The 57,671-nt window shown below is 56.8% G+C and carries 50 protein-coding genes and 1 pseudogene (2 of these 51 running past the window's edge); 32 read left to right on the top strand and 19 right to left on the bottom strand.

Features of this window, described 5'->3' with window-relative positions; translation table 11 throughout:
• The 8 genes from R3E82_11690 to R3E82_11655 form a co-directional block, all read left to right on the top strand.
• Positions 1 to 88 carry the 3' end of a type I restriction-modification system subunit M gene (locus tag R3E82_11690; protein ID MEZ5551545.1) on the top strand. 1,421 nt of this gene lie to the left of the window's left edge, so only the last 88 of its 1,509 coding nucleotides appear in the window; its start codon lies beyond the left edge, outside the window; it ends in the stop codon at positions 86 to 88.
• Positions 78 to 1,340: a restriction endonuclease subunit S gene (locus R3E82_11685; GenBank protein ID MEZ5551544.1), complete on the top strand. Its 1,263-nt coding sequence runs from the start codon at positions 78 to 80 to the stop codon at positions 1,338 to 1,340. Before R3E82_11690 ends, R3E82_11685 begins: the two co-directional genes overlap by 11 nt.
• Positions 1,333 to 4,626: an HsdR family type I site-specific deoxyribonuclease gene (locus R3E82_11680; protein ID MEZ5551543.1), complete on the top strand. Its 3,294-nt coding sequence runs from the start codon at positions 1,333 to 1,335 to the stop codon at positions 4,624 to 4,626. The genes R3E82_11685 and R3E82_11680 overlap by 8 nt, the downstream gene beginning before the upstream one ends.
• Positions 4,626 to 5,354, top strand: coding sequence for a SprT family zinc-dependent metalloprotease (locus tag R3E82_11675; GenBank protein ID MEZ5551542.1), 729 nt, complete (start codon positions 4,626 to 4,628; stop codon positions 5,352 to 5,354). The genes R3E82_11680 and R3E82_11675 overlap by 1 nt, the downstream gene beginning before the upstream one ends.
• 66 nt (positions 5,355 to 5,420) lie before the next feature.
• Complete coding sequence (locus R3E82_11670; protein MEZ5551541.1) at positions 5,421 to 6,020, top strand: DUF4263 domain-containing protein; 600 nt, start codon at positions 5,421 to 5,423, stop codon at positions 6,018 to 6,020.
• Positions 6,013 to 7,875, top strand: coding sequence for a DEAD/DEAH box helicase family protein (locus tag R3E82_11665; GenBank protein MEZ5551540.1), 1,863 nt, complete (start codon positions 6,013 to 6,015; stop codon positions 7,873 to 7,875). The genes R3E82_11670 and R3E82_11665 overlap by 8 nt, the downstream gene beginning before the upstream one ends.
• Positions 7,876 to 8,083: 208 nt before the next feature.
• Positions 8,084 to 9,400, top strand: coding sequence for a hypothetical protein (locus tag R3E82_11660; GenBank protein MEZ5551539.1), 1,317 nt, complete (start codon positions 8,084 to 8,086; stop codon positions 9,398 to 9,400).
• 67 nt (positions 9,401 to 9,467) lie between these two features.
• On the top strand, positions 9,468 to 11,255 hold the full coding sequence (locus R3E82_11655) for an SIR2 family protein (GenBank protein MEZ5551538.1): 1,788 nt from the start codon (positions 9,468 to 9,470) through the stop codon (positions 11,253 to 11,255).
• 6 nt (positions 11,256 to 11,261) lie between these two features.
• On the opposite strand, the gene R3E82_11650 is transcribed toward R3E82_11655, so the two are convergent.
• Both R3E82_11650 and R3E82_11645 read right to left on the bottom strand, forming a co-directional pair.
• A complete protein-coding gene (locus R3E82_11650; GenBank protein ID MEZ5551537.1) occupies positions 11,262 to 11,849 on the bottom strand; it encodes a mobile mystery protein B in 588 nt (195 codons plus the stop codon).
• The gene (locus R3E82_11645; GenBank protein MEZ5551536.1) at positions 11,846 to 12,313 is read right to left on the bottom strand and encodes a mobile mystery protein A; all 468 of its coding nucleotides are present in this window, start codon (positions 12,311 to 12,313) and stop codon (positions 11,846 to 11,848) included. Before R3E82_11645 ends, R3E82_11650 begins: the two co-directional genes overlap by 4 nt.
• Positions 12,314 to 12,613: 300 nt before the next feature.
• Here R3E82_11645 and R3E82_11640 point away from each other — a divergent pair, with 300 nt between their 5' ends.
• The 5 genes from R3E82_11640 to R3E82_11620 all read left to right on the top strand — a co-directional run bounded on the left by R3E82_11640 (position 12,614) and on the right by R3E82_11620 (position 15,795).
• A complete protein-coding gene (locus tag R3E82_11640) occupies positions 12,614 to 12,982 on the top strand; it encodes an ankyrin repeat domain-containing protein (GenBank protein MEZ5551535.1) in 369 nt (122 codons plus the stop codon).
• Between the two features lie 284 nt (positions 12,983 to 13,266).
• Positions 13,267 to 13,626 (top strand): DUF2958 domain-containing protein, encoded by a 360-nt coding sequence (locus R3E82_11635; GenBank protein MEZ5551534.1) that lies wholly within the window; start codon positions 13,267 to 13,269, stop codon positions 13,624 to 13,626.
• Positions 13,627 to 13,668: 42 nt separating this feature from the next.
• Positions 13,669 to 13,986, top strand: a complete 318-nt coding sequence (locus tag R3E82_11630) for a hypothetical protein (protein MEZ5551533.1) — start codon at positions 13,669 to 13,671, stop codon at positions 13,984 to 13,986.
• A gap of 444 nt (positions 13,987 to 14,430) precedes the next feature.
• The gene (locus R3E82_11625; GenBank protein MEZ5551532.1) at positions 14,431 to 15,354 is read left to right on the top strand and encodes a zincin-like metallopeptidase domain-containing protein; all 924 of its coding nucleotides are present in this window, start codon (positions 14,431 to 14,433) and stop codon (positions 15,352 to 15,354) included.
• 75 nt (positions 15,355 to 15,429) lie between these two features.
• Positions 15,430 to 15,795: an AlpA family phage regulatory protein gene (locus tag R3E82_11620; GenBank protein MEZ5551531.1), complete on the top strand. Its 366-nt coding sequence runs from the start codon at positions 15,430 to 15,432 to the stop codon at positions 15,793 to 15,795.
• 6 nt (positions 15,796 to 15,801) lie between these two features.
• On the opposite strand, the gene R3E82_11615 is transcribed toward R3E82_11620, so the two are convergent.
• The 4 genes from R3E82_11615 to R3E82_11600 form a co-directional block, all read right to left on the bottom strand.
• Complete coding sequence (locus tag R3E82_11615) at positions 15,802 to 18,852, bottom strand: LamG-like jellyroll fold domain-containing protein (GenBank protein MEZ5551530.1); 3,051 nt, start codon at positions 18,850 to 18,852, stop codon at positions 15,802 to 15,804.
• A gap of 302 nt (positions 18,853 to 19,154) precedes the next feature.
• Positions 19,155 to 19,466 carry a hypothetical protein gene (locus R3E82_11610; protein ID MEZ5551529.1) on the bottom strand — a complete coding sequence of 104 codons (312 nt, stop codon included), beginning with the start codon at positions 19,464 to 19,466 and terminating at the stop codon, positions 19,155 to 19,157.
• A gap of 59 nt (positions 19,467 to 19,525) precedes the next feature.
• Positions 19,526 to 19,789: a hypothetical protein gene (locus R3E82_11605; GenBank protein ID MEZ5551528.1), complete on the bottom strand. Its 264-nt coding sequence runs from the start codon at positions 19,787 to 19,789 to the stop codon at positions 19,526 to 19,528.
• Positions 19,779 to 19,976 carry a hypothetical protein gene (locus R3E82_11600; GenBank protein ID MEZ5551527.1) on the bottom strand — a complete coding sequence of 66 codons (198 nt, stop codon included), beginning with the start codon at positions 19,974 to 19,976 and terminating at the stop codon, positions 19,779 to 19,781. The genes R3E82_11605 and R3E82_11600 overlap by 11 nt, the downstream gene beginning before the upstream one ends.
• A 402-nt stretch (positions 19,977 to 20,378) precedes the next feature.
• On the opposite strand from R3E82_11600, the gene R3E82_11595 reads away from it, so the two are divergent.
• The gene (locus R3E82_11595; GenBank protein ID MEZ5551526.1) at positions 20,379 to 20,597 is read left to right on the top strand and encodes a hypothetical protein; all 219 of its coding nucleotides are present in this window, start codon (positions 20,379 to 20,381) and stop codon (positions 20,595 to 20,597) included.
• Positions 20,598 to 20,634: 37 nt separating this feature from the next.
• Here the strand turns inward: R3E82_11595 and R3E82_11590 are convergent, their stop codons facing one another.
• The 3 genes from R3E82_11590 to R3E82_11580 are packed head-to-tail and all read right to left on the bottom strand — an operon-like array spanning position 20,635 to position 23,969.
• Complete coding sequence (locus R3E82_11590) at positions 20,635 to 21,699, bottom strand: AAA family ATPase (GenBank protein MEZ5551525.1); 1,065 nt, start codon at positions 21,697 to 21,699, stop codon at positions 20,635 to 20,637.
• Between the two features lie 23 nt (positions 21,700 to 21,722).
• Positions 21,723 to 22,313 (bottom strand): hypothetical protein, encoded by a 591-nt coding sequence (locus R3E82_11585; protein MEZ5551524.1) that lies wholly within the window; start codon positions 22,311 to 22,313, stop codon positions 21,723 to 21,725.
• A 15-nt stretch (positions 22,314 to 22,328) separates the two neighbouring features.
• Positions 22,329 to 23,969, bottom strand: coding sequence for a type IV secretory system conjugative DNA transfer family protein (locus tag R3E82_11580; GenBank protein ID MEZ5551523.1), 1,641 nt, complete (start codon positions 23,967 to 23,969; stop codon positions 22,329 to 22,331).
• A 102-nt stretch (positions 23,970 to 24,071) separates the two neighbouring features.
• Here R3E82_11580 and R3E82_11575 point away from each other — a divergent pair, with 102 nt between their 5' ends.
• Both R3E82_11575 and R3E82_11570 read left to right on the top strand, forming a co-directional pair.
• Positions 24,072 to 24,899: a hypothetical protein gene (locus tag R3E82_11575; protein MEZ5551522.1), complete on the top strand. Its 828-nt coding sequence runs from the start codon at positions 24,072 to 24,074 to the stop codon at positions 24,897 to 24,899.
• A complete protein-coding gene (locus R3E82_11570) occupies positions 24,896 to 25,369 on the top strand; it encodes a hypothetical protein (GenBank protein ID MEZ5551521.1) in 474 nt (157 codons plus the stop codon). Before R3E82_11575 ends, R3E82_11570 begins: the two co-directional genes overlap by 4 nt.
• A 9-nt stretch (positions 25,370 to 25,378) precedes the next feature.
• On the opposite strand, the gene R3E82_11565 is transcribed toward R3E82_11570, so the two are convergent.
• A complete protein-coding gene (locus tag R3E82_11565; GenBank protein ID MEZ5551520.1) occupies positions 25,379 to 25,585 on the bottom strand; it encodes a hypothetical protein in 207 nt (68 codons plus the stop codon).
• A 655-nt stretch (positions 25,586 to 26,240) separates the two neighbouring features.
• On the opposite strand from R3E82_11565, the gene R3E82_11560 reads away from it, so the two are divergent.
• The 3 genes from R3E82_11560 (at position 26,241) to R3E82_11550 (ending at position 29,221) form a co-directional block, all read left to right on the top strand.
• On the top strand, positions 26,241 to 26,591 hold the full coding sequence (locus tag R3E82_11560; GenBank protein ID MEZ5551519.1) for a hypothetical protein: 351 nt from the start codon (positions 26,241 to 26,243) through the stop codon (positions 26,589 to 26,591).
• On the top strand, positions 26,588 to 28,204 hold the full coding sequence (locus R3E82_11555) for a relaxase/mobilization nuclease domain-containing protein (protein ID MEZ5551518.1): 1,617 nt from the start codon (positions 26,588 to 26,590) through the stop codon (positions 28,202 to 28,204). Before R3E82_11560 ends, R3E82_11555 begins: the two co-directional genes overlap by 4 nt.
• A 399-nt stretch (positions 28,205 to 28,603) precedes the next feature.
• Complete coding sequence (locus tag R3E82_11550; protein ID MEZ5551517.1) at positions 28,604 to 29,221, top strand: hypothetical protein; 618 nt, start codon at positions 28,604 to 28,606, stop codon at positions 29,219 to 29,221.
• A 215-nt stretch (positions 29,222 to 29,436) separates the two neighbouring features.
• Here the strand turns inward: R3E82_11550 and R3E82_11545 are convergent.
• The 3 genes and pseudogenes from R3E82_11545 to R3E82_11535 all read right to left on the bottom strand — a co-directional run bounded on the left by R3E82_11545 (position 29,437) and on the right by R3E82_11535 (position 31,412).
• Positions 29,437 to 29,688 (bottom strand): annotated as a pseudogene (locus R3E82_11545) (IS3 family transposase).
• 145 nt (positions 29,689 to 29,833) lie between these two features.
• On the bottom strand, positions 29,834 to 31,084 hold the full coding sequence (locus R3E82_11540) for a HipA domain-containing protein (GenBank protein ID MEZ5551516.1): 1,251 nt from the start codon (positions 31,082 to 31,084) through the stop codon (positions 29,834 to 29,836).
• On the bottom strand, positions 31,074 to 31,412 hold the full coding sequence (locus R3E82_11535) for a helix-turn-helix transcriptional regulator (protein ID MEZ5551515.1): 339 nt from the start codon (positions 31,410 to 31,412) through the stop codon (positions 31,074 to 31,076). The genes R3E82_11540 and R3E82_11535 overlap by 11 nt, the downstream gene beginning before the upstream one ends.
• Before the next feature lie 855 nt (positions 31,413 to 32,267).
• Here R3E82_11535 and R3E82_11530 point away from each other — a divergent pair.
• Complete coding sequence (locus R3E82_11530) at positions 32,268 to 32,627, top strand: DUF2958 domain-containing protein (GenBank protein MEZ5551514.1); 360 nt, start codon at positions 32,268 to 32,270, stop codon at positions 32,625 to 32,627.
• A gap of 351 nt (positions 32,628 to 32,978) precedes the next feature.
• Here R3E82_11530 and R3E82_11525 read toward each other — a convergent pair whose 3' ends face one another.
• Both R3E82_11525 and R3E82_11520 read right to left on the bottom strand, forming a co-directional pair.
• Positions 32,979 to 33,671 carry a hypothetical protein gene (locus R3E82_11525; GenBank protein MEZ5551513.1) on the bottom strand — a complete coding sequence of 231 codons (693 nt, stop codon included), beginning with the start codon at positions 33,669 to 33,671 and terminating at the stop codon, positions 32,979 to 32,981.
• A 707-nt stretch (positions 33,672 to 34,378) separates the two neighbouring features.
• Positions 34,379 to 34,630, bottom strand: a complete 252-nt coding sequence (locus R3E82_11520; protein ID MEZ5551512.1) for an integrase core domain-containing protein — start codon at positions 34,628 to 34,630, stop codon at positions 34,379 to 34,381.
• Between R3E82_11520 and R3E82_11515 the strand changes: the two genes are divergently transcribed.
• The 7 genes from R3E82_11515 to R3E82_11485 all read left to right on the top strand — a co-directional run bounded on the left by R3E82_11515 (position 34,622) and on the right by R3E82_11485 (position 46,045).
• Complete coding sequence (locus R3E82_11515) at positions 34,622 to 35,017, top strand: hypothetical protein (GenBank protein MEZ5551511.1); 396 nt, start codon at positions 34,622 to 34,624, stop codon at positions 35,015 to 35,017. The two genes, R3E82_11520 and R3E82_11515, sit on opposite strands and share 9 nt — an antisense overlap.
• 74 nt (positions 35,018 to 35,091) lie before the next feature.
• A complete protein-coding gene (locus R3E82_11510; protein ID MEZ5551510.1) occupies positions 35,092 to 38,505 on the top strand; it encodes a carboxyl transferase domain-containing protein in 3,414 nt (1,137 codons plus the stop codon).
• Positions 38,506 to 38,929: 424 nt separating this feature from the next.
• The gene (locus tag R3E82_11505) at positions 38,930 to 41,941 is read left to right on the top strand and encodes a molybdopterin-dependent oxidoreductase (GenBank protein MEZ5551509.1); all 3,012 of its coding nucleotides are present in this window, start codon (positions 38,930 to 38,932) and stop codon (positions 41,939 to 41,941) included.
• A 6-nt stretch (positions 41,942 to 41,947) separates the two neighbouring features.
• Positions 41,948 to 42,787 (top strand): 4Fe-4S dicluster domain-containing protein, encoded by an 840-nt coding sequence (locus R3E82_11500; protein ID MEZ5551508.1) that lies wholly within the window; start codon positions 41,948 to 41,950, stop codon positions 42,785 to 42,787.
• Positions 42,788 to 42,818: 31 nt separating this feature from the next.
• Positions 42,819 to 43,388: a VOC family protein gene (locus R3E82_11495; protein ID MEZ5551507.1), complete on the top strand. Its 570-nt coding sequence runs from the start codon at positions 42,819 to 42,821 to the stop codon at positions 43,386 to 43,388.
• 113 nt (positions 43,389 to 43,501) lie between these two features.
• A complete protein-coding gene (locus tag R3E82_11490) occupies positions 43,502 to 44,500 on the top strand; it encodes a helix-turn-helix domain-containing protein (protein MEZ5551506.1) in 999 nt (332 codons plus the stop codon).
• A gap of 165 nt (positions 44,501 to 44,665) precedes the next feature.
• Entirely contained in the window at positions 44,666 to 46,045 is a 1,380-nt protein-coding gene (locus R3E82_11485) for an aminotransferase class I/II-fold pyridoxal phosphate-dependent enzyme (protein ID MEZ5551505.1), read from the top strand.
• 282 nt (positions 46,046 to 46,327) lie between these two features.
• On the opposite strand, the gene R3E82_11480 is transcribed toward R3E82_11485, so the two are convergent.
• The gene (locus R3E82_11480) at positions 46,328 to 47,035 is read right to left on the bottom strand and encodes a DUF4336 domain-containing protein (GenBank protein ID MEZ5551504.1); all 708 of its coding nucleotides are present in this window, start codon (positions 47,033 to 47,035) and stop codon (positions 46,328 to 46,330) included.
• A gap of 458 nt (positions 47,036 to 47,493) precedes the next feature.
• Here R3E82_11480 and R3E82_11475 point away from each other — a divergent pair, with 458 nt between their 5' ends.
• The 4 genes from R3E82_11475 to R3E82_11460 all read left to right on the top strand — a co-directional run bounded on the left by R3E82_11475 (position 47,494) and on the right by R3E82_11460 (position 52,532).
• A complete protein-coding gene (locus R3E82_11475) occupies positions 47,494 to 47,784 on the top strand; it encodes a co-chaperone GroES (GenBank protein MEZ5551503.1) in 291 nt (96 codons plus the stop codon).
• Between the two features lie 61 nt (positions 47,785 to 47,845).
• Positions 47,846 to 49,477, top strand: coding sequence for a chaperonin GroEL (gene groL, locus R3E82_11470; GenBank protein ID MEZ5551502.1), 1,632 nt, complete (start codon positions 47,846 to 47,848; stop codon positions 49,475 to 49,477).
• Between the two features lie 314 nt (positions 49,478 to 49,791).
• Positions 49,792 to 51,471 carry a thiamine pyrophosphate-binding protein gene (locus R3E82_11465; protein MEZ5551501.1) on the top strand — a complete coding sequence of 560 codons (1,680 nt, stop codon included), beginning with the start codon at positions 49,792 to 49,794 and terminating at the stop codon, positions 51,469 to 51,471.
• A gap of 29 nt (positions 51,472 to 51,500) precedes the next feature.
• Positions 51,501 to 52,532, top strand: coding sequence for a VOC family protein (locus R3E82_11460; protein MEZ5551500.1), 1,032 nt, complete (start codon positions 51,501 to 51,503; stop codon positions 52,530 to 52,532).
• Between the two features lie 137 nt (positions 52,533 to 52,669).
• Here the strand turns inward: R3E82_11460 and R3E82_11455 are convergent, their stop codons facing one another.
• The 3 genes from R3E82_11455 to R3E82_11445 form a co-directional block, all read right to left on the bottom strand.
• The gene (locus tag R3E82_11455) at positions 52,670 to 53,212 is read right to left on the bottom strand and encodes a response regulator transcription factor (protein MEZ5551499.1); all 543 of its coding nucleotides are present in this window, start codon (positions 53,210 to 53,212) and stop codon (positions 52,670 to 52,672) included.
• Positions 53,209 to 54,408 carry an ATP-binding protein gene (locus R3E82_11450; protein ID MEZ5551498.1) on the bottom strand — a complete coding sequence of 400 codons (1,200 nt, stop codon included), beginning with the start codon at positions 54,406 to 54,408 and terminating at the stop codon, positions 53,209 to 53,211. Before R3E82_11450 ends, R3E82_11455 begins: the two co-directional genes overlap by 4 nt.
• 102 nt (positions 54,409 to 54,510) lie before the next feature.
• Positions 54,511 to 56,757: a TonB-dependent receptor gene (locus R3E82_11445; GenBank protein MEZ5551497.1), complete on the bottom strand. Its 2,247-nt coding sequence runs from the start codon at positions 56,755 to 56,757 to the stop codon at positions 54,511 to 54,513.
• A gap of 238 nt (positions 56,758 to 56,995) precedes the next feature.
• Here R3E82_11445 and R3E82_11440 point away from each other — a divergent pair, with 238 nt between their 5' ends.
• Positions 56,996 to 57,671 carry the 5' portion of a glutathione S-transferase family protein gene (locus tag R3E82_11440; GenBank protein MEZ5551496.1) on the top strand. 17 nt of this gene lie beyond the right edge of the window, so the window shows 676 of its 693 coding nt (coding positions 1–676); it begins with the start codon at positions 56,996 to 56,998; the stop codon falls past the right edge of the window.

Genomic DNA, 57,671 nt, shown 5'->3' with positions numbered 1-57,671 from the left:
AGCGCAGCGCGAAGAACTAAAGAAGGAGCTCGCGTCGTTAGAAGAACAGATGGACCTATATCTGAAGGAGCTGGGATATGGTTCCTGAGGGTTGGAAAGAGACGACCTTGGGTACCGTATCCAAGGCCATAACCAGTGGTTCTCGCGATTGGGCTCAGTACTACTCCGAACGCGGTGCGAAGTTTATTCGCATGACTAACCTTCGACGAAGTGGAATCCACTTGGACCTGTCCGACTTGAAATATGTCGCAGTAAATTCGTCGTCAGGGGATGGCAAGCGTACTCAGCTGCGGCCGGATGACATTCTTATCTCAATCACTGCAGAACTGGGGAAGATCGGAATTGTCCCGGAGGGAATCGGTGAGGCATATATCAACCAGCACACCGCGCTTATTCGGATTGATTCGGCCAAGGCGTGTCCGCGCTTTGTTGCTTACCTGCTGTCCTCATACCCTATGAACGTCCAGATCAATCGAATGAATGACTCTGGCGCAAAAGCTGGACTAAATCTGCCGACACTCCGGGCTATACGCCTCATGCTTCCTCCACTATTGGAGCAGGAGAAGCTCGACGAGATCCTTTCAAGCTGGGATCGCGCAATTGAAGCGGTTGAACGTTTGATCGAAAACAGCGAGTGCGAGAAGAGGGCGTTGATGCGGCGGTTGCTACTCGGTAGAGATCGGTTCGCGAAGTATCAAGGGCGTCCTCCTGAATTCGTCAAACTGAAGACGCTTTGTACCGTTAGGCGAGGAGCGTCTCCAAGACCGATATCCGATCCGAAATGGTTTGCTGAAGCAGGTCGCGGTTGGGTTCGAATTTCTGACGTCACGGCGTCCCAAACCGAGCATCTGGAAGCAACTGAGCAGTATCTCTCCGACCTTGGAGTTGGCAAGAGCGTAGCAGTCGATCCTGGTGAACTGATAATGTCGATTTGCGCAACTATAGGCGTTCCGAAAGTCGTAGGCGTTCCCGTTTGCATACATGATGGGTTCGTGGTGTTTCGCAGTTTGGACGAACAGCTGAATACATCGTTTCTCTATCACTATCTCGCATTCTATTCTGAGCGGCTTGTTAACAGTGGCCAACCCGGAACTCAGAAGAATCTCAACACGACGATCGTAGGAGATATCGAGTTTCCCGACATATCTCATAAAGAACAAGCCGATATTGCTGCAGTTCTAGATACGCAAGATCGAGAAGTCCGCGTGCTCAAAGAACAGCATTTCTGTCTCGTTCAGGAAAAGAAAGCTCTCATGCAGCAACTCCTCACCGGCAAGCGGCGCGTGAAGGTTGATAGAGATGTCGATGAGATCGTCCAGGGAGCATCGGGTCATGGCTGAGGTTCCTCCGGAGTCGAAGGAAGAGTCGAGCGCGCAGATTCCGGCGCTTGAGCTCTTGAATGCTTTGGGCTGGACCTATATGTCTGCCGCTGATTGCCTTGAGGCACGTGGTAGCAACCAGGAAGTGATCCTGCCGGGTGTATTGGTTGAAGAGTTGCGCAAGCGTCGGTTCGAATACAAGGGCAGGAGCTATCCTCTGTCGACAAATGCGATCGATCAGATTGTGCGCGAGCTTTCGTCCGTTCCACTGCATGAGGGGCTGGGGTCGGCCAATGAGGCGCTGTACAACAAGATTACTTTAGGCGTCACGGTCACCGAGTTCATCGATGGCAAGAAACATTCGCCAACGATTCCGATCATCGATTGGAACGATGTCAGTAACAACAGCTTTATCGTTACCGAAGAGCTTGAGGTGCTGTCTTCGGGCGGGACGCATACCCGGCGACCGGACTTAGTCTGCTATGTAAATGGCTTGCCGCTTGTGGTGGTCGAAGCGAAGCGTCCAGTTTCTGGGAACCCGAACAAATCGATGATCGACGAGGGTATATCTCAGAACATCCGCAACCAGAAGAACGATGAGATTCCGAAGCTCTTTGCTTACTCGCAGCTTTTGTTCGCGATCAGCGGCACCGATGCGCGTTACGGCACGACACGCACGCCGAAGAAGTTTTGGGCGAACTGGCGTGATGAAGAGTTCGATGAATCTCATTTCCATGAGATTGTTAACCGACTGATTGATGGGGCCTTCAAGGACGCAGTTTTCGCCGGCAGACCGGCCAAGGTTCGATCATTCTTCGAAGAGCTCTGGTCTGGTGAGCGGCTTCCCTGCGAACAGGACCGGATGCTCATCAGCCTGCTCTCACCCGAGCGCTTTCTTGAGTTTGTACGTTTTTTCATTCTGTTTGATCAGAAGATCGGCAAGGTCGCGGCCCGCTACCAGCAGGTCTTCGGCATTAAAGCGCTAATTGATCGATTGCAGACCAAGAAGAAGGGTGGCGGCCGCGAGGGCGGTGTCATTTGGCACACCACCGGCTCAGGCAAATCCTTCACGATGGTCTTTCTGTGCAAGGCGCTCTTGCTGCACGAGAAACTTAAAGAGTGCCGGATGGTCGTGGTGACCGACCGCGTCGATCTGGAGAAGCAGCTTTCAAAGACGTTTCTCTCTAGTGGCGCTTTTGGCAGTGCGGTTGCGTCTCGCAAGGAAGGCGAGCGGTCTAAGGCGACATCGGGCCGTGATCTAGCGAAGCGCATAGGACAGGGCAAGGAGCGAATTATCTTCACGATCATCGATAAGTTCCTGACAGCGTCCAAGCAAAAAGGTTGCTATAACCCATCTGAGAACCTGATCGTTCTTGTAGATGAAGGCCACCGCTCCCACGGCGGTGAGGGTCATGAGCGTATGCGCAAGGCGCTCCCGAATGCCGCCTACATTGCCTTTACAGGTACCCCGCTCCTCAAGAACGAAAAAACCGCAAGCAAGTTCGGTCCGATCGTTCACGCCTACACGATGCAGCGTGCTATTGAGGACGGAACGGTAACGCCTTTGCTCTACGAAGAGCGCAAACCCGAACTTGAGGTCAATGAGAAAGCCATCGACAACTGGTTCGAAAAGATCACGTCGGGTCTCTCTGAGGAGCAAAAGAGCGACCTCAAACAAAAATGGGGCAAGAAGGGTCCTGTTTACGGAAGTGGAAACCGCATTGAACTGATTGCCTGGGACATCGCCGTTCACTTCAGCGAGAACATCAAGAAGCTAGGCCAGGGACTTAAAGGGCAAATTGCTACAGATAGCAAACGCGCAGCGATCCGCTACAAGAAGCACTTGGATGAGACCGGCCTCGTCACGAGTGCGGTCGTGATCTCTCCGCCGGATACCCGTGAAGGCCATAGTGATGTAGATGAAACTGAGCTGCCTGAAATCCAGCAATGGTGGAAGGACAACGTTCAAGGTGACGTGGAGCAATATGAGCGCGATGTCATCGAAGACTTCTCGACACCTGGACCGCCCGATCTGCTGATTGTGGTAGACAAGCTCTTGACCGGTTTTGATGAGCCACGGAATGCGGTTCTTTACATCGATAAGCCGCTTAAGCAGCACAATCTCATTCAGGCCATTGCACGGGTAAACCGCCTACATGATGCCAAGAAGTTCGGCCTGCTTATCGACTATCGCGGCATCCTCAAAGAGCTCGACACCGCGATTGCGGAGTACCAGGATCTTGCGAGCAAGACCCAGGGCGGCTACGACCTTGATGACATCGACGGGCTCTACCAGGCGGTTAGCAATGAGTACAAGAAGCTGCCTACTCTGCATGAAAAACTCTGGGGTCTGTTTTCTTCGGTGAAGAACAAGCAGGACCGAGAGCAGTATAGGCAACTCCTCGTCCCGCTCTGGCAGGAGGACGAGAACGGACAAAGCTTTGATGCACGTCAGAGCTTCCGCGAGGACTTCTATGAAGCCCTGACGCAGTACGGCATGTGCTTATCGGTCGCGCTATCTTCGCGAAGTTTCTTCGAAGACAGCACCTTCAGTGAGGAACAGATCACCCGCTATAAGAAGGACCTTCGCTGGTTCACCGACCTGCGCAAGATTGCCAAGCAGGACGCGCAGGAGACCGTTGATTACAGCGCCTATGAAGAGCAGGTCAGAAAGCTGGTCGATAAACACGTCGTCGGGTCCGGGATCTCCGAGCCAGAAGGCGTGATCGCCGTTGGCGACCTCGGAAAAGCGCAAGACCCGAAAGAGTGGAGTGAAGAGAAAACCCGTAATGAAACCGACATCATCAAAAGTCGGGTCAAAAAAACGATCGAACAAGATCTCGCCGATGACCCCTATGCCCAGGTCGTATTCTCAGAGCTTTTGAAGCAAGCCATTGCCGAAGCCGAAGCGCTCTTCGATCATCCCTACAAGCAGTACATCCTGTTTGAGGAGTTTGAGCAGAAGGTCGCGGCGCGCGAACTTGACGACGTTCCTACTGCGCTTAAAGACAGTAAGCATGCGAAAGCCTACTACGGAGCATTCAAGCTCGTGCTTGGCAACGGGGCTGTCGCGGAACTGAAAGAAAGTGAGCATCAGGCACTCATCGACGATGCACTCTTTATTGATCAGACAGTGAAGGCGGCGGTTGCCGAGCATTCTCTCAGCCCGCAGAACATTGAGGCGGCGATCCGCAAGGCCCTTCTGCCGAGATTGTTCGAGCACATTGGTCTGGAAAGCGCAAAGGAAGTCATCGAGCGCGTCCTTAAGATTACGCGGGTCGGTCTGTCCCGTGGGGAGCTTGTGTGATGGCGCGCGGTAGCTTCACATACGGCGGCAACTCAATTGCTTATGAGATCTGTCATACGCCCGAGCGATCCGGGAAGATCGCGATACACGTTCATCCCGATGCGTCGGTTCAGGTTGACGCGCCGGAAGGCGAAGATGAAGACCGGATCTACCGTGCAGTGCTCAAGCGTGCACGCTGGATAATTTCACGCGTGGAGCAAGCACGCTGTCAGCGCGCACATGTATTGCCGCGCACTTACGTCAGCGGCGAGAGCCACTTCTATCTCGGCAAGCGCTACCAGCTAAAAGTCGCCGATTCGAACGGCGCGGGTGCGCAGGTCCGGATGCTGCGGGGTCGTATCTTCGTCGAGACTCCTGCGCACGATGCTAACGCTGTCAAACGAGCCTTGGGTAAGTGGTACAGAACGCGTGCCGAGGTAGTGTTTGAGCGTCGGCTGGATGCGATTGCAGACCGCGTGAGCTGGCTCAAAGACAAACCGCCTGTACGGCTGCTATCAATGCGCCGGCAGTGGGGAAGCTGCTCGCCGAATGGGACTGTGATCCTCAATCCGCATCTGGTTAAAGCTCCGCGTGAGTGCGTCGACTACGTCATTACGCACGAGCTTTGTCATCTCAAAGAGCACAACCACTCCAAGCGCTACTACCGACTGCTAAGGGAGATCATGCCGGGATGGGAGCCTGTGAAAGCGCGCCTAGATGGCATGGCGGAGATGATACTCAATGAGTGAGAGCCCATTTTTTGTTGACTCACACCCGGAACACCTGCCAAACCTGCTGCTGGGGAGGCGTATTCGATGAAGGCTGAAAAGCTTGAAAAATGGGACGAACGGCAGGTCACTGTCGACCGTGAGCCCGCGTCACAGGTCCTGGAAGAGTTTGATCAGGTTCTTTCAGATGCACCCGACGAACGTCCGCTTCAGATATTCCTCGCTGAACACAAAAGCTTGCTTGGTCCTCTTGCGCCGCCGGGCAGTGACTACTGGTGCCTTGATCGCCCACGGTTTGGTTCCGAATTGATCCCGGACTTTCTGTTGGCGTCTCGAACCTCAGAGGGTTTCAGGTGGGCCATGATTGAGCTCGAAAGCCCGAATAAGAAAGCCCTGACGCAAGCAGGAATGCCAGCAGCCAAACTAGCGGAAGCGCTGAAACAGGTTCGGGACTGGCGAACGTGGCTGACAGACAATGTTGCCTATGCCCGTGGTGAACTCGGCCTTAAGGATATAGAGGCGACCATTCCCGCATATGTGGTCATTGGTCGGCGTGCTGTTCTTGATCCAAAGCAGGTTAAAACCTACCGGGCGCTGTCCAACGAAAACACTTTTGTTATGACATATGACCGCCTGCGTGACCACATTGGGCGTGGCGCTTCTTACATAGGAGTCAACGATGGATAACGCAGAGATTGAAAAGTTCTTCACGGATACGAAGGTTGAGATCTGGCGCAACCCAAATCTCCGCGAGCCACAGATCGATGGATATCTTGCAATCCGCGACCATTTCTCCGGAAGCAAGGAGCCCTGTTATGTCCAGCTCCCGGTTGGTTGCGGGAAAACGGGGCTCATGGGGATTGCTCCTTTTGCGATTGCCAAGGGACGTGTGCTCATCATTGCGCCAAATCTGACGATCCGAGACAACATACGACGGGAGCTCAATATCAGCGATCCGAACTGCTTTTTCACCAAGCGTGGCGTCTTTACACCGAAAGATGGACCGTTCCTTTCGGAACTGAAGACCGGGGCTAACCTGCATGATTGCGATGCTGCCCATGTGGTTGTCGCGAACATCCAGCAGTTCTCCGGGGCGAAGAACAAATGGTATGAAGCGTTCCCCGCAGACTACTTCGACATGATTCTGGTTGACGAGGGACACCACAATGTTGCCGAAACGTGGAAGCGCCTGTTCGACTACTTCGCGGATGCGAAGGTGGTTTCCTTTACGGCCACGCCCATGCGCTCTGACGGGCAAGTCGTGTCCGGTGAGCGTGTCTATCGCTTCGGGTACGCCCGCTCAATGATCCTCGGATTCATCTCTCAGATCGACGCACTGTTTGTTCAACCCACAGAAATTACCTTCACCGCCAAAGGCGAGACTAAGACCATAAGTCTTGATGAGGTTCTTGAGTTGCGTGAAAAGGACTGGTTCAGTCGAGGAATTGCACTCTCTGAAGAGTGCAACCGGAGTGTCGTAAACGCATCGGTCCGGCAGCTACATCATGTCCGCAGTCTGGGCACGCCACGGCAGCTCATCGCTGTTGCCTGTTCAATCCGTCACGCGACTCAGGTTGCTGCGCTGTACAAGGAGCAGGGGCTGCGTGTTGAGGTACTTCATAGCAACCTAGCCAAGGAAGAGCGTGAGCGGATCGAGGCATCATTGCGTAGTGGGTTAACCGACGTTGTGGTTCAGGTAAACATTCTGGGAGAGGGGTACGACCTTCCGACGCTCTCGGTAGCCGCGGTATTCCGTCCATATCGCAGCCTTTCGCCTTACGTTCAGTTTGTTGGCCGAATTCTTCGCCTGTCCGCCCCTGAGACGCCGTATTCGGATGCAAATCGCGTCTACCTAGTCTCGCATGTCGGATTGAATGACGATCGATGGTGGGCCGATTTCACGAACTTCGACAAAGACGACCAGCAGTTCTTCCATGAGTATTTACAAGGGGAACTGGAAGTCGAAGGAGACGGCGAGGCGACCCCGAGAATGACTCTCCGTCCGTTTATGAGAGTTCTCAACGAAGTTGTAGAAAGCTATCAGAAAAAAGGTTACCTAAAGAAGATCGACGACGTCCTTATTGGGGATCTTTTCCAAACGATCAGAGATAAAGGCTTTGAGCCTAGCGAGTTCGGATTGACTGAAGACATCGTGCGCGCGCGGCTGGTAACCGCCGAGCAGGAAGGAAGAGTTGAGGCGTTTAATCCCATCATTCAGCCTCAGGAACGACGCGAGGCACTAAAGGGAAGGCTTGCTCAGGAAGCACGTGCTATTGCCGACACTGTGATCAACCGTCTGGGGATACGCCATCAGGGCCGCGATCTACTTCGACATTTCCAGGGCAATCACAACACAGAGATCCTCATCAGAATGGCGAGCGCCGAGCAAAACAATGTAATGGGGATCGGGGCTGGAGAGCGCACATCGGCCAGCGTCGAACAGCTTGAGAGTGCCGTCAACGCATCACCGGAAATTGCAGACAGGCTATCCGCGATAGTTAGAGGAAAGATAAAAAATGCCGAAGATGAAACAGATGGTTAAGCGCACGGAGGTAGAAGTCGCACAGCGACAACGTACCTGCCGATTTAGCAAGGCGAAAATTCCAAGGGGTGAGCCCTGCATTGTCCTGTATGAAAGCCCTCGCGATCGGTTTTGCTATTCACATGCAACTGCGCTGGAAATGATAAAGCTTGCTCGTGCTCGTCTGGACGAGCTCGAAAATGAGCTTTCAGCCCACTAATGAGGTCCGATGGCGCACGCACCGAAAACAGACACGGAGGAGAAAGATTGGCTCCAGACACTTCGCTCGTTGGTGGAGCGCAAACCCCTTCTGGTCCTGCGATTCAGCGGAGACGAATGGTACGACCTTGAGAATTCTTATCACGGGTTGAGACGCTTCACAGTTGCGCGGTCACGCTCGACGCTGCGGAACGTGCATTCGCCCACCGCCTGTATCCTGTTTGCCAAAGACCATCTCGATCGACCAGTTGCGTACTTTGCGCTTCTAAAAAAGCTTGGCCCTGGCACGACGCTTGAGCGCCGGATTACCATTGAGCGCGCGCACAAGATCACGCCGGCTACAGAACGAGGTCTGCGCGGGTTGGTTTCGGACAAATCACTCGCAACGATATTGGACAATAAACTTAGCGAAGCCGGTCCCGTCGTACCGCTTTCCCCCAAGCTCAGTTCACACCTCATCGATAAGCTCGCAGAAAGGCGAGGCAATAGCGCGGCAATGAAGGCGGCCATTGGCGACCTGGATGCCCCTAGCCGCTATTCCAGCAACGACGCCATTCAACAGGATGCGGTTAGCGTCGCTTTGCGCACGTTTGGAATTAATCATGCCTCTGTACTAGAAACGACGGGTGATACCGCCCTTGGTCGCGTCAACATTCGCGAGGATGCCGTCATCGAGCACGATGCCCGCACTGTCCCAGAGTTCGAATTGATTGGGAGTGATTTTACCGGTCGGGCGATCTTCGAGGATGGTGTCGATCGGCTGGAGGTTATCACTGCCAACAAGCGTCCCCTTGAGCAGGTTCTCGGCGTTGACCTCGTCTACTTTAATGCGACGAAGCAGAACATTGTCATGGTTCAGTACAAGATGCTGGAACCGCTTCGTGATAGCGATGAGACGGATTGGATCTACTATCCCGATGCTGATTTGGAAGATGAGATAGCACGCATGCAGCGCTTCAGTGCCGCCATGCCTCCGGGTCCCTTGGAGTATCGCATCAATCCGCAGGTCTATTTTCTAAAATTCGTCCGGCGGGACGCGGCACTTGGCCGGAGTTCGATCACAATCCCGATCGATCACTTCAATGTCCTGCGTGCCGATCCTGAGTGCAAAGGACCTCGGGGCGCGTTTCGAATAAGCTACGATACGCTAGCTGGTCGCTATCTCCGTCAAGATGCGTTCATTGATCTTCTCCGCTCCGGTTACATCGGAGCTCATGCGGAGACGACTAACGCATTGATAGACCTCGTCAATGCGACGCTAGACAACGATCGTGCAGTCGTCGCCGCTGTTCAGACACACATCGAGCGCGAAGATGGAGAGTCATAGAACAATGGGTATTGCCGCTCTTCAAGAATCTATTGACGATGTTGGTATGGCACGGTAACGCTAGGTCATGCCGAATCCGACTTCAGATCCTTTAACCCAGCTAGCGTTCTCCGTATACGAGAACAAGGGCATCTATGCGCTCTTGCTTGGTTCCGGTCTGTCCCGCGCGGCGGAAATTCCTACAGGCTGGGAAATCACGCTCGATCTCGTTCGCCGTGTGGCGATGGCGCAGGGTGTGGACGACCAGCCTGACTGGGCCGCATGGTACCGGGAGGAGACCGGCGAAGATCCGAACTACTCGACTCTGATTGGTGAGCTCGGATTATCTGGCGACGAACGCCGCTCAATTCTACACAGCTATATTGAACCCACAGATCAGGACCGCGAGGAAGAAAGGAAGATCCCCACACGCGCGCACCATGCGATAGCGGAGCTTGTTGAAGCCGGCTTCATCAAAGTCATCGTTACTACGAATTTCGATCGCTTGATGGAGAACGCTCTACGCGAGCGTGGTATCGAACCGACAGTCGTTGCTTCTGTAGATGCCTTAAACGGTGCAGAGCCACTCACACACACGTCCTGCTATATCTTAAAACTGCACGGTGACTACAAGGATGCGCGTATCCTCAATACGGATGAAGAACTGAGCGGCTATCCAGATGAGTACAATGTGCTTCTTGATCGCATCCTTGACGAGTACGGGCTGATTATCTGTGGCTGGTCGGGGGAATGGGATCATGCATTGCGAGCAGCGATTCTGCGAGCGCCCGCGCGGCGCTACACACACTACTGGATGGTGCGTGGAAAAGCGGGTACGGGCGCACAAGAGCTGATTAATCACAGGCAGGCAAGGGTAATCGCGGCGAGAGATGCTGATTCCTTCTTTGGCGACCTTGTCGAACGCGTTCAGACGTTAGAGAAAACGCATCGTCAGAACCCGCTTGGTGTGGAACTATTGGTCAGCACCGTCAAGCGCTACCTGGCAAAGCCTGAACATCGAATTCAACTTGAGGAGTTAGTCACCAACGAAACAGCACGCCTGCTCGGTCTACTTGACGACCCTGCCTTTAGTCCTGACGGGGGATTTTCAGCGGAAGGACTGACACAGAGAGTTACCCGGTATCAGGCAGCCACGGAGCCGCTCGCACGAATTGCCGGCGTACTGGGAAGATGGGGCGATGGCTCTGAGTTCGATCACGTCATGGACGCGATTACTGCGATCTGGCGGGAAACTTCGCAAGTTGCTAGCGGCTTGCAGTGGTGGCTCGCCATCCGCGCTTACCCAGCCGTACTTGCTATGACCGCCTATGGACTAGGACTCACCCGGTCCGGTCGTTGGGACGAACTCCACAGGATGTTCTCGTTCGAAGTGAGGGCCCAGCATGGCGGTGATACACAGCGGATCGTTGAGCTTCTTTTTCTATGGGCATGGGAAGGCGGGGCCACCAAAGAAATCTGGCAAAACCTTGAAGGATTGGATCGACATAAGACGCCACTAAGTGATCACCTCTTCCTACTTTTTCAGGAGTGGGGGCGCAGTTTTCTTGGTCTCGCGGCCGGCTATGAGCTGATGTTTCAGAAGTTTGAGTTCCTCGGTGCCATGGCTTACACCGAAACATACGAAGCAGACGCTCTCGCGGAAGCTGCTCGTGATAACACGGGTCAAGGATTTCTCTGGGTTCCCGTTGGCCGAAGCGGGTGGGACGTCAGAACGCGGGAAGACGTTGTAGCGGACATACTCAAACCCGACACGCGTGCCGCGTTGTTATCTGCAGGCTTCGGCAAAGGTGATGCCGAGTTTCTAGGTCATTCGATAACTAACTTCGGTAAGCTCGGCAATCGCTTTCGCTTTTGAGCCCGTTCACGAGCGCACGAATTCCAGCAGCGGGCCGATGTCATGGCCGTCGGCGGCGCGCAGGGCGTCGATGTAGGTCTTGCGGGCCTCACCGGCATCGCGCAGGTTTGCGCGGCCCCAGGTGAAGGGGTCTTGCCCCATCTCTTTGAGCAGAATGTCTGCCGCCAGGCGGGCATGGCGTCCGTTGCCGTTTGGGTATGGATGGATATAGACAAGCTTGTGATGAAATCTTGCGGCGATTTCATCGGGCGGGTAGGTCTCGTTCTCTATCCAGTAGTTCACGTTATCGAGCAGTTCCTGGAGCTGGACCTGGATATGGATGGGATCGATGCCGATGGATTTTTCCGTCGTGCGGTATGTGCCGGCCCATGTCCAGACATCGCCATACATCCGTTTATGCAGGTCGTTCAGGTAGTCGCGGGTGAGCACCTTGTTCTTGCGTTTTTGTGCCCAGGTGCGCGCTTTAAGGATGTTCTGCTGTTCGGCGCCATTGAGATCACCGCGCGTGGTGACATAGGAGAGCTTTAAGCCCTCGCGCTCTTCATCGCTAAGCGGCGTTGCGCCGTCTTCTTCCGGCAGGAGCGGATCGCTCAATTATCCTCCCACAGGTCCGGGCCTGACTTTTCTATCAGTTCGCGGGTCAGCGTTTCGATGTGCGCGCGGTCGGTGTCGGCATCGGCACGCTGGTTTTCAAGCGCCATGCTATGGCTCGTGGCTTCGAGGATGTCTTTTGCGCGGGTGCGGGCGCGCTCTTCGACGAGCTCTTGCAGCGGCGCGCGCGGGACAAAGGCGTAGACGAGCTGGCAGTCCAGCGCTTGCGCTGTTCGGCGCAGCGTGTCGAGGGTGATCGAGCCGTCCTTTTCTGCCTGTTCGATTTTGGTGGCGCGGGGCTGGCTGACGCCAAGGCGCTTACCGAGCTGTTTGCCGGTCATGCCCAGCGCTTCGCGGATCGCTCTGATCCAGCCGCGCGGCGGCCGGGCCAGGCTTTGCATGTCGCGAAGCGGCGATAGTCTTTTATCAAGCTGTCTGCGGGCCAGGGCCCGGTCTTCGGGGCGCATTGCGATAACCTTTGCGTTATTTTTTCCTCTTTCTAAAATAATGTATAAGTTATGTTGAGGCAAGATAAAAATAATATATGTGTTATTTATATGATTGATATTGATAACGTATAAGTTATGTCATTGAGGGCGCCTCCGCCTATAAGGGCGGACCGGGCTTTCGTGAACCGTGCCCCCCAGGGGGGTGTCACGGCCATGCGGCGTCAATCCCTGGCGCGTTTTTCGGGCGGTGTTTAAGCGCTTATTTACCCTCTCCTGATAGCCTGAATAGGCAAGAAAATAACCAATGGAGAGGATGCTATGCGCAAGAATTACGGAGCACACAATGATCCCGGCCGCGCGTTTTTGCGCGCCGCGGAGACAGGAAACGCAGATCGCGTTGGTGCGTTTTTGGAGGACGGGTTCTCGGTGAACTATCAAGACCCCGGCACTGGCGAAACCGCTCTTCATGCCGCCGCGGGAACGCGGGCGCGGGATGTGTTCCGGCGCATCCTGGAAGAGCCCGATATCGATTACCTGCTCCGTGATCACAAAGGCCGCCTGCCTTCTGAGGTTGCTTACGTCTATGGCAGAGACCCGGCGATGGCGCGCCTTCTTGCCATCAAAGAAAAAGCGCAGGCGCGCACCCAGGGTCTGGTGCTGACGCGGCGCACGACGACACCGGCTTAGGCACCTTTTACTTTCTCAAACTGCACGGCTGACCAGCCTGACATCGTCACTTTCATGCGCCTCCTTTTGCGAGGCGTTCAAGCCTTGATCAAACACTAGCCGGGCGCGCCGCCCGGTCAACGGACCTGCCCGCACCATCCGGCTTCACTGCGTATCGCCGGACCGTGTTGGCCGTTTCCCCTTATCCCTCTTGTCTATGTCTGCGGCGGTAGCGGGTGACCGTCCGGCATCTGCGCCCGGCTTGCCGTGTTTTCGTCTTGAACAAAACAAAAGGAGACGAAGACATGAAACTACTGACCTCATCGCTGCAAGCGCAGCTTCTACGCAACGGGCGATTGTCCGCGGAATGCTCGCAAGGCGGGCGCGCGGAACCGGATTTCTTACCGGTCGTGAAGCTCTTTACCCCGGATGCGGCCTGTACCTGGCTGCTCACCGAACTTGATCCTGACGATCAGGACATTGCCTTTGGGCTGTGTGATCTCGGTCTCGGGTTTCCCGAGCTCGGATGCGTGCGGATCTCAGAGTTGGTATCGGTGCGCGGCAAGCTCGGCCTCCCGGTCGAGCGGGACCTGCATTTCAAACCTGAGAAAACGATCAGCGTCTATGCCGATGAGGCACGCGCTGCCGGGTGCATCAAAGTTTGATGCGCCCATGACATTCACGGCAAACAAAGGAGAAGAAAAAAAATGCCTATATGCGAATGTGATAACTGCGGCGGTGAACTTCACTGGCGCTGGGAAGAAGCCTTCGAGAAATTTGGTTTCATGGATGGCGATGGCCAGGTCGAAACGTGGCAAGTCGAGTCCGTACTGATCGATGCCGGATGCGAAGTCGTCGTCGAAGGCTGGGGTCTGCATAACACGGTGATCATCTCGATCAAGCAAGCTGGCAAGGAGTTCATCCCTCACGATGATCCGAACGTCACGTTCGGCTATGACGATCCCCGGTCCTATCTGCCCGCTGACATTGTTGCACTGCTCGATCGTGAGCTTCCTGCGCCCTAGACAAAAACAGGACCGCCCCGAAGATACAAAGGGCGGTCCTTTACGTAGCGTACCCAACGGTGTGCGTATTGTTGGATAGTTCCAGTATCGCACACATTGTCTTAAAGCCGGCTTAACGCCGGTGCTCTAAAACCCGCTTCCAGCAACGCTTTGCGGGCCTATCTGTTCCGCTGCGCTCCGCGCTGGTCCGAATCGATCCGGTTCATCTTTGCGCGAAAAGTCTTCGCGTGCTGTTCGTCCTGATCTCTTTCTACGGCCCCTTTTTGAAAAGTTTTTACCTCGCGTTTTTAAGCCGGGCGCGAACCCGGTCAACTGCCTGCCCGCCCCACCCTCATTACATGAGCCGTGTTGTCAGTTTCCCCTTATCAGGGTGACCGGGCGCGCTCTTCCCGGCTTTTGATCTCCCGCGTGTTTTCAAAAGGAACCGTAGAAAGGAGAACAGCCATGAGCACGAAGACCAAAGAGCGCAAAGATGTCTACACCCGGATAACGGACAAGATCATCGCGGAGCTTGAGCAGGGGGTGCGCCCCTGGACCAAACCCTGGAATGCAGAGCACGCGGCAGGACGTATAAGCCGTCCTCTACGCCATGACGCCAAAACGCCTTATCAGGGAATCAACGTCATCGCCCTGTGGATGGCCGCCACGGCCAAAGGATACGCCGCCCCGATCTGGATGACCTACCGCCAGGCAAAAGAGCTCGGAGCGCAGGTCCGCAAAGGCGAGAAAAGCGAGCTTGTCGTTTACGCCAATACGATCAAGAGGACCGAGCAGGACGCAAGCGGCGAGGACGTCGAGGTCGACATTCCCTTCATGAAGGGATACAGCGTCTTCAATGTCGAACAGATCGAAGGACTTCCGCAGTCCTATTACGAGACCGCCGCGCCGGTACTTGATCCGGTACAGCGTATCGAGCGCGCAGAGCGGTTTTTCGCAGCCACCAACGCCGATATCCGCTACGCCGGGAACCAGGCCTACTATGCGGCGGGGTCAGACCACATCCAGATGCCTCCCTTTGAGACCTTCCGCGATGCGCAAAGCTACTACGCAACGCTGGCTCATGAGAGCACGCACTGGACGCGGCACAAATCGCGTCTCGATCGCAGCTTCGGACGCGAGCGTTTCGGAGACGAAGGATACGCCCGCGAAGAGCTGGTAGCGGAGCTCGGGAGCGCGTTCCTGTGTGCCGATCTTGGGATTGCGCTGGAACCCAGAGCAGACCACAGCGCCTATATCGCCTCCTGGCTCAAGGTGCTGGAAAACGATAAGCGCGCCATCTTCTCTGCAGCCGCCCACGCACAGCGCGCTGCGGACTTCCTGCACGGACTTCAGGTCCATGTTAACGATGCAACGGAGGCCGCAGCTTGACCGCTTTGGCCGCCTGCGGTAGCGGGCGGCCTCATTTCTTACGATACGATTTGCACAATTGATCAGGGGGTAACTATGTATCGCGAAGACATTCTTGAACGGCTACGCGTTGATCCGGGTAAGCGCACGCTCGGCGAATTGCTGCAGGACCGCGAATCCGCCGTCCATGAAATCACGCGGTTGCGCGCGCAGATAGTGCGGCTCACGGCGGCACGAACGCCGCGCGCCCGCAAGGGCGAAGAAACGGACGCGCCCCCACAGATGCGGCCCGGTATGTTGATTCGCCTTGCTGAAGTCTGCGAGCTAATCGGCGTCGGGCGCTCGACCATCTATAAGTGGATGAATGAAGGCACGTTCCCCGCGCCGGTGAACGTTAGCGAACGCGCCGTGCGCTGGCGCACCGAAGACATCGAGCATTGGCGCAATGCGCTTACTCGATGATGCTTCTTACGGTCCGATGCGTTGCCACTGCTGACCGTCACAATACTGCATGACGTTGAAGCTGGTGTTGTAGATGATCCTGCCTTCTCTGCCTTCCGGATTCTTGCAGAGATTCCCGACTTCGACAACGGCGAAGCCCTGCGAGGCCAGGCCGATATAGGCGAAGCCGTTTCGCACCACGACGTTATCAGCTTCATCTAGGGCTGTGGCATCCTGAATGGAGTATAGGAATTGCGGGCTGGTCGGATCGCGGATATCGATCAGGGTCAGACGATCGGAGCCTTCGGCTGTGACGTAGAGGATGTCGCCGTCGATATAAATTCCTTCCGGGTTCAGCAGCCAGTCTGCGCCGTTATTAGGAAGTTCGGCGACGACTTCCATATTCGCCGGATCGGAGATATCGACAACAAAAACGCCGTTGCCGTCTTTTTCGGCGCCAAAAAGGTAGTTGTCCTTAAAGGCGAGATCACGCATTTGCGTGATGGCAAGGACCGAGAAATCAGCGGCCGTCAGTTGGTCAGTGAAAACAGGTGCCGCCGGGTTGCTTATGCTGTAGGAGGTTAAATATGCAGACGCCCCATCGGGTGGGATATAGAGGTGACCGTTGTGGTGCGCAATCGCAATGCCGCTGCCCATGTTCGGAATAGCCACAGATGTTACAAAAGACGGCGAGGACGGATTGCCGACATCGTAAACATGCAATACTGGGTTGCCAAGCGCTCGTGCGAGATAGGCATATTCTCCGACGACAGCAATATCATTGCAGCGAACTCCCGTGTCGATCGATCCGACGACGCTCATGTTTGCTGGATCGCTGATATTAATGATTTGAACTCTCTGCGTTGGAGCGCCTTCGCACAAAAATAGATTATCTCCGTCGATGGAAATACCCTGCACTTGATTTGCGCCCGTGATATAGGTGCCGCCAATGAGAGAAATGTTGTCAGGGTCGCTGATATCGATGGCGCGGATGGTTTCGTCCGTGTAGACGGAGACGAAAGCATAGTTGCCGAAGAGCGCGACTTCCTCGACTTTCGTCAGGCCCGCATCGAGAGTGTAGTCGCGCACCGTCAGGGTCGGGGTGTATTTGATGTTCTGTTCGTACAGCGTCTCGATTTCATCTGCGGAAAGGGCTCGGTTATAGATGCGGACATCGTCGATGCGCCCATTCCAACTATGCTCCAGTGCACCAACTGTTTCCGCTCCAATCGCTGTGGGTCGACCTCCGCCGTCCCAGAGTAGAAACCCTGGATTGCTAACACTCCCGATTTCGACAGCATCCTTGTATAAACGCAGGTCGGCGCCATCCCACGACATCACCATGTGTTGCCAAACGTTTTCTTCGAGCGTAGCTGCGGGAGAAATAATCTGGACCGTACCAGAACCGTTGCTGATTCGGGCGCGCCACCTATCGTTTCCAAGATAACGTCCGAGATGATACACCTCCTGACTCGCAGCGGCGTTGAAGTCGCCTCGTGCGAAGAGGATATTGCTACCCACGCCGTTTGAAAAAGCCCATGCTGACAACGTGAAGGCGTTAGAGCCAGAGAAATCAAGTGCGGATGGAGAACCTAGATCGATACCGTCGTCACTACCATCAAAGCCCATGCCGTAGCCAACAACGCCGCTTGAGGCGTATTCGGGGCCGCCGGAAGCCGTGCCGTTGTTGCCATAGCCTGATGAATCCGCGAGGATGCCGCTCGCCTCATCAAGCTTCCAGTGACCGATCAAGCCTTTCGGGTCAGGTTTGCGTTTGCCCATAGCACGCCAGTTATTGCCGTCGAAATACTCCGGCACACGGTAATCGGCGTTATAGCGGATATGCGCGTCCCACGCGGAATATAGTTCCGCGATCTCGCCGGCGCTCAGGGCGCGGTCGTAAATGCGCACATCGTCGAGTGTTCCATTTGAATAGCCGTAGGACCCGAGACTGCCAGCCGGGTAAACGCCGTTGCGCCATTTGTGTCCCAACCCGATAACGTTTGTCGAAGAGAAGATGTTGCCGGTTTGTGCTACGCGATCAACCTCCTTCCCGTTCACATACAAAACCGCGTCGCTTCCATCATAAACGCCCACCAGGTGAAGCCAACGATTCGTAGGAGGCGCATCATAGCTAGGGCGGACGATCGTGTCGGAGGCATTTCGGATCTCAAATTGGATTTGGTCAGCCGATCGGTTGTAAACGATGCCAAGAACGGAATCGCTCCCCGAATCCTTGGCTTGGTTAAGCATGTTGTTGTACCCGCTGGTCGCCCAGCCAGTGCTATGTGCCCAGAGGGAAATAGTTATATTCGGAGCGGAGCCAATCATATCCGGCACAAGAAGAGAGTCATTGTTATCCGCATAGAAAAGGCCGGGCCCGATTCGGGCGTCGACGAAGTTAGTAGAGGCATCAAGGCCGTTCATCATCGTGCCATGATTGGCGCTCGCGTAATCGAGCGCATCCGTACCGTCCACTTCGTCGAGCTTCCACCACCCGACCAACCCTTCGGTCACAACGCCGCCACCGGCCGTTTCGGAACAGCATTCTGCGATCTCCGCTGGTGAAAGAGCGCGGTTATAAATGCGCAAATCATCAAGCGTGTAATCGAACCCTGACTGAAACCCTGTTGACATTCTCCCGGCCGGATTTGACCAGGCGCAACTGCCACAATTCTCCGTCCCCGCTGCCGTAAGCTTCCCGTTTACATAGATTTCCCGTGTGTTTCTCGCGTCGTCATATACAGCAGTAACGTGATACCAAATCCCTGGTTGATACAGCGTGTAAAGGTCGTTCGTTCCACTGCCACCAGAGTTAACGCCGAAACGAATATGATCGGGAGAAGCATCCGCTGCCCTTAACTCCAGATAGTCTTGCGAAGTCGTTGACTGAATGTAAGCGATCATTCCGTACGAAGGAGGAAAGTCATCGATCTTGATCCACGCGGCTACAGACTGTGACCCTGTCATCCGAAGCACATCCGTAGTGCTGGTATCTTCTGCGCCTTCGCCGCTTGAAAAGCGGATGGCGCCGCCTAATGGACCTACCGTCCATGGCGACGACGCAGTAATGGCCATGTGGTTTTCATTACCTGAGCTATCTAGCGCGGTTGTGCCTGTTCCATCATCGAATGACCAATGCCCGACGAGCGAGGTGTCATTTGGAAGACCAGGGCCAGGAATAGATGATGTTGGCGGTACCGTTGCGATCCAGTTAGACCCATCGCAATACTGGGGAATGTTGTAGGTCTCGTTAATAATGAGCTGGCGTTGCACACCGGCGGGGTTCGAGCATTGTGCTCGCGCGCTGGCAGGGATCAGCAGCGCGATAGCGAATAGAAGGAATAGTAGATTTCGAACCTGTCCTACTGCCGCCTCCCTTACTGTTGTGGTTCCTGTATCGGCACGTCTTCGACGGGCGGGTCGCCGGGCTGCATGTTTAGATCGATGGCGCGCACCGCGATTTGCTCTTCATCGGTGCATGCGTTCGATTCCGTCGTCCCTTCATCGAGCCTCACCCAACGCTCTTCACCAGCGCCTTTCTGGCACAGAACAGACGTAATCGTGTAGTGGCCGTCGTCTTGCGCATACGCTGGAATCACGCCGCACAGTGACAACGCCAGACTTGCGACAATGAATAGGGCTCTAGGTAAGGACATCCATGTCAACCTGTTGTTTTTGTTGTGAATCAACTCTCCTTCCAGAATACAGCAGCAATGGTTAAGAACAAGGAAAAACGGGAGCGGACCATTTAACCCTTTGATAACGTACCGATCACGACGACAGTTCCCTTAGGCAAGCACTCCCGCTGCATCCAGTACTGCCAGACCTCACACCAGAACGCTGCAGTTGTCCTGTTTCCCGCAGTGAGCGCAGCTTCCCGCTCGCGTTCCGCGATGTTGAATTCCGGTACGCCTAAGGCCGCAGACTCAGCCTTGAGGCCCTCCGCTGCCAGAAAGACCTCATAGCGCACCGTGATGAATCGGGGCTCCTTGATCTGGTGCTCATTCTTCATTGTTCAGCTCCTGTTCCCGGCGCGCCTCATCCAGCGCAATCCGCATCCAGGGCATCGCGGCTTCGACGCCATCCTCGGCGGCGGTTGCTTTCGCGATCCCTAGCGCCAGCTCTCGGGGGCTCATCCCCAGTGCCCGCGCCTCAGCCCTTATCAGGGCCGCGCGCCGCTCCTCTTCCGGTTTCGTCATCTTGGGACTCCGTTGTTCGTTTGGGCATGCTCATTTGACCTGCATAGGCCCGTGAGTCTCCTCGCACATTCCTCGCGGGGCCTTTGGTGGATTTATTCGCGAGCCGGCATTCTCACTTTCGGTTTCCGTTGTTTGGATCGGGACGGAATCAGCGTTCTCTCCCGTGCTCTTTGTTCTTCCGTCTTTGTTCATGGGATTTCGTGCGAAGCGATACCCGGCAGACCCTTAGCCGGCGCCGTCCACGACGCAAGGCAATCCGCTTTCGCGGCGCCACTGATCGCTCCCGTGTTGCTTCGCTGCCCGCTCCATTCGCTTGGTAGCGTCCTTGCGCCCTGGCCTGATGCCACCTGCTGAATAGGGGCCGTGTTCGCACATCAACCCATAGAGCAAAGGAGAACTAAAATGAGCACATCAACTGAAAACGCACCGGCCCTGATCGCCTACCACGTCACCGAGAACGGCGACAAAACTTTCTGGACGCGAGTCGGAGCCGCCTGGCCCAACAAGAAAGGCGGGTTTCAGGTCAGACTCGAGGCAGTGCCGGTCAATGGCGAGCTCGTCCTGCTGCCCCCACGGGCCAAGGACGAAGACGCCAAAACCGAAGAGGGAACGGGAGCTTAGCGGCTCCCGCTTTTCGGGGAAGGCAAGGCGGGTGCCACTAGGCGCCCGCCACTTCGCTAAGTTCCGGGATGTCCTGCGCCTCAAGACGCTTCAGGACGTCCGCGCTGTGACGGCTTCCGCTGAGCCTGAGCGCCTGCCGGGCCCACGCGGTCTCAAACACGGTCCTCGCAGCACGGCCATTTCCGAATCCCTTTCCCCGCTGGGCATGCATGGCCTTGAAGAGCGTGAGTACTTTCGCGGTCACGTCAGGCGTGCATATGAATTCGTTCTCCTTGCATAGCTTCTCGAAGATCAATCCGAGTTCTATCGGGTAGTAATCCGGGAACGCGATGAAGGTCTGGCAGCGCGAGCGCAGCCCCGGATTACTATCGAGGAACGCTTCCATCTCATCGCCGTAGCCAGCAAAAATTACAACAAGGCGGTCCCGTTGATCCTCCATCGCTTTGAGGATTGTGTTGATAGCGTCCTGCCCGAAGTCGCTCTCTCCGCCATGACCTTTGGCGAGCGCGTAGGCTTCATCAATGAAAAGGACTCCGCCGCGCGCTTTGGCCAATACCTTGCACACCTTCTCCTCCGTCTGCCCGACATAAGGCGCGACGAGCCCGGCGCGGTCGGTTTCCACGAGATGGCCTTTTTCGAGGAGTCCCAGCTCGGCAAAGATCCGTGCCACGATCCGGGCCACCGTCGTCTTCCCGGTTCCGGGATTGCCTGTGAACACCATATGGTGTGAGCTCACCGGCACCGGCAATCCATGCGCCTTTCTAGCCTGGATGTTCTCCACCTGTGCGGCTTTGAGATGTACGCGCTCTTTGACGGCGGCAAGCCCGATCATTGCGTTCAGCTCTGCGAGCGCATCACCGGGCGGTGTGTTCGACTTCGCTGTGCGTCTCGTTTGCGCTTGCGGCGCGGCCGGATGTTTCTTTGCTGCTGGTCTTTGTGGCTGCGGCAGTTTTACCAGCTCCTTGATGTGCAAAAGCTCCTCCATGGGCCGGATCGCGGCTGCTTTCTCGCGCGGCGGTCCGGTCCCTGCGAGCCCGTAGCGTGCCATGGCGTCGTAGAGCGCTCTCGCTTCGCGTGCACGTCTGTCGTCTTTCTTGCTCATTTACTCTTTAACCTCCTGTACGGCTATTCCTCGATGAGCGCGCTGCGCAGCATCTCGTCGATGTTTTCGTGTACGAACTGGAGCCGGAGCACCAGTGCGTCGGCTTTGGCAATCTCGGTATTGGGGAAGGAGGCAATCACGACGCGCTGCTCTCCGTACCGCATCACCACCTGCACCGCGTTGCGAAATATCTGCGGTTGCCTGCGCCCTGTGTCTAATTCTCGCTGGGCTTCCTTGATGGCTTCCTCGTGCTCCTCTCGCCGGAAGGTGATCCCCACGCTGCGGGCGTAGTCCTGGAAGCACACGCGCACAGCGTCCGGTGTGAATTTCACATTGACCCAGGACCCGGTCAGGCCCTGAATCACCGGGACCATTGCCCCCGCGACGAAAGCCGGGGTGATGTAGGCATACAGATATGCCCATTCCGAACTCCCCTCCGGCGGATAGATCGCTGCCAATAGGAAAAACCAGATGGTTCCCACGAAGACGGGAAGCACCATGGCCAGCAGCGGCGGCGTATAGAGCCCCCAAACCCGGAATGCTGCCTCCTTCGGGATGAGCCGTGTATGTGGCCAGCTCGCCAGCGGCGATACGTATCGTTTTGTCTGTTCCATTGCCTATTCCTCCTCTTACTCTTCTGGCTCGTAGAGCCCCTCAAAGCGCTCGTACCGGTCGTACTTGACGCGCTGGATCACCGCTGGGGGCCGCCCGGCGCAAAGCAGCAGGGCGCGTTGTTGCGGGTCCTCGCGGGCAAACAGCCGTGCAGCCTCGTCAGCGGTGAGCAGGTCGCGCACCTCGACAGACCAGCTCGCCCCTCGCGATCCGCCCTGGACACGCTGATCGATGCTGACCTCGTTCCCGCGCTCAACGATCAGCGAGGTTTGTCCGCAGCGCTGACGGATGTAATCAAGCGTTGTCAGGTCCACATTCCCGAAGAAGACCTGCACACCGGCATTACCTAGGAACGTCTCCCAGCTTTCCTTGTAGTGGCGTTTGAGCTGAGTCAGGTCCTGCAGGACGATCAGTAGCTTCACCCCGAATCCAGCGATCAGTCCGCTCGCGACCTCGATCTGCTGTAAGTGCCCGAGCACGTGGAACTCTTCCAGGATCGTGAGTACCGGGACCGCGGGCTTGATGGGCTCGCGTTCCATCGCCTCTAACATCATGTTGATGAAGAGGCGGAACCATTTGTTGCAGGTCCCCATGCGCCCTGCCGGAAGACACAGATAGACGCTCATCCCGGCCGGAGCAGTCTTAAGCTTTCGAAGATCAAGACCGTCGCTAGCTAGGGAAGAGCGCAGCTCCGGGTAGGACAGAAAACGCGTCTGGCGCCGCGCGGTTGAAAGCACACCTGCGCGCTCGCCCGGCCATTTCTCGTAGAAGTCCGATGCCGTGGCTTCCAGGGCGGCCCCGATTTCTCGGTCAAGTGCCCGCGCACTGGCTAGCAGGCGCTCGGCGTTTTCCCGGAGCTCGGTCTCGACGCGCAGCGGCGCGTCGTCGTTTCCGGCCTGCTCGTCCAGCGGATCAAGCGCGTGGTCGAGCAGATCGCGCACGCTCACAAGGGAGCGCCGCTGCAGGTAACGCGGATCGGTCGCGACGTGGAGCACGAGGCCTTCTATGAAGTTGCGCGCGCTGTCATCCCAGTGCGGATCTTTTCCTTCACCTGTCGTGACCAGCGCATCGGCGATCAGCCCGGCATCGACGACCAGGCTTTCGCTGTTGATCGACAATCCCGCCATTGGGTTGAACCCTGTGCGAAGAGGCCGCAGTCTTGCTGCTGTCACGCCAAACGGGTCGAGCACGCACACGTCCTGTCCCATCGTGGTTCTTCTTGCCGCTGTGATATTGGCAAGCTCGCCTTTGGGGTCGAGCGTGAGGACCGATCCCCGGTAGGTGAGCAGGGTCGGAATCAGGACGCTGCGCCCCTTTCCCGCGCGGGAGCCGGCGCATAGCACCATGTGGCGGTCATCTCTTACCCCGATAGCCTGTCCCCCGGCCGCATAGAGCGGATCGACAGTCGTAGAATCCAGGGATGCGATCTGCGCCCCGGTCACCCCCAAAAAGGGCGCCTCTGGCGTGAACTGAAACCGCGCATCCTGTGCGAGCTTTTCCGGATCGGCCCACTGTGCTTGGGGTAGGCGTTGATCGCGCTCGCTGCGGCCGGTCACCCCGCGTGGCAGGGCGGCGCTGAGAGCCTCCGTTTCAGCCTGATTGCGTCCGCCGAGGGCGAGTCGCTCCAGCGGGGAGCGCCTGCGTATGAACCAGCTCATAGGTGTGTCCTGTTCTTGCCTTTGTACTTAGCAAGCTGACATGAGCTCTGAGAGCAGTTCCTCGCGCTGTCCTCGCACGGGGTCTTGTATAAGAATGGCCCTATGAACCTTACGGATTGGCAGCTCGATCAATTGCGTGATGCCTTGCGCGCCTATAAGGCCTATGGCCTGACGGAGCACGGGCGGGACTACTCATGGGCGAGCGTTGCCGAGGCCATCGCGGAATACACAGAAGTTGAGGTCCCGTCAGAGCGAATGCGCCAGTTCGTTGAGGGCGTAAACACCAAAGGCGGCGGACGAAAAATGCCGGTTCCTAGCGCCCAGCGCCTGGAAGCCATTGTCGCGTTCACCACTCATGAAGAGCTTGGCCTGCTCTCTAAGAAAGAGATGGAGAGAAAGCATCGCGCCGAGGTCCAGGCGCCGGTGAGATTGATGCTCTATTTGCGCCATGACCATGCCTCTGGCCGGAAGGTGGAGCCACCATCGGCGGGATTAGCTGGTACTTACCGTACAGCCTACGAAGCTATGAACGCGAATGTTACGCTCCAGCTCTCCCGTCCATCAGACCAAGGGGTCGTCGAGGTCGCCGAGACCATGGACGTATTGGATGCGAACACGCCGGCCCGCGTATCTAAGAAACTCCGCAGTTTTGGCTGGGCGATTGTTTCGCCTGAGGACATGCTGCTCGCATTCATGAAGCTGGAGCCGTACGGACAGAACCACATATATATGTCAGTTGCTTCGGATGCCGATGATGATGGCGGAGACACTATCAGACAGCTCGTACTCATGCGGCATGACTATGTGTTCGAGCTGGGCGCAGACGACGGTACGCCGAAAGAATTTTTGCCGCGAATTGGAGCAGAGCTTCAAAATAACACGCTCGCTTTTATCAGAGCAGACACAGACTCGACGAGCACGGCGAAATGAGTACAAAAAAGAAACTACCGAAGACTGATGCCAAAACCGAAGCCGAAGAGCTCGGCATCATTCATAGACCCGGCACGCTCGGTCAGCTCGTTACCGGAAAAGCACTATCCGGAGACGATCTAGATATCGCCGGAGAGCAGCTTCTTGATGCGGTGCTAAATGGAGATAGCGCCGATGTAGAACAAGCGATCGCGAGTGGCGCGCCGCTCGACTACGCCATGCCGGATACGGGCGCCACAGCGCTGCACCTGGCAGCTTCTATCGCCTCCCGTGGTGCGATACGGGCTTTGCTCAGAGCCGAAGAGAATCTGTCATTTTGTGTTCGCGATCATGAGGGCCGTTTTCCATCGGAAATCGCTTATCTCTACGGCCGGGATGTTGCTATGGCGCGGCTCCTCGCGCGCAAAGAAAAGAAAGAAGCGCGCGCCGCGGGGAGGCAGTTAACCCGCCGTCCGCAGCGGCGCCAGTAATGTAGGAGTTTACTCCTGCGTTTTTTGTGGCCGGCCGCGCTTCCTCCGGCCTTTTTCCGTGATCGAAACGCTCAATCCCACCGATTCAGCCATGGCTTTTATCTGTGCTGCGGCTTCAGCCTTTCGCTTCTTATCGCGGACAGATAACTCCGCCTCGATTTCGGTGATGATTTGCCGTAGCTGCTCATCATTTAGAGTGTGTAATTCGAGCTCCATATTCGCCTCCATTTTTGTGCCATTGCTTCTATCGCAATGACAGTGTTGGTGGAGGAATTTTCGGCTGCGAAAATTCCGCTTTGCCTCGCGCGATCCTCGCGCTATACAAGAAGATCTGTGCCGATTCCCGCTGTCAGCGTGGATTACCTGGCACTCATTAACGAATTCTTAAAGGCTCCCTCCGCAAACTAGAATGAGGGGACCGGACGAATGGCTAAGATTTAGTACAAGGTGTGCGCGGTACTACCCGTTTCACGGACCGCGCCCACCTTGAGGGGGGATTTCCCATCCCCCCGTTGTCACCCCCCTTGGGCTCCCTAAGGCTCGATCCGGCTTTTAGGCCGTTCTTGCCAAGGGAGAGTCAGTTCGGACGAGATTGCCTTTCGGCAATGAAGGCGCAGCGCGCTATTGTCCAAACTGAATCAGGGAGACTGCGCTCTCCCTAATATCCCATCGCGTTAAGGGCTTTCATGCCCCTAACAACCCTGACCAAAGGGCATTCCATGGCCCCTTGGAACCCTCGGCCAAAGGGAGACTTCGGCTCTCCCCTTGGAACCCCATCGACCAGCGCATAGGCAGCGCTGGACCCGCACCAGGGCGGCTCACGAGGTCGGTGCGAGGAAGGCACACCCAGCGGTGAATAAGGATGTGTGCCATGAGCAAGAAGGAGACAAAAAAGCGCGCAGCGCCCCTGTCATATCGCCCGCCTTTAGAGCTGCGCGCAGAGTTTGATGCGCGCGTAAAGAACTCGGGGCTTTCTATCAACGCCTTCATCACCAAAGCGATCTTTGACCAGCAGCCCGGACGAGCCGCACGGCGGCCCCCGCTTGAGCAGCAGGATCTGGCCCGCTTGCTCGCCCAGGCGGCCAAAATCCGTGATGAGCTCGAAGAAATCAGGCTGGCCGGTGGCGATAACCCCAATAACACGCTGCTTATTGAACGCGCCTGTGATGACCTCGCCGAGTTACGCACGGGGCTGCTTCAGGCGATGGGGCGCAAGCCATGATTCCGTTTGCCAGCCAGCGAGGCGTCGGCCAGGATTTGGCAACCCATCTGCTCAATGTTCACGACAACGAGGAGCTGGAATTTGTTGGTGTGCGCGGCGCGATTGCGCGCGATCTTCATGGCGCGTTTGCCGAATGGGAAGCGCAGGCACACGCCCTCACAAAATGTCGCAATTACCTCTACTCGATGTCGGTCAATCCGGACCCCAATCAGGACCCGTTGAACCGCGCGCAATACATGGACTACATCACCCGCGCGGAAGAGAAATTGGGGCTCTCGGATCAGCCGCGCGCGGTCGTGTTTCATCGCAAGCACGGGCGCGAGCATTGTCATGTCGTGTGGTCGCGTATTGATGCCGAAAAAGGCAAAGCTATTCACATCGCCTTTGACCATCAAAAACTCATGATGGTCACGAAGGAATTTGCCCGTGAACACAATCTCATCCTGCCAGAAGGCTACGAGAAAAAGCCTCAAGAAAGTCGTCAGCTCTCGCTCTACGAAAAGGTCCAGCAGGACGAGACAGGAATAACACAGGCGCAGCGCATTTCCGATATCACTAGCGCGTGGCAGGGCAGCGATAGCGTGAACGCATTTTTACGTGCGCTCGATGACCGGGGTTACATCCTGGCGCGTGGAAAAAGGCCCTATGTCGTCGTCGATATCTATGGTCATGTGAACGCGCTCTCCAAGCTGATCGATGATCGCCAGGTACGCACCAAGCACATTCGCGAATTCCTGAACAAGGAAATCACGGACGGGATGTTGCCGACCGTCGAAGAAGCCAAAGAAATGGCGGCACGACAGCTCAAAGAATTTGGAGACCATCAGCGGGCTGAAGATGCGTATCTGCGGCGCAAGGAGCTTGAGCGAAAGCAATCACGTCGCCGCGAAAGACTCGATGGCCTAAAGCAATCCCTGGAGCACCGTCAGCGACGAGAACGCGCGGTGCTTTCCGAACGCCATCTCGCTGAACGAAGAACTATTCGTCAGGCCTACCGCGCCGAGATCAAGCGCGTCAGGCAGGAGCGCTATCAGCGCAGACCTCGTGGCCTAGCAGACTTCTTGGGGAAGGTCACGGGGATCAACGTTGTCCGGCAGAAACTACACGATCACCAGGACCGCAAACGTCGGCGTCAGTTTGCCCAAGTCATGCAGATCAAGCGCGAGGCCCATCGGGATGAACAGGTACGGCTAACGCAGCGCCATGGGCTCCAAACACTCGATCTTGATCGGCAGTTCAGAGCGCTCGCCCAGGTCCAAGCGCGGGAGCGAAAAACCATGGAGATCGCGATCCGCAAAGACGGTCGGATTGATCGGCGCGCCGGTAAGGCGCGTGTGCCCGAGGTCTACTATGAAGGTCCGGTGCCTGTTGTCGGAGGCGAGCATGGAACGCTCGAAAAATCCTTCGATCGAGCGCTTGCCCGATTGGGTCCGAAGACGCCTGAATTTGATCTCAAAGAAGAATTTGGCCGTGCCGCAGGAAGTGAACGAGAACAGACAGAACGTGAGTCGGAAGAAGGACCATCAAAGGAGTCTCCTGGCCGCACCCGTCTGCGGCGGCAGCGTGCGCCCCGCCGTAGGGGAAAGAGCAAAGATCTCGACAAGGAGCGATGAAGATTTCGTCCGGACTGAGGGTTTGGGCAAATGACGACCTAGTCTAGTATTGGCCCTGTGACTGATTCATATAAGCGAGCATGTAGAGACTGCGGCGCGCCGATCATCATGACAAACGCCCGTGGTCACTGGGTTGCCCTCGATGCCGATGGCACTGGTGCCCATGTGTGCATGTCGTCCTACACGACTTACACACCCCCTGCACCCGCTCCGGCTCGCGCACGAATTCTGGAGTCTCGCAATACGTACCCGACGAGCTGTTGGTGGTGCGGTGAACCTGTTTTTTTTCATACAAATGGTAACGGTGACTGCGTCCTGTTCGACTATCCGCTTGGCCCTCCATGGCCTCGTCATAGTTGTTGGGAAATACACTGTGAAGAATCAAAAACGCAGGAGTACTTGGTTGCCATTACGCCGCGCGAGCCTCCTCCGCTAGCGGAGCCGGAAACAGGGCTTAAACCGGTATCCGTCTCGGGGATGGTCTCCGTACTCGGAAAAGAAACTGACATTGATACTGCATCGTGGAGTGCGGGATCAGCGCCCTGGCAATTGGTTGAGGTCGAAGGTCAAAACCTGACATTTCAAGTAGCTGTGCCGGCCGACTTTCTGCTGGCGGAAGGGGACATGATCTCGCTTCGCGCGACGTGGATTCAATGGCATGGAGACAAGCCCGATCAATGGATTCTTGTAGCTCGTGAGAGTGAAGCGGTGTGGCGAGATGGTGAGACGTTGCAAGGGCGCGTTTTTATTCGCTCTCGGGAGAAAGGACACTGTCATTGGTGCGGATTACAGCTTCGCAATGTCTCTGACTGGCAGGTCTCTGAAGATGGCTTCTTTGAGTGCCAGACCTGCACAGCGATGAAGTCGATTCTCGAAGGAGACGAGATGGGCGAGCGCCTTGGCGCGCTCAAGCGCTTGTTGGGCCAACTCGTACCCACTAGCTCCGAGCAGGCGCCGACCGGCGCTCATCGGGCACTCAAAAAGATGGAGGAGTCGCTGTCTCATAAACGGCCCTGAAAGCCGCGAAAATCGTCCGAAATCGGCAATTTTGTGAGACAGAGAACGAGTTAAAAACTATCCTCAAATCATCTACTTACGTGCCAACGACTCCCACCCTGTTAATCAGCGGGTCGCTGGTTCGAGCCCAGCAGGCGGAGCCAATCTTCTACTCTCTCGCGTGAGTCGTTGCTGACCCTGTGGAATGCCCTGGGGTTTCTGGACACCAACCAGCCTCACACTGAGGCAGCCTCAAAGGCTATCGGACTCACACCGCTGAGGTGTTCATAGCGCCGCTGGCGATTGTAAAACACCTCGATGTAATCGAAGACATCGGCTCGAGCCAGTTCGCGAGTTTTGTACACGCGTTTGCGGCCCCTCTCTTTCTTCAAGCCACCGAAATAGGACTCGGCTACCGCACTGTCCCAGCAGTTGCCGCCACGGCTCATGCTAGGTGTCAGATGGTGCTGTTGGCAGAATTTCCGCCACCTGCTTTTCCGTTACCCCAGGCGTTTTCACCGTTCGGATGGCTTCAACCTCGTATTCCTTGCTGTGTTTTCTTCTCGATGACATGACACACTCCGCAGGCGTTATCGCCCTATCTGATGTGTCTGCGGGTACGGGGTAATACCCCTACTGCCTGAATCCCTCATAGGCGAATGCGCCGCTGATGCGCTCGCAGTCCTGGTCGGTGACGCCTTCGGCGCGGGCGATGGGTCGCCATCTTGCCTTGACGGTCGCTTCCATCCCGACGATGAGCTTTTCTGCCTGCTCGGGTTCTACGAGGAACCTGCGGCACTGGGTGAGCAGGTTCTTGGCATTGGCGAAGCGTCCCATGTCGCCGCATTGCAGGGCGAGGTCGCGGTGGGTGGCGCTGACCGGTGTGGACGGGGTCAGGTCGTATGCGGGTGAGAGCTTCCAGTCCTCGTTCAGGGCAATCATGGCGTGGTTGCGCGGGTGGTCGTCATCGTTGCTGATGAGGGCGTTGAAGACCATGCGCTTGAAGAGCTCGGGGCCGTCTTCGGTGGGCTGCGAGGAGAGCTTTCTGACCTCTTCTGCCAGCACGACATAGGACCATTTGTCGCGTTCGTTCTCATCGGCGCGCAGCAGGGTGAGCGCGCTGAGCATTCTTGCGCGGCGGTAGCCCTGGTCTGTCTTTTCACGGTCGAAACGTTTGACGAGCAGCGCATCGCGGTCGCCGATCGTTGTGCGTTTGGAGATGGCGGCTTGGATGCCGCACTCGCGGGCAAGTTCCAGCATCGCGCGCTCGATTTTGGCGTAATCCCACTTATCGTCCTTGCGGTTGAATTTTGCGATCCAGAGGCCTTCGTTATCTTCAACGACGGCCTTGGGACGAGCACCGCCCATGCTGGTACCACCGAGGAGCTCATGCGCCTGCTGCGTGTCGGCATCGTCTTTCGGGAGCTCCTCATCGGCGATGATTGCATCTGCAATCTGCTGCAGCTTCTCAAGGTCCATCGTCCGGTTGTACTCGCGCAGCGGCGCTGGCGGTTGTGCGTTCAGGCCGAATCCGAGGGCGCCTGCGCGGTCGTTGGGTGAGCGCAACAGGTAATCAAGTTCGCTAAGAGCGGTGGACCTGGTGTGGCGCTCGATGACGCGGCGGCCCCAGAAGTCAGGGCTTGCGTCGCGCAGCGCGCCGAAGAGTCCCTTCTGTCCCTGCGTCTCGTAGGTCGTGTTTGCGAGCTTGAGCTCGCCGGGGTCGATGGGCACGGCCTGCTTGCTCGCAAGGTAGTTTTTGCCATAGACGAATTTTCCCAGCGGCTGGCCGCCGCGGGCTTTGTCCATGACAAACCGGCCTGCCGTGATGAAGCTCGTCTCGCCCGGCAGGGTGATGTAGACGAAGCACTCGTTGTTAGAAGTCATTATCAAGGTCCTTGCTTGCCGCAGGGCGGGCGCGCTCGCGGCGCTCTGATCGCGCAAGACCTTCAACGTCTTGCGCAGGGTCGGCAAGGGCGCTCCACGGCTCGAGCAGGTCATAGACCCAGAGCAGGGCGACATAGACGGCGGTCGCCGTGGTGGGCTTTCCCTTTTCGGCATCGGAGACGGCACGGGCACCGGCACCGATCTTCTCCCCGACCTCCTTGATGGTCAGGTTGCGGCGCAGCCGCGCCGTGCGCAGGTCCTGCCCCAGGCGCTTGATGGCGCTTTCGACGGCATAGGGCGGGGATTTTGTAAGCGTATTGGTTCTCATCTGCTTTTAAAGGCTGTCTATCTGGGTTTGACTGCTTTCAAAAGCGTACAGTGATTCTACGTCCAGAGTCAAGAGAAATGCTTTTGAGAGCAGAATAAGGAGTTTAATCTGCTTTTAAAAGCATAAACACAGCAGCATCGAAGCATTCTCGCAGTTTTTGAGGGGGAAGTCTTTCTCCCTGATCTCAAGCGCCCGCCTTCGCAAGGCTGCGGCGTGACGGTTTCGATACACCCCCTTCTAGCGGGGGCCGCCCCCGCAACGCCCCCGGCGGCTTTGGCAGCGTCAGCAGCAGCGCCACCATCATGATGGTGGTGGGTGGGATGACCATTTGATGGTGGGCATGGCTTGCAGCCGAATAGATGCACTGCCCATGCCGTCGCGCAGTTCAAACTGCTCACTGTGGTGAATATCAGGACCTCCTTCAGTTCCTCCCAGGAGCCGGACCGGGCTTGCTGACGGCTGCCGGTGCTGCCCTTGTGGTGATGGCTGCCCGAAGTGCCCAGGTGCTGAGCGCCCTGCTTCTTGTTCCTGGTGTTCATCCGTTCAATGAAGCGCACGCTATCGTCCACGCCTCGCGCTCGTTGCTGTGCCAGCAAGGTTTCCGTTTGGGCGAGCTGGTTCGGGGCACAGACCGGGTTGAAGGGGCTCATCTCGTCAGTCGGGTCTCACATCGAACATCTCCGCATTGGATTCCCGCACATCTTGCCGCTGCAATGTCTGCCTGATCCTTGCGCCATTCTTGCGCAGCCTTCGTTCGTTGGTTGCTGTTCTATCTGACGCGATCTTTGCCGGGCGCGCCGCCCGGCGGTGTCTGCCGCGTTCATTCGCAATAAACGAAAACGAAGGAGATCCGCAATGAAACTGCTAACGCAATCCATCCGTGAATGCATGCTCCGCAATGGACGGCTTTCTGCCGCATATGCGCAGGAAGGCAAGCCGGAACCTGACTTCATCCCAGTCGTGAAACTCTTCACGCCGGATGCCGCCTGCACCTGGTTACTGACCGAGCTCGATCCTGATGATCCGGACATCGCCTTCGGGCTGTGTGATCTCGGGCTGGGATTTCCCGAGCTTGGTAGCGTGCGGATCTCAGAGCTTGAAGCGATACGCGGCAAGCTGGGCCTGCCGGTCGAGCGTGATCTGCGTTTTCATCCGGACAAAACGCTCTCCGCTTGTGCCGATGAAGCACGCGTTGCCCGCGTGATTGCGGTTTAGGCTGGACCTTCCTGATAGACACCCTGGTTAAGTGCGATGAGCACGATGCTGGAGCGTCTATCGCCGCAGGCCCGTCTGATGCAGAAACCTCCATTGATCCACGCAACTGCATCCGATTAACCTTGGACTTCGAATAAATCCCCAATTTCCTCCGATTCCGGGCCTTTGGCGCATCCGAAGCCGCTGAGAAAGACGAGGTTCATCGAAAAAGCGACAGGAGAAGGGGCGTGTGTGGCGGTGAATGCGATTCGCGATCAGGCTTGGAAGATGGGTCCATAGTGCGGCAATGAGAGCGGAACCTTCTCACGGTGACCGCATCCGTATTGGGGAAAGCCCTAAATTTTCAATCAGTTATCGAATTTCGCACGTGAGGCTGTTAATCAGCGGGTCGCTGGTTCGAGCCCAGCAGGCGGAGCCAAATTTCCTCGGATGATCATATCGTTGCCGAAGGCGCTGACAAGGAAATGAATGGTATCCCTTGTTACGATCGATGTGATCCTCCGCAGGCTTCGTCCACTTCCTCGCTTGAGATGCCCTCACGCGTGCCCCTTGGTAGAGGGTGTCCCATTCGATGCGGCCGAACGGGTCGAGGGCCTGCACAAGGGCTCGCGCTTGGTCGCGCAGGGGCCGTTGTCGGTTCCAGTGGAAGTACACCGCCAATCGATCCATCAGTGATTGGGTGGGCGCAATGACTCGAACCTGGCCGCATTCGGTTTCCAGCACTGGGATGTCGATGTTTCCCAGGCCAGTGTTGCCGAACGCGAGTGGTCCCGGTGGGAACTCCACCAGCCAGCCCGATGGTTCGTGCGTGAAGTGGCGGCCGTCCGGCGATGCCGTGAATCCGAGGGGCTCCAGGACAGCGGTGAGTGCTTTGGCGCGCGCCGAAGTCACGAAGTCGAGGTCCTTGGTCAGATAGCGGTTGTTGGTATAGATCGCGATGGCCGCGCCGCCCGAGAGGGGCGCTACAATACCTGCGTGCTCGAGGGCTTCGGAGACCGCGACAACCACCTCGAGTAACGTGTTGTCCGAGCTGAGTGGCTTCATCCGGATTTGCCGCGCTCACTGACGTATTCGACACGCTGCCCGTACGTCGTGGGCGTATCCGGTCCCGGAAACAGCGGTCGAGAACGTCATCAGGGAGTGAGTCGAGTTCTGCCCGAAGGAACAGGCGGAGGTTCTTCGCGGTTTGGCTCCGGGGGTTCCAGGTGAAAAGCCTCGTGCGTCCGACGTCACGGCCGACGATCAGACCACCGGCCTCGAAGCGGCGGAGCTGGCGCTGGACCATGGAAGCGGGAATCCCGAATGTCTTTGCGATCTGATGACCGTGTGCCTCCCCATAGTTCTCGAGATAGAGCAGTACCTGGCTGGCGGTCTTGCCACCGAACACGGCATCTACGCTGGGGCTGATGTCGTTGTTCACCGGTCACTCCAGGTTGTGGCTACGCGTAGTAAATCAGATAGGTTCTATATGACATCTATCAGGTTCCATATGAACTCCTTGGGATCTATTGGAGGACGGCAGGAAGACGTCGGACCAAGCGGAGCCATTTCCCTAGGGTCCTTACCGGACACATAGGTAACCTTTTATACCGGAGACACAGGTAACACTTTCGGTATAAATGGATTCACGGCGGGTTCGACTCTCTGCTCGTCCTCGTCAAAGTATCCTGGATCGAACTCCCGAAATGAGACAAGCCGGATCTTGTCGCTTACCTTGCGGATCCCAACGTCCTGCCCAGCGAACACACAGCTCAGGCTGATCTTGCGTCTGTCGAAGCACAATCGGCCGCAGTGCGTGACCCGGACGGTACGATAGTGAAACGGATAATCGGGCGGCGCTGGTTGTCGGAACACACGGGCGAGGGTGTATACAGCTCGCCGGGATACTTCATGTTGAGTGCCTGGTGTGGTCGGTCGTTGTTGTAGATGTCCATGAAGTCGTCGAGGCGTTCCTGCTGTTGCAGGAAGTTGAATGAGGCGGGCTTGGTGGTTTCGTGTTTCAAGGGCAGATGCCTGGGTTCATCATAAAAAAGGGGTGGCGTCTGGATCGGAATTCGCTGCCGGAGCGATACATACGCCTCTTCGCGGCCACGGGCGATAGGGAGAAGGCAAAAAGCATCTTCCTGGATAAGCGTTTTGATCTGACTGAGAACCTTTCACTCGCCCTTGACTGTCTTGCGCTTGGTGAGATCGACAATACGTTCAAGTCTATCCGGGCCGGGATAGAAAACCGGAAACAGTATCTGCTGGGAAGTTTGCTGCCCGCCAGATGGTGGGACCCTATTCGAGACGATCCCCGCTTTGATGAGATGCCTGAGATGATGGGTTTGGAAGTCATACAGACTGAAGAGCATCTGTGTGATCGCAATATCATCCAACAGGGTGAGTAGGACGTCGCTGGACATGGTCTGGTCCGTCGGTCAGTCTTTCGGTGGGTCCGGGCAGCAATAGAGGAAAGGCAGCAATGTTCAGGCGGGTACTGATAGCCAATCGAGGCGAGATCGCCGGCCGCATCGCTAAGGCAGCGGCTGCGCTCGGAGTCGAATCAGTGGGTGTATATGCGCCGGTAGACGCACTTTCTCTACACACACGCTACGTGACCGAAGCCCATGAGCTGAAGGTCTCGGATCCGAGCGATCCGGTTGCCGCGTACCTGGATATGGAGTCGCTGATCGAGATTGCCAGATCTGCCGGTTGCGACGCTGTCCACCCCGGGTACGGGTTTCTCTCCGAGAATTCCCTCTTTGCCGAACGCTGTGCGGAAGAAAACCTTGTTTTCATCGGACCCAGTGCTGAGGTTCTGAGCCTGTTCGGTGACAAGGTGCGCTCCCGGGCATTCGCTCTGGAACTGGGAATACCGGTTATACCCGGAAGTAGTGGCGCAGTTCGTGATGCCGCAGAAGCAACAGCATGCGCAGACGACACAGGCTACCCGGTGATGCTGAAGGCATCCGCCGGGGGCGGCGGGCGCGGTATGCGCCTGGTGGAGCGCGCCGAGGACATGCCTGGCGCCTTCGACCGTTGTGCCGGTGAGGCGCTTGCTGCATTTGGCAACGGCACCCTGTTTATCGAGAAGGTGGTGGTTCGTCCGCGTCACATTGAAGTACAGGTACTGGCGGATGATACGGGTGATGTGGTGCATCTATGGGATAGAGACTGCTCCGTACAACTGCGCCATCAGAAAGTCATCGAAATTGCACCGGCTCCCGGGCTGGCTGACGCAGTCCGGGCGACGATGTTCGCAGATGCGGTGAAAATGGTGCGTGCTGCCGGCTATCGAAATGCGGGAACTGTGGAATTTCTTGTTACGCCGGATAGCGGCGAACACTATTTCATTGAGTGTAATCCACGCATTCAGGTTGAGCATACGGTGACTGAACAGGTTATGAGTGTGGATCTCGTGGAAGCGCAGTTTCGGATCGCAGCAGGTGCGCGACTCGTCGAGCTGGGGTTGGCAGATCAGGCTCAGGTAGGTGAGCCCCGTGGCTTCGCCATTCAGGCCAGGGTGGTGGCCCAGGGGGTCGGCGCCATCAGCGCCTACAAGGAGCCATCCGGCGCCGGTGTGCGAGTCGATGGCAATGGTTATGCAGGCTACGCTCCGCCCCCACAATTCGATCCGCTGCTCGCCAAAGTGATCTGCAGTTCCACCCAGGGAACGAGTTTTGCTGCCACGGCCGAACGGACCCGGCGCGCACTTGCAGAGTTCCATGTGGCGGGCCTGCCCACCAACCTGCCACAGTTGATGAACATCCTTGGTCACAAAACCGTTCTGGCCGGAGATGCGAGGACGACGCTGCTCACGGAGAACCCTGAACTTGGTGTTCCCGCCGTTGGTGTTGCGCTGAAGGGTGCTGCGGTTGCGTTGCTTGAGCAGCAGTCCATCGGTCTTGGCAGCCGCGGCCGATCGGCTGCTGCCGTTCCGGCCCAGTTGCCGAGCCTGTCCATTGGTGAAGGCCAGCGCGGGGTGGAAGCACCCATGGCTGGAACTGTGGTCAGTATTGCGGTGGGAGAGGGAGATATAGTGGCCGCGGGAGAAACGCTGCTGGTGATCAGCGCGATGAAGATGGAGTCGATAATCACCGCGCCTTGTGCGGGAACTATCGTCGCTACGCTGGCGTTGGCTGAAGGGGACAGCGTTGGCGCCGGCCAGGTCTTGCTTGCCATCCTTCCTGCCGAGTCAACCATGGGCTCCGGGGCTGTGTCCTATGGTGAAGGCACCTGGGCGCCTACGCTGGAAGAGATGGAGACACTTCGCGGGCTGGCCGAGGCGCGTCTGTCACCCGGATCGGAAGACCCGGGGGTGGTACGTCAGCGTGATCGCGGCAAACTCACCTGTCGAGAACGTATCGACCTGTTGCTTGATCCTGGTTCTTTCCGGGAAGTGGGCTCCATCGCGGGGTTCGCGTCTTATGATGAGTACGGCGGGATATCGGCCTTCACACCGGCGAACAGTGTGGGGGGCTGGGGCAGTATCGAAGGTCGGACGAGCGTCGTATGCGCCGATGACTTCACCTCTCGCGGTGGCCATGCAGATGGTGCCATTGCTGCGAAGAGCGGTTACCTGGACAGACTCTCTATCGAGATGCAGATCCCGTCGATTCGATTATTAGATGGCTCCTCTGGTGGCGGCAGCGTGGCCGCCATGGTGCCAGAACAGAAAAAACCCGGCGAAAGCAGTGCCAAAGAGAGTTCCGGCGCGATTCAGGCCGGTCGACCGCGGGTCGCGGGTGGTGGCGGCTCTTTTCTGCCGGGGCATCTCGGCAGCAGCATGTACGCGGAGCAGCTCTCCACAGTGCCGGTGGTAAACCTGTTGCTCGGCAGCGTGGTGGGAATAGGTGCAGCAAAAGCCGTGCTCGGCCACTTCTCTGTCATGGTTCGGGATATCGCGCAACTCTTTGTGGCAGGTCCGCCGGTGGTTTCCCATGCCATGGGTTATGACATCAGCAAGGAGGATCTCGGCGGCTGGCACATCCACTGCCGGAATGGTTCGGTGGATAATCTGGCTGAGTCTGAAGAAGACGCGTTCACAATAGCACGGCGCTTCCTTTCCTACCTCCCCTCCAGTGTTTACGAAGCGCCGCCCGTGCGAGCGCCCGATCCGGCTGATCCACCCGATCGCCGCGAAGAAGAACTCTTCACGCTGATTCCGCGCAAGCGCACCACCACGTTTGACGTGCGCAAGGCGATCAGACTGATGGCCGACCTGGATTCATTCTTCGAGATCGGTCCGCTCTGGGGCACGGATCAGGTGACGGGATTTGCCCGCTTCAACGGACACCCGGTCGGCATCATTGCATCGGACAGCCAGCACGCGAACGGCGGGGCGTTGACAGCGGATGGGTGCGACAAGCTTACCCGTCATCTGGATCTATGCGATCTGTTTCATCTGCCGGTGGTAAGCCTGATCGATAACCCGGGCTTCGCTGTCGGTCTGGAGCACGAGCTGGCCGGTACCATCCGCAAAGGCGGTGAGTGGATGGTGGCTTTCGCTCAGATGAAGGTGCCGCTGTTCACGGTGCTGATGCGGCGCAGCTTCGGTGTAGCGGGCAACAACTACGCGACGCCGAGATCCAAGCCTGCGGTCCGTGTGGTCTGGCCTGCTGCCGATGTGGGCGGAATTCCGCCGGAAGGCGGGATCGAAGCCGCCTACAAGCGTCAGCTGGCTGAAGCCGAGGACCCGGTCGCGCTGCGTGAGGAGCTGATGGAGCGAATCGAAAGCGCGCGCGGCCCGATCGGTCCGCTGAATCGTTTTCAGATGGAGGAGATGGTCGACCCGAGGGATACCCGGCGCTACATCTGCGAGTGGGTGGGTGGCGCCTATCGGGTGGCAACCCAGCCAGCACAGCTCGTCCCCCGTGCGCTGCAGTTCAGGCCCTGATTCATGTAATGCTGCGGGAGTCCGCACCCGCGCGATAAACCCGAAAACAAGACAATAGCGACCTCGGCTCGAACGGCTGTCGATCAGGCACTGCCGATTGCGCCATTAACCTGGGCGGAGCGGCTTAAGCGCGCATTTTTTAGTGATATATCAGTCCGTCCGCTGTGCGGTGGCACACTTAGGGTGATTGCGGATGTTACCGATCCGGACGTGATCCAAACTGTTCTGGCGCATCTCAAGCAACGTGCACCTCGTTATGCTGTGCGCCGGCGATCGGCTCAGAACAATCTCCTTGCCGCTTCCTGATGGGGTCTGTTACCTCGAGGAGTGTTTCTCCTTTTCATTGTCTTTTTCCTGAAATGACAGCAATTTGCTCTTCTACTGATATTTTCCGCGCGCTACTCCTGGTGACAAGATTTGAGCCATGAAGATATTCAATTGTCTGAAGAACTCAGTTGTTCGGTTGATCCTGTTCTGGCTCGCACCCCTGCTGAATTTCACCGCATGGAGGCATTCATCTTTCCGTGAGGAACTGGCGAAACACGATTGCACCTTCCAGCTCAAACTCAGGAATGGATCAATGGGTCGCTACTTCAAAGTAGCGGCGGGAAAGGTCAGATCCTTCCCCGGTATACATCCAGCCCCTGATCTCTCGCTGGTTTTCAAGAATGCGGATATCGCCCTCAAGTTCCTCAGGCCCAATATCGATAATGCTTTCAAAGTCCATGCCGCAAAAAATTTTCTGGTCGTCATTGAAGGATCCGATGTCATTGGTTCTTGGCTGTCGCCGCTTTTGAGCAGAATGATGTATGAAGGCTTTTCCTATGGCCAGAATATGGTCGATGGCAGCAGGCGCTATACAACTATTACCAATGGTGGCCCCCTGCATGTCTTTGTTAAAGATAAAAGAATACTGAGAGTCACGCCCATCGATCTGACGGACGAAGATGCACAAAGCTGGGAGATTGAAACAAGAGGTCAGAAGTTCCGCCCCAGACGACAGGCAACAGTCGCACCTCATGCCCTGTCTCTGAAGAGTACGGTTTATTCAGACAAACGTATTCTGCATCCAATGAAAAGGGTCGACTACGATCCGGGTGGGGAACGTAACCCACAGAATCGCGGGATATCCGGTTACGAGAGAATCAGCTGGGACGAAGCCCTGGATATAGTCGCCAACGAGATCAAACGACAGAAAAAAGTGCATGGTCCCGGTTCGATTTTCATGCCGACTTCTTCCCACCACCAATGGGGGAATATCGGATATTACCTGAGTGCCCATACAAGGTTTGCCAATACTATCGGGTTTACAAGAATGGCCATGAATCCGGATAGCTGGGAAGGATGGTACTGGGGAGCACAGCACCATGTAGGACATAGTGCACGGGTCGGTGTCGCTCCTGACTATGGCACCATGGAGGACTGCCTGCAGGAAGCAGATCAGATTATCTTCTGGTCTTCTGACCCCGAGAGTACCAATGGTGCCTATGGCGGGTTCGAAGGAACACAGAGACGCCTGTGGGCGAAAAAGCTCGGTATTGAGTTTGTGCATATTGATCCACATTACAATGCAACTGCTCAATTGCTGGGTGGTAAATGGATTCCCATCAAACCCGCAACCGATGCTGCACTGGCGATTGCCATCATGTACATCTGGGTTCGTGAAGATCTCTATGACAGGGACTATGTCGCGACCCGTACAACAGGGTTTGATGAATGGAAGGATTACCTCCTCGGCACGGAGGACGGAATACCAAAAACACCTGAATGGCAGGAATCAGAAACAGGTGTTCCAGCCAGGGATGTACGAGCGTTAGCACGCTCCTGGGGAAGTAAAAAAACCTATCTTGGTTGTGGTGTCAATGGAACCGGATTTGGTGGCGCAGGACGGGGTGCAACGGGTATTCAATGGGCCCGATGCATGATCCAGATGATGGCGATGCAGGGCTGGGGTAAACCTGGCATCAATATGGGGAATCTGCAGGGTGGCGGTCGCCTTGACCTGGACTTCTACTTTCCAGGGTATGCAGATGGCGGTATCTCGGGTGATCTGAACAATACGGGCAATGCGGTGAACAACTACCAGCGCATGCCGCATGTGCTCAGCATGAACCCGGTAAAACAGCTCATCCCCAAACAGAAGATTCCCGAGGCAATCATCAACGGTGAAGCCGAAGGATACCTGTGGGAGCCTTTCTCACAGGAAGGTCAGTTTGCCCCATTTAAGTATCCGGTGGATGGTTTCTCTCCCATCCGCATGATCTACCGTTATGGTGGTTCAGTCTTCAGTACCGCGACTAAAACAGGTCGTTGGGTGGATGCCTATCGGCATGAAAGTATTGAGTGCGTCATCAACCAGTCGATTTTCATGGAAGGCGAGGCGGAATTTTCCGACCTGATTCTGCCTGCATGTTCATCGCTTGAACGCTGGGATATTGGCGAGTGGGCCAACTCCGGAGGATATATACATCATGGTTTCAGCCAGCTGAATCACAGGGTAATTGCCCTGCAACACAAGTGTATTGAACCTCTGGGCGAATCAAAATCCGATTATCAGATCTTCCGCGAAATACTTGAGCGTCTGGGTCTGGGCACTGTCTTTACAGAAGGTTGCAGTGAATTTGACTGGTGCAAACGGGTCTACGAGTCATCCGATTTGCCACAACATATTTCCTGGAAGAAGTTTGTCGAAAAGGGATATTTTGTTGTGCCCTGTGAAGATGAATCTGTCAAATCACCTCTTGTGATGAACTGGTTTGCCGAGGGTCGAAGGAAGGATCTGCCCGAACCTCACCCGCTGCCATGCCAGTATGAAGATCAATATGGATATGGCCTGCAAACTCCGAGCGGTAAGCTTGAGTTCGTACCGACTATCCTGAAGCGAATGGAGGCCAAACATCCTGAACGACCCGCGGTGAATCGTTACATGACCTCATGGGAAGGACCTAACACCAAGGAGCTGGCTGACAAATATCCCCTGCAGATGATCGCAACCCACAGCCGATTCAGTTTTCATACTTTTGCAGACGGCAAGGGTTTTACGGACCAGATCAGAGATCACCGCGTTCTGCTGGATGGCCACTATTACTGGATCCTGCGCTTGAGCCCCCAGGATGCGCAGGCACGTGGCATTGAACAGCATGATCTGGTGAAGATCTTCAATGACAGGGGGACCGTTATTTGTGCCGCTGACATTGCACCCACTCTCGGTACTGGTGTGGTCAAGACTTACCAGGCCAGCGCAAAGTATCAGATGCTCGTTGTCAACAATGAATCGATTGACATCGGTGGCTGCCTCAATCTCCTGACGCCGGATCGTCCGCAGGCAGCAGGCACTCATTCCATGAGTCCAAATTCCACCCTTGTCCAGGTTGAGAAATGGCAGGACGTGGCGGCCTTGAACCAGGCACGAGAACTCAGGCAGAAAGCTGGGTAGGGAACGATGGAAAAATGGAACCTGGTCATTGATGTTGAACTCTGTGAGAACTGCAATAACTGCGTGCTATCCACAAAGGATGAACATGTAGGAAATGAATTTGAGGGTTACAGCGCACCGGCTGCCGAGGAAGGTGCTGAGCTGATTTCCATAACGCGTAACGTGCGGGGACAGGCTCCGGTTGTGGATACAGCCTATCTTGTCAGCATGTGCAATCACTGTGACAACCCGCCCTGCAAAAAGGTGGGAGGTGATGCGGTACAAAAGCGGGATGACGGCATCGTGATCATGGATCCAGTGAAGGCAAAGGGTCGAGAAGACATAGCCAGGTCCTGTCCTTACGGTGCCATTGTCTGGAACGGGCAACGTCAGTTACCGCAGAGCTGGTACTTCGATGCACATCTGCTGGATCAGGGCTGGTCGAAACCACGCTGTGTGCAATCGTGCCCGACGGGTGCCCTTGAAGCGATCAGGGTTACAGACAGTGACATGCGCAAGCGGGTCGATGAGGAGAATTTGCAGGTTCTGAAACCGGAATTGAAAACCATGCCTCGTGTTTACTATCGCAACCTGTACCGCTACACCGAATGTTTCATTGGCGGAACGGTCACCACGAGTGTTGAGGGTGTGCAGGAGTGTGTGCAAGGAGCACAGGTGACCCTGTTCCAGAGAGACCGGCAGCTTGGGGAGACCGAAACAGACGCATTTGGTGAGTTCAAGCTGGACAAGCTGCCACCAGGAAGCGGCGCTTACACCGTATTGATAGCCCATGCAGAGCACGGTAAATCGTCAGTTGAAACAAAACTGGACGAAAGCCTGTATCTGGGTGAAATAAAGCTGATGTAGTCGATACACAAAATAACTGGAGATAGCAGACATGGTAAAACCAATTCAACTAGCACACTTCGTGTTTCAGACGAGGCGATTCCCTGAGATGCTCAAATGGTATCAGGATGTACTTGAAGCAGATGTCAGGTTTCAAAATCCTCTTCTGGCGTTTCTTAGTTTTGATGAGGAGCATCATCGAATAGCACTTATTGATCTTTGTGCGGTGGATCCGGATGCTGAGCAGAAACTATCGTCTGCTTCCGGGACAGTTGAGCACGTAGCCTTTACCTATGCGTCGATTGCTGATTTGCTCGAGAACTATGCTCGACTCAAGAAAATGGGGATAGAGCCACACTGGTGCGTGCATCATGGTATGACCATATCCATGTACTATGGCGACCCTGACGGTAATCATATCGAACTGCAGGTTGATACATTCGACACTGCGGATCAGGCTAACGAGTTCATGCTGGGGGAGGCTTTTACAAAGAACCCGATTGGTGTCGATTATGATCCGGACGAGTTGCTTGAGAAACTGCGAAATGGAGCAGATGCAGCTACATTGCTCCAATACCATGAAGGACCCGCATCGACTCCGCAGCAGTCTGCGAATCGCTGAGCGCTCAAAATGTAGAAACCATCGGTAACCTGGCATTACTGGACCCGGCATGTGCATTTTCTGTTTGATGGGATATATTGCAGCCATCATTTCAGGAAACTGCACAAGCCCAGGTGGAACCAAGATACCCGAATCATGTGCCTGTAAACTACCTCAGGGTGCTGCTGGAGTTCCTGAAAAAACAAGACTGTCTGATCGAACCGGCGGCCGTCCGCCGGATAGAACAATTACAGACAGAAGCACTTGACGGGTTTATTTCCGTGGCTCAGTTTGTTGAGGCACATACCAGTTTAGTGTCTGGCGTTGATGACCCCGTGATTGGGCTGAAGTTTGGCGAGTATCTGTCTAACTCTGATCACGGTGTTCTGGGAGCCCTCACAGGCGTCTGCTCTACTGTGCCGGAAGTACTTGAGATGCAGGCCAGGTATCTTGAGACTCGTACTGCCACCAGGGTAAAGCTCTGTCTCGATGGAGACAGGTATATATCGTACTTTGATTATGCTCCGGCCTACGAGCCTATCTTCAAGTTCCACAACCATGTGATTGCAGCAGGTTTTATCGGTATATTGAAAGAAAGAGTCGGTTACGTTACTTCAGATATTGAAGTAGGGTTTCCATTTGAGCAGGAGATGGATTACCAGTCCTTTTTGCCATACAGAATACGCTTCAACCAGAAGCGAACATATGTATCTATCCCCAAAGCCTATGCCGAGATACCTTTGTTGCGTGGCGATGAAGTCACGAAACAACTGTTTGTAAAAACGTGTAACGACATCAGGGATAAAGTTCGTAGAAATATCACGATTGGCAATTCCATAGATCAGTTGCTGAGTACATATGATGGGTACCCGAGTATCGTTCACGTTGCCGAGATGTTTCATATGACGCCTAGAACGCTTACTAACAAGCTTGCGAAAGAGTCGACATCGTTTCGCAAGCTTCTGTTGAATCACAGGATAAATACCGCCAAAAAATACCTCGTGGAAACAGACCTTACGATTGAAAAAATAACTGAGAAAGCAGGATACTCGAACATCGGAAACTTCTGCAGAGCCTTCAAGCGAGAGACCGGGCTATCCCCTTCAGACTATCGTCTCAGGAATTCTGTCTGATGTAGAAATTCGAGTGCTAATGCCGTAGTTTCGACAAAATCCGGCATCGGTACTCTCCCTGCGAAATGTTCTGAACCCGCCATGACCCGACTCCGGCGCTCATGTCTCAACTACACTGATGATCTGCTAATCTGTCACCGCCAACTGCAGCCATTGGGGGGAACGATGCCGCAGACTCCGGAACTGAATCGTCGAGGTTTTCTTAAGGGTGCCGGGATGACGGCACTGGCGGGCGCTGTGAGTACCAGCGCAACGCTGACCGCTGCGCCCACCGCCGCCGGGTTAACCGATAGTAACCTGCCATATCTCATCGACGGCAAGTACGACTTCGATACGGTGTACCACCGTATCGGCACCGAATGCACCAAGTGGGATCGCCAGATCGAACTGTTTGGCAACAGGTTTCAGATCGGTATGGGTATCGCCGATCTGGACTTCAGGGCTGCGCCCTGCATCGGTGAAGCCATGCGCAAGCGCATGGAGCACGAGAACTGGGGATATCTCAGTAGCGGCATAGGACACCAGTCACTGAAAGAGGCGATCTGCGAGTGGAACAGTGAGCGGCACGGTGTGGAGGTGGATCCCGATACGATTGAGATTGCGACAGGTGTCCATCCCGGACTCATCGCTGCACTCACCACGTTTTCGCCACCCGGCAGCCAGGTGCTGCTGATGACGCCGACTTACAACGGCTTTTACTCTGATCTAACTTACACTCGGACAACTGCCAACGAAAGCGAACTGATTTTCGAGAACGGCGCTTACGCGATTGACTGGGATGATCTCGAAGCGCGCATGACACCGGATACCCACAGCCTGCTGCTGTGCAATCCCCAGAACCCCACTGGCAATGTCTGGTCAAGACAGGATCTGCTGCGTATCGGTGAACTGTGTTTGAAGTACGATATCGTGGTGCTGGCCGATGAGATTCACGCCGACTTTGTTCGAGCAGGTAAGCAATACACCCCATTCGCCAGCCTCCCCGACAAAGACATCGTCAACAACAGTCTCACCTTCAAGGCGATTACCAAAAGCTTCAGCATACCAGCGTCGAAAAACGCCTACTGGTTTTCGACCAACCCAATCTATCTCGCGCGTGTTCGGAAAAATCACCGAGCCGACATCAACACGCTCGGTGTGGTGGCCAACGAAGCTGCCTATCGACATGGAAAGGAATGGCTCGATCAGTTACTGCCCTATATCGATGCCAACCACAGCTTCGTCGAGAACTATCTGGCCAAACACCTGCCGCAGGTGGGCTACACAAGGGCCGAAGGCACCTTTCTGAGCTGGCTGCACTTCGACGGGATCATGGACGCCGCCGGCGTAGTCGAAAGGTCGGCGGCCAGTCAGGCGACCAGCGAGCCGATGACAGAATCGGAGGTATTCGAGTCCTGGCTTGTCGAACACTGTGGCGTGCAGTTGAATGACGGCGAAGGCTACGGCAAGGGTGGAGAACGCTGCATGCGCATGAACATCGGCACGTCGAGGGAAATCATTCGCGTCGCTCTGGACAACATGACGCAAGCCATCCGCAGCGTCTGATTCCTCTCCTTGCGCGGCTGAGGTTAAGTCCTCGGCTGTGAAGTGTGAATCGAACCTGGCGTCGGTCGCCCGACATCAGCGCCCCACACGCACACTGAAGATCCATGTGTATGTTCATGGTGGACAACGCAGTACCCTGTACTATCTCCACAAACATCATGTACCAATCCGCATGCACTTCGGGGCCCTGGATATGGCGGACCGGAACGACCGTGTCACATACGCTCTGTCCGTTGTGTGGTGACAGGGGGAGAGTGATAGCAGTCTAGCCGTGCCGCGTCCTCAAGCTTTCAACCAGGCGAAAGCATGTGTCAGGTAGGCGTGGCCGTCCGTCCGCTGCCATTCACCATGAGCCATGACTACCTGCTCCGGTCTCGCTGCAAGGAGACCACGCAGCGCGACTCTGGCTGGTTCTCGATGCATCCAGCTCAGCCGCCATTCGAGCGGCGCATAGCCGTACCCGTCGACGATGCGCCACCACTTCGCGACTCTGCGCTGCCAGGGCGCCCAATGCTCCTCGAGAAAACCGGTGCTGAAATTCTCGCTCAGATCCCCAAGGATCGCCGTGCGTGAAGCCCGGTGCTGGAAGACGATTTCGTCCATGAAGAAGGAGCCATGGAACCAGAACTGGTCGATCTCATCGCGCCAGGCGGGGGGCGCTTTCGCCGTGAGCGCAGGCTGAAACCCGATGTGCCTCAGCTTTCGGATCGAGGAGGCGGGACCCCAGACGAGCGCGGAGGGAAAGACCTTGAGCCACTCGGTCAGATACAGGTGATGGATCTTGTTCGGGCTGATCAGGTGGGCAATGTGACCCAGAGCTTTCACTTCGGATGTGAGTTCGTCGTTCAGTGCGATGGGTGACCAGACCCATAAATCACCCTTGCTCAAGCGGATGACTACCATTCTGGTGGGATAGGGGAATCCGTGAAAATCAACGATCGGGCCTTCTGCGAGCCAGATGGATTCGCCGATCGGGAAAAGGCTGGACATGCGCGGGAGTCTATCCCGCCCCCCGGGCAGATTCATCCCTGCCAATGATGGCTGGTGAATCCCGAATTGAGCGCGCACTGTAGCGAAAATCGGGAGGAGAGGGGATATGGAAGTGTTCGACTGCCTGCATCCCTATCAGGCCTTTGCTGAAAAACGACCGGAAAACAGATCGACCGGACATTGATCAGCAGCAGGAATGCCTATCTGATCGTTGAACACCGGCCGTTCAGAGCGTCTGCGACCACTGCAACCTCCACTTCAGGGCCGCCGGATCGGCCTGAAGTCCCCTTGTTCACCTTTATTTCTCACCAGCCCTTGAATCTGGCCGTTATCCCCCCAACTTAGTGCCTGCCCTGCCAGCATTCTCAAGGTAAGACTGCTGATGCGCGGTTCGACGACCTGCCGATCGCGGGACCCGTCGACGGAACCTGAACAACACGCGCAACCGGGAGTGAGCAATGAACATCCGACCTTTACACGATCGCGTCGTCGTACGCCGACTGGAAGAAGAAACCACAACCTCTGGCGGCATTTTTGTCCCTGCATCAGCGGCGGAAAAGCCCTCGCGGGGCGATGTGCTGGCGGTTGGCCCCGGCCGAATCCTCGACAACGGCGATGTCCGGGCCTGCGACATCAAAAAGGGTGATCAGGTCCTTTTCAGCCAGTACGGCGGCAGCAAGATAAAAATCAACGACGAAGAACTGCTCATCCTCTCTGAGAGTGAGATTTTTGGCGTGTTGGAAAACTAGTGAGATCGCAGGCAACCCCGATCCCGGGACCCTGTCAGAAGAACATTACAAGGAATCAGGCATGAGTGCTAAAGACGTACAGTTCGGGCAAGACGCACGCGATCGCATGCTCAATGGCGTGAACATCCTGGCCCGGGCGGTTAAAGCCACGCTGGGCCCGCGAGGACGCAATGTGGTACTGGAAAAGTCCTATGGTGCGCCGACAGTAACGAAAGACGGTGTGTCCGTTGCGAAAGCCATAGAGCTGAAAGACAAATTCGAAAACATGGGCGCGCAGATGGTCAAAGAGGTGGCCAGTCGTACCTCTGATGAGGCAGGCGACGGCACCACGACAGCCACGGTGCTGGCCCAGGCCATTCTCCAGGAAGGTCTGAAATCGGTCGCTGCGGGGATGAACCCCATGGATCTCAAGCGCGGAATCGACAAGGCGGTTGCTGCGGCAGTAGCGCACATCGGCTCGATCGCCACGCCCTGCGAAGACTCAAAGTCCATTGCTCAGGTCGGCACCATCTCAGCGAACAGTGACGAATCCGTTGGCAGGATCATTGCCGATGCGATGGAGAAAGTAGGTAAGGAAGGCGTAATCACTGTAGAAGAAGGCACCGGACTCGAAAACGAGCTCGAACTGGTGGAAGGCATGCAGTTTGATCGCGGCTACCTTTCGCCCTATTTCATCAACAACCAGCAGACCATGGCTGCCGAACAGGAAGAACCCTACATTCTTCTCTACGACAAGAAGATCTCAAAGATCCGCGACATGCTGCACATCCTCGAAGCCGTCGCCAAATCAGGCAAGCCGCTCGTGGTGGTGGCGGAAGATATCGACGGGGATGCGCTGGCCACGCTGGTGGTGAACAACCTGCGGGGTATCGTCAAGGTCACCGCAGCCAAAGCACCCGGGTTTGGCGATCGCCGCAAAGCGATGTTGCAGGACATCGCCATCCTGACCGGCGCTACGGTGATTTCCGAAGAAGTGGGATTGACCCTGGAAGGCGCCAAACTGGAGGATCTCGGTACAGCGAAGCGTGTGTCATCGACCAAGGACGCCACCACCATCGTCGACGGGGCCGGTTCCAGATCCGCCATCGAAGGCCGTATCAAGCAGCTGCGTGCTGAAATCGAAGACACTACTTCAGACTACGATCGCGAGAAGCTGCAGGAACGTCTTGCCAAACTGGCTGGTGGTGTTGCCGTGATCAAGGTCGGAGCGCCAACCGAAATAGAGATGAAGGAGAAAAAGGCCCGTGTGGAAGACGCTCTTCACTCCACCCGCGCTGCTGTTGAAGAAGGCGTAGTTGCCGGCGGCGGCGTCGCTCTGGTGCGCGCCCTGGATGCAGTGAGCAAGGTCAAAGGCGACAACGAAGATCAGAACGTCGGTATCGCGATTGCGATGCGTGCGATGAGTGCGCCACTGCGTCAGATCGCCACAAATGCAGGAGTTGAAGGCTCGATTGTGCTGGACAAGGTGCGATCGATGAAAGGCACCAAAGGCTACAATGCGGCCACAGATGAGTATGGGGATCTTGTCGCGATGGGGATCATCGACCCGGCGAAGGTCGTGCGAACAGCCCTGCAGTCAGCCGCATCCATTGCGGGCCTGATGATTACCACGGAAGCGATGGTCGCCGAGCAACCGGTGGATGATGAAGGCCATCAGCATGGTGGTATGCCGGATATGGGCGGCATGATGTAGATCCGCTTTTTTAAGAAGCAGTTCGGTCTGCGGAAAAACCCCGCCTGCGGGTTTTTTTTTCGGTTGTCGATTGTCGGATGCAGACAGACAGTCCGCGTTGTCGCAGGCTATCCTTCCTCGGGTATGAGCAACACTCGCCCGCACACCTGCAGCAGCAACCGCGATCAGTCGTGCGACGTTCGTCCGGGCACGCTCACCGTCTCGATGCTCACCGTATACACTTCCAGCAGCACAATAGGTGAAGTTGCCTAGTTACTTCCGGGTTAGTCTGTGGATATTCCATAGCCTGAAAAAGATGGACCGGAGTAATTCAGATGGCGATGGTTGATGGCGGGGAACTCGCAGGCAGGGCGCTGGCCAATGAAGGGATAGAGAAGGCGTTCGTCCTGTGCGGCGGTCATGTGATGCCGATATTTTATGGCATGCGCAATGCGGGTATCGAGATCATTGATGTGCGTCACGAATGTGCTGCCGTTTATGCGGCCATCGCCTATACGCGAACTTCAGGGAAGATGGCCGTGGTGGTGACGACGGCCGGCCCGGGTGTGGGAAACACCCCGGCAGGCATGATGGAAGCAGCATCGATGGATATCCCTTTGCTGCAGATCGGTGGTGCTGTCGCCCAGGATAAACGCGATGCCGGAGACCTTCAGGACATGGAAACCCTGAAGCTGATGGAATCCTGTTCCAAATGGGCGAGAAAACTCACCAGGGCGCAGCGCATTCCGGAATACATCTCCATGGCCTGCCGTCAGGCGATGAGCAACACCCCAGGTCCGGTTTACCTGGAGATTCCAACGGATCTGGTCAATGCGAAGGTTGATGAAGCGAAGATTCGCTTTCCGGTTGCCTCGCGTGCTCGAACCATCCCGGGAGGTGACGCAGCTCTGGTGCAGGAGGCTGCACAACTGCTGGCGAGTGCTGAACGGCCTGCGATGCTGGTAGATGAAGGTGCCCGGTGGACGATCGGGGATGATGCGGCATCGATCGCAGAGCTTTCGGACTACCTGAAGATGCCGGTTGGCGTCATCGGCACCAACTGTCGCGGCCTGTTCGGCAACGAATCAGAAAATACGCTGGTGCATACTGATGCCACAGCTGGTGCAGATGTTGTGCTTGCGGTGGGTTGCCGATTTGATTTCCGGACGGCTTCCGGTGCCGGGATCCCCGGGGACGCCAGAATCATCCAGGTGCATACGGATATGCGGCAGATTGGTTTCAACCTGCGCGCCGATGTTGGTATTGTCGGTGGCGCCGGGCCGGTGGCAAGACAGGTCCTTGAAACAGTCAAGTCACTGCGCAACCCGAAAGCGGGCGATTCCTGGATCGGCAAGCCAAGGGCGGGGAATACCAGCAGTCTGCCGCCGGAATACAGCGATACGAAAACGCCCGCCCACCCCGCGCGGTGCGCCGGTGATACGGGCCGTTTTCTTGAACAGGATGCTCCGGACTGGACGATCGTCAATGATGGCGGTGAGGCTTCAATCTGGATGCGGCCGGCAATCAACGTCACCCGTCCCGGTCAGGTCCATGAAACCGGCGCCAATGGGACGATTGGCACCGGCCCGGCCATGGTGATCGGTGCCTGGGCGGCCAATCGCAAGCCGGTGCTGTGGTACACGGGGGATGGCAGCTTTGCCTTTTACGCAATGGAAATGGAAACCATGGCTCGACTGGGCATACCGGTCGTTTGTGTGATCTCCAACAATTCCGGTTGGGGGATGATCGGCCTGGCCGAGCGACATGCGCGTCCGGAGGAGTACGCTGAGCGGGGGCCGATCAACGTGGAATTCCCACACATGTTTGCCTATGAAAAGATGGCCGAGATGTGGGGAGGCTACGGAGAGAAAGTCACCGATCCGGAAGAAATTCTCCCTGCCATCCGCAGAGCTGCTGCCAGTGGGAAGCCGTCCATCGTCAACGTCGAAGTCGATGACGAAAATCCCTCTGTGTTCATTGCCGGCTATGTGAATATGCTCAAGGCAGCCCACTAGTGCGAAACGCGAGTACCAGGAGTCAATAGATGCCACCCAGCGAACCCATAGCAGAGCTGAAGGGAAAACCGATCGTACAGGTCGGAATCGTGGTTCGAGATGTGGTTCGGACAGCCAAACGGTACACAAAGCTGTTCGGCGCAGGACCGTGGCAGTTTACTGATATCGAACCAACGGAGATTCAGCTCCACGATCAGGCCCTGGGCGAGGTCGATGCCTGCGTCCGGATCGCCACCGCGAATCTGGGCAAACTTCAGATTGAGCTGCTCCAGCCGATGTACGGCCCCAGCACTCACATGGAGTTTCTGAACCGGCACGGGCAGGGCGTGCATCACCTGAGCTTCGGAGGCATCGACGGCCATGACAGGACCGTGGAGAAGTTCGCCAATGCCGGGATCGGTGTTGAGATGCAGGGTCTCATCGGTGGTGCTGCAACCTTCACCTATCTGGCCTCACAGCAGGCATTGGGCACCATCATCGAGATTGTGAAGCCCGCACCTCCAGACAACGCACCTAATCTGAAGCCGTGGGGGACATGGCCGGTCGACGGACCGGGTGCCATAGACCTTGAAGGCAAGAGAATCGTGCAGGTGGGCATCGTCGTCGAGGACGTCGAGCAGATTGCCCGGCAATACTGGGAGCTTCTGGGTGTGGGGCCATGGCATTTTCTGCACTTCCAGCCGCCGCACCTGGCGGATTGTCGTCTGCACGGGGTTGCGGTGAGGGACTCTGATTTCGGCCTGAAGGCGGCGGTCGCCAACCTGGGAGATCTCCAGTTCGAGCTGCTCGAACCCACACACGGCGTCAGCACGCACCGGGAGTTTCTCAACGCGCATGGCCCAGGCATTCATCATGTGAGTTTCGGCGCAGTCAAGGACCACGATGAGGTCCTCATGAGTCTGGCGGAGGAGGGGATAGAGCCCGAGTCGTCGGGAATTCTTGGCGGCGCAGCCGCTTTTACTTATCTCTCTACTCAGGACGCCTTGGGCACAATCTGGGAGCTTGGTAAAACGATATCGGGGAAGAAAAGCAGTCTGAAACCGTACGGCAGCTATCCCTGAATTAGTGACCCGTCGAAACGTAACCTCCAGCGTCTCAATCAGCAGGGACCGCTCAGTGAGCCGGTCTGTCCGCAACCGCTGAGCGTCTGAATGGATGCATGCCCCGGGTCTCCCCGGACTGCTGCGGCGGTGTCTGCCTACTCCTTCAAAGGTCGCTTGGCCAGCTTGCGCTGCAGCGTGCGACGGTGCATGCGCAGTGCCCGCGCGGTGGCGGATACGTTGCCACCGTGTTCGGCGAGCACGCGCTGGATGTGTTCCCATTCGATGCGTCCCACGGATACGGGAGGACTCGCGATGGGTGTCCGGGGATCCGGGTCCGTGTCATCGAGCACCCGCAGGATCTCGTCGGGAGATGCCGGCTTCATCAGATAGTTGGTTGCGCCGAGCTTCACCGCCTCTACTGCGGTGGCGATGCTCGCGTATCCGGTCAGTACCACGATACGCGTCGACTTCGAACCGGCGTGCAGGAATTCCACGACTTCGAGGCCGGATCCGTCCGGAAGTTTCAGATCGACGACGGCCAGATCCGGTGGACGGGCGGTGACCGCCGACCTGGCACCCGCCACGGAATCCGCTTCGCGGATCGAAAATCCCCGGCGACGGAAAGCCCGCCCGAGCGCGGAGCGGAAGACATGATCGTCGTCGACAACCAGGATCTCGCGTCCGTCAGGATCGTTCATGCGGCGTCCTCTGTCGGTCGGATTGCGGGCAGACGTATCCGAATGCAGGTGCCGCCACCCTCCCGTGCAAGTGCGTGCACCGAACCACCGGCACTCTCGATGCTCGTGTTCGCGAGCATGAAGCCCATACCCAGGCCGTTGCCCTGCACTGTCGACGCCCTGCCAAAACCGGGTCCGCGATCGAGGATGTCGATTACGGCGGCGTCGGGTGTCCAGCATCCCACCAGTACCACGTCCTGCGGTGAGACGTCCGCTGCATTGTCGAGCAGATTCAGCAGTGCCTGGCGCAGTGTCGTGTCGATGTCGAGCAGCGGTGCATTGTCCGTGTCGCGCATCTCGAGACGCGTGCGTATCGTGGGCCGAAGCAGGGAAAGGCGCTCGCGCAGCGATTCCAGCAGGCGATCGCCCCGCACCAGCTCACGGGTCGGTGTCGCGGCTTCGCGGAGACGTTCGAGCACGTCACGGCAAATATCAACCTGTCCGAGCAACAGGCGCAGCTCTTCCCGAACCTCTCCTTCGGTTGCGGCTTCGAGCTCCGCGGCGATCACATTGATACTGGCGAGTGGGGTAGAGAGTTCGTGCGCCGTGCCTGCGGCAAGCGTTGCCACACCGAGAATCTGCTCGTTCCTCAGATTCCGCTCCCGCGCTTTCAGCAGCGCGCGCTCGCGGGCACGCAGTGTCGCAGCCATGCTGGAGCCGAAGTAGGCGACCAGACCGGCAGCCAGCACGAACGTCATCCACATTCCGGCCACGTGCAGTGTGAAGGCCGTATCCTCCGCCACATGCACGTGCAGCGCGGGCACGTAGAAGCGCGTCACCAGGCCGTAGGCCAGCACGCACAGACCGGCGAATACCCAGGTGGTGGTGGCGGACAGCGTGGTGGCGGCCACTGCGACCGGCACCAGGTAGAGGGATACCAGAGGGTTGGTCCAGCCACCGGACAGGTACAGCACCCCGGTGAGCGCCGCGACGTCGATGCCGAGCTGCAGTACGATCCCGCGGCTGTCCGCGGTCTCCGGCTGTCGCGCGGACCACCCGGCTACCGCCAGCGTGATCAGGATCGTGGTGACGATGACTGCGGCGAGCGGCAGGACCGGCAACGGATAGCCGAGCCACAGACCGAAGACCACGAGCGCGGGCAGTACTGCGCCCACGGTCACGAGCCTGACCACGACCAGCCGGCGGAGGTTGATCATGGTCGGAGATTGAAAAGGTGAGTTCAGCACGAATGGGTCGCGATGCGGATCCGGTCCGGCAGTATAACCGCGGGCTCTCCGCGGGTAACGCGCGGCGATCCTTCAAAAGGAGAACATGATACCCGCGTTCACGGACCTGCCCATCCCCGGAACCGGAATTCCCCAGGGAATGCCGTTGAGGCTCATGGTCATGCCCTGGCCTGTGTAGGCACCGCCGAGCGGCAGCGCGTAGTTCTCGTCGAGGAGATTCTCCACCGATATACCGAGACGCACATTCGCCCAGGCGTAGCCGAGATGCATATTCACCAGTTCGTAGCCCGGTGTCTCGATCTCGTTGCGCACGTCGGAGACCTTATCCTTGCTGGCGACGACTATCAGCTCGATTGCATTGTCCCAGCGCCCGGACTGGTGCGTGAGCGATAACTTCACGTTGAGTGGCATGATGTTGTAGAGATCGTCGCCACTGTCGCGGTTTTCGCCATCGGTATAGTTGACGACCGCTTCGAGTCCGAATTCACCCGCCCGGGTCCGGACGATCGGCAGGCGGGCAGACAGATCGAAGCCGTAGATCCGTGCCGACTCGTTGGTGTAGTAAAGGATGTTGAAGGCATCGTCTGCAAACGAGGGCCCGGCCACTGCGTCGATGTAGTCGTGCACGCGCGTGTAGAAGGGTGTCAGTCGAAGCTGACGCGACCTGTCCGCCGAATGCCAGTCGAGCGAAACCGAGAACGTGTCCGCCTGCTCGGGCTCGAGCGCCGGGTTGCCCACATAGCCGTTGCCGTCACCCACGAAGTTGTTCATCGACGCGGCCATCGGCCAGGTCGACCAGGTGTAACGTTCGTACAGGTTGGGCGAGCGAACCTTGTGCGCGTAGCCGAACTCGAGCTCGAATGTCTCCGTCGCGACGTAACGAGCGAGAGCGGCTGCATTCCAGTTGTCGTCGTTGCGATCGTGTTCGAGCGCATTGAACGACGTACTGCCGCGATACTGGAACCCTGGCGCGTTTACTGCGCTGCTGTACCCCGCAGCGTCACCCGCATCCGATTTCACGTTCTCGTATCTCACACCGAGCGATGTGACCCAGCGGCTGCCGATCCGCGATTCCCATTCGCCGAAGAACGCGACGCGGTCACGTTCGCCGTCGCGGATGTTCCAGAACGTGCCGGGACCCATGCCGCCGCCGGAAGCCGGCCACCAGTCATCGAGCTCGTATGTCTGATACTCGGTTCCGATTCGCAGCACGCCGTCGTCCCGGAGCCTGAAATCGGTGCGCAGGGTGAACCCAAGGGTCTCACTCTCCGTGTTCATCGGCATCCCGGCGGCACAGGTCCCGTCGGGGTCGCCGGAGAAGCGAACGGGTGTGCAGGGCGTGCCCATACCGGAGTTCGAGCCATACCAGTAGCGGCGATCCGGCCCGAAGTCCATGCGATGATTGACGGTTTCCCGGTAGCCGCCCGCTTCGACCTGAACACTGTCGAAATCGGCCTTGTAACGCAGATTGAGCCGCCGCTGCTGGTTGTCGAGCAGATCCATCCGCTGATTGGGATACAGCTGATAAGGCATGTCCTGGTAGCCGTAGGTTGCCTGCAGCTGATGACGATCCTTCTTTACCGCCAGGCCCACCATATGATCGCGCGTCTTCCAGGCGGTCGAGCCCACTTCGTCCCGTGGCAATGTATGACCCTGACGTCCGGTTTCAATCGTATCCCTGAAGTTACCGCCCGCCGTGTAGTTGTCCGATTCCGACAGTACGCCGTTGTAGGACAGTGACAGATTCTCGGAGGCCAGGGTCATCGCCAGGTTTGCAGTTCTGGCATCGCCATTGCTGCGGTAGGAGCCGCCCGCTTCACCCTGGAAGAGGCGCTCGCCGGAGGCTGTGGCGAAGACGGGTGATGCGGAATCCGCGATGATGGCAGCGCCGATGCTGTCGCCACCGGTACTCACCGGTGCGATACCCGCGAATACGCTCAGCGTCTCCACCTGTGCTGGAGCGATGTAGGAGAGCGCCGGGTTCATGTGATTCGGGCACGAGGCAATGAGATCCATACCGTCGACCCTGATCCGCAGACGATCGTCGGCGAGTCCGTGCACACTGGGCAGGCTGGAAACACCACCGGCGCTGGAGGCATGCACACCGGGAACGCTCAGCAGCAGCTTCGCCGTATCGCTCGACGACAGCCTTGCCCGGAACAGACTGTCCGCATCGAGATCGTGGCGGCCGACTGCCTGGGGCTCCACGACGCGTTCGCCGGTCACCACCAGTTCCTCCAGCGCCCGGGTATCGGTGTCTGCGGCAGCAGCAGGGAGGGGGAGGAGTGCGAACAGTAGCGCGTAATGTTGCGGATTCACGATCAGGTCTTCCATGGCCAGCAGACGTCGGATACCAGTCTGCCGAAACGGGCCACGCGCGAGAATGCGACAAATTGTCGCGCCGCCGAGGAGAAATCGCCTGTGCCGACTTACGGCCGACTGCTGGGGGCCTTCCGCCAGCGTCGAACTGCAGCTCCTTCTTTCGCTGCAGAGTGACATCTGAGAAGTCACTTGTGTGATAACCACAAGCCATCCACCACACCATTATTGAACTGATATGATCCGGGAGCATGCGCCCCATAGAAGACTGCGGCGGTCATGGCAAGAGCTGCGACAGTCTCAAGATGTCAGTTTTCAGTCAGGCAAGGAGAACCTCATCAAACTTTATTTCAGTAGAAACTCGCCCTATGCCCGGCGGGCCCGTCTGGCGGTGCGTGAAGGCGGACTCATGGATCAGGTCGAGGAGATCGCGGTCGAGTCCCTGGAGCAACTCTCTGATATCAGCGTGGGCCAGAAGATCCCGGTGCTTGTCTGCGAAGATGGTACCGAACTGTGTGAATCTCTGATCATTACCCGATATCTCAACGACCTCGCTGGCGGCATTCTCATGCCTGGTGAAAAAGCGGATCTGCTGCAGGCTCTGCAGCTGGAATCCGTAGCATCGGTGCTCATGGACTCACATTTCGTACGCTCAATGGAAAAGTACCGGCGCGAAGAGGCGCTTCGTTCTACAGCCGTGATCAATCGGGAGCAAACCCGCGCCAACCGATGTTACCGGCGACTTGATGCACTGGTCACCGATGAAGCTGATCGGGTGACGCTCGCAGCAATCGCGGTGATTTCGGCCCTGGACTACGCAAACTGGCGTCATCCCGAAGACGACTGGCGCACCGGTAACCATTGTTTATCAGCCTACTACGATCGTCTGTCGGTAAGGCCTGCTTTCGCCGGGA

The organism is Pseudomonadales bacterium (assembly GCA_041395945.1).
Taxonomy (GTDB): domain Bacteria; phylum Pseudomonadota; class Gammaproteobacteria; order Pseudomonadales; family Azotimanducaceae; genus SZUA-309.
The sequence above is the reverse complement of the archived record's forward strand: the minus strand, read 5'-3'. Positions and strand labels throughout refer to the sequence as shown.

Excerpts from the sequence above, each read along its gene's own strand:
- R3E82_11600 (MEZ5551527.1), bottom strand. The coding sequence starts at position 19,976 with ATGACGAAACCGGAAGAGGAGCGGCGCGCGGCCCTGATAAGGGCTGAG.
- R3E82_11560 (MEZ5551519.1), top strand. The coding sequence starts at position 26,241 with ATGAGCAAGAAGGAGACAAAAAAGCGCGCAGCGCCCCTGTCATATCGC.
- R3E82_11450 (MEZ5551498.1), bottom strand. The coding sequence starts at position 54,408 with ATGATCAACCTCCGCCGGCTGGTCGTGGTCAGGCTCGTGACCGTGGGC.
- R3E82_11590 (MEZ5551525.1), bottom strand. The coding sequence starts at position 21,699 with ATGAGCAAGAAAGACGACAGACGTGCACGCGAAGCGAGAGCGCTCTAC.
- R3E82_11480 (MEZ5551504.1), bottom strand. The coding sequence starts at position 47,035 with ATGTCCAGCCTTTTCCCGATCGGCGAATCCATCTGGCTCGCAGAAGGC.
- R3E82_11465 (MEZ5551501.1), top strand. The coding sequence starts at position 49,792 with ATGGCGATGGTTGATGGCGGGGAACTCGCAGGCAGGGCGCTGGCCAAT.
- R3E82_11630 (MEZ5551533.1), top strand. The coding sequence starts at position 13,669 with ATGCCTATATGCGAATGTGATAACTGCGGCGGTGAACTTCACTGGCGC.
- R3E82_11570 (MEZ5551521.1), top strand. The coding sequence starts at position 24,896 with ATGAGTACAAAAAAGAAACTACCGAAGACTGATGCCAAAACCGAAGCC.
- R3E82_11635 (MEZ5551534.1), top strand. The coding sequence starts at position 13,267 with ATGAAACTACTGACCTCATCGCTGCAAGCGCAGCTTCTACGCAACGGG.
- R3E82_11455 (MEZ5551499.1), bottom strand. The coding sequence starts at position 53,212 with ATGAACGATCCTGACGGACGCGAGATCCTGGTTGTCGACGACGATCAT.
- R3E82_11645 (MEZ5551536.1), bottom strand. The coding sequence starts at position 12,313 with ATGCGCCCCGAAGACCGGGCCCTGGCCCGCAGACAGCTTGATAAAAGA.
- R3E82_11620 (MEZ5551531.1), top strand. The coding sequence starts at position 15,430 with ATGTATCGCGAAGACATTCTTGAACGGCTACGCGTTGATCCGGGTAAG.
- R3E82_11660 (MEZ5551539.1), top strand. The coding sequence starts at position 8,084 with ATGGCGCACGCACCGAAAACAGACACGGAGGAGAAAGATTGGCTCCAG.
- R3E82_11670 (MEZ5551541.1), top strand. The coding sequence starts at position 5,421 with ATGAAGGCTGAAAAGCTTGAAAAATGGGACGAACGGCAGGTCACTGTC.
- R3E82_11605 (MEZ5551528.1), bottom strand. The coding sequence starts at position 19,789 with ATGAAGAATGAGCACCAGATCAAGGAGCCCCGATTCATCACGGTGCGC.
- R3E82_11680 (MEZ5551543.1), top strand. The coding sequence starts at position 1,333 with ATGGCTGAGGTTCCTCCGGAGTCGAAGGAAGAGTCGAGCGCGCAGATT.
- R3E82_11595 (MEZ5551526.1), top strand. The coding sequence starts at position 20,379 with ATGAGCACATCAACTGAAAACGCACCGGCCCTGATCGCCTACCACGTC.
- R3E82_11565 (MEZ5551520.1), bottom strand. The coding sequence starts at position 25,585 with ATGGAGCTCGAATTACACACTCTAAATGATGAGCAGCTACGGCAAATC.
- R3E82_11580 (MEZ5551523.1), bottom strand. The coding sequence starts at position 23,969 with ATGAGCTGGTTCATACGCAGGCGCTCCCCGCTGGAGCGACTCGCCCTC.
- R3E82_11675 (MEZ5551542.1), top strand. The coding sequence starts at position 4,626 with ATGGCGCGCGGTAGCTTCACATACGGCGGCAACTCAATTGCTTATGAG.
- R3E82_11585 (MEZ5551524.1), bottom strand. The coding sequence starts at position 22,313 with ATGGAACAGACAAAACGATACGTATCGCCGCTGGCGAGCTGGCCACAT.
- R3E82_11615 (MEZ5551530.1), bottom strand. The coding sequence starts at position 18,852 with ATGGCCATTACTGCGTCGTCGCCATGGACGGTAGGTCCATTAGGCGGC.
- R3E82_11530 (MEZ5551514.1), top strand. The coding sequence starts at position 32,268 with ATGAAACTGCTAACGCAATCCATCCGTGAATGCATGCTCCGCAATGGA.
- R3E82_11495 (MEZ5551507.1), top strand. The coding sequence starts at position 42,819 with ATGGTAAAACCAATTCAACTAGCACACTTCGTGTTTCAGACGAGGCGA.
- R3E82_11575 (MEZ5551522.1), top strand. The coding sequence starts at position 24,072 with ATGAACCTTACGGATTGGCAGCTCGATCAATTGCGTGATGCCTTGCGC.
- R3E82_11510 (MEZ5551510.1), top strand. The coding sequence starts at position 35,092 with ATGTTCAGGCGGGTACTGATAGCCAATCGAGGCGAGATCGCCGGCCGC.
- R3E82_11485 (MEZ5551505.1), top strand. The coding sequence starts at position 44,666 with ATGCCGCAGACTCCGGAACTGAATCGTCGAGGTTTTCTTAAGGGTGCC.
- R3E82_11540 (MEZ5551516.1), bottom strand. The coding sequence starts at position 31,084 with ATGACTTCTAACAACGAGTGCTTCGTCTACATCACCCTGCCGGGCGAG.
- R3E82_11655 (MEZ5551538.1), top strand. The coding sequence starts at position 9,468 with ATGCCGAATCCGACTTCAGATCCTTTAACCCAGCTAGCGTTCTCCGTA.
- R3E82_11500 (MEZ5551508.1), top strand. The coding sequence starts at position 41,948 with ATGGAAAAATGGAACCTGGTCATTGATGTTGAACTCTGTGAGAACTGC.
- R3E82_11460 (MEZ5551500.1), top strand. The coding sequence starts at position 51,501 with ATGCCACCCAGCGAACCCATAGCAGAGCTGAAGGGAAAACCGATCGTA.
- R3E82_11640 (MEZ5551535.1), top strand. The coding sequence starts at position 12,614 with ATGCGCAAGAATTACGGAGCACACAATGATCCCGGCCGCGCGTTTTTG.
- groL (MEZ5551502.1), top strand. The coding sequence starts at position 47,846 with ATGAGTGCTAAAGACGTACAGTTCGGGCAAGACGCACGCGATCGCATG.
- R3E82_11475 (MEZ5551503.1), top strand. The coding sequence starts at position 47,494 with ATGAACATCCGACCTTTACACGATCGCGTCGTCGTACGCCGACTGGAA.
- R3E82_11505 (MEZ5551509.1), top strand. The coding sequence starts at position 38,930 with ATGAAGATATTCAATTGTCTGAAGAACTCAGTTGTTCGGTTGATCCTG.
- R3E82_11685 (MEZ5551544.1), top strand. The coding sequence starts at position 78 with ATGGTTCCTGAGGGTTGGAAAGAGACGACCTTGGGTACCGTATCCAAG.
- R3E82_11555 (MEZ5551518.1), top strand. The coding sequence starts at position 26,588 with ATGATTCCGTTTGCCAGCCAGCGAGGCGTCGGCCAGGATTTGGCAACC.
- R3E82_11625 (MEZ5551532.1), top strand. The coding sequence starts at position 14,431 with ATGAGCACGAAGACCAAAGAGCGCAAAGATGTCTACACCCGGATAACG.
- R3E82_11535 (MEZ5551515.1), bottom strand. The coding sequence starts at position 31,412 with ATGAGAACCAATACGCTTACAAAATCCCCGCCCTATGCCGTCGAAAGC.
- R3E82_11665 (MEZ5551540.1), top strand. The coding sequence starts at position 6,013 with ATGGATAACGCAGAGATTGAAAAGTTCTTCACGGATACGAAGGTTGAG.
- R3E82_11525 (MEZ5551513.1), bottom strand. The coding sequence starts at position 33,671 with ATGAAGCCACTCAGCTCGGACAACACGTTACTCGAGGTGGTTGTCGCG.